This is a genomic window from Pseudomonas hormoni, from assembly GCF_018502625.1.
GTDB lineage: Bacteria > Pseudomonadota > Gammaproteobacteria > Pseudomonadales > Pseudomonadaceae > Aquipseudomonas > Aquipseudomonas hormoni.
Genome location: NZ_CP075566.1, coordinates 4,426,290 through 4,482,919, shown reverse-complemented (window position 1 = coordinate 4,482,919; position 56,630 = coordinate 4,426,290). Strand labels below are relative to the sequence as shown.

Annotated in this window: 53 protein-coding genes and 2 pseudogenes (2 of these 55 cut by a window edge); 23 read left to right on the top strand and 32 right to left on the bottom strand. The window is 58.9% G+C overall.

Translation table 11 applies throughout. From position 1 onward, the window contains the following. Positions 1-480, bottom strand: the 5' portion of a protein-coding gene (gene metR, locus KJF94_RS20890) for a transcriptional regulator MetR (RefSeq protein ID WP_084323017.1). The gene continues 438 nt to the left of window position 1, outside the view; only the first 480 of its 918 coding nucleotides appear in the window; the start codon lies at positions 478-480; its stop codon lies off the left edge, out of view. A gap of 119 nt (positions 481-599) precedes the next feature. Here metR and metE point away from each other — a divergent pair, with 119 nt between their 5' ends. From metE to KJF94_RS20875, 3 genes are all read left to right on the top strand, one after another. After that, a complete protein-coding gene (gene metE, locus KJF94_RS20885; RefSeq protein ID WP_214378422.1) occupies positions 600-2,912 on the top strand; it encodes a 5-methyltetrahydropteroyltriglutamate--homocysteine S-methyltransferase in 2,313 nt (770 codons plus the stop codon). 251 nt (positions 2,913-3,163) lie between these two features. Beyond that, positions 3,164-4,198 (top strand): alpha/beta fold hydrolase, encoded by a 1,035-nt coding sequence (locus tag KJF94_RS20880; RefSeq protein ID WP_214378420.1) that lies wholly within the window; start codon positions 3,164-3,166, stop codon positions 4,196-4,198. A gap of 547 nt (positions 4,199-4,745) precedes the next feature. Next, positions 4,746-5,411, top strand: a complete 666-nt coding sequence (locus KJF94_RS20875; protein ID WP_214378418.1) for a DsbA family oxidoreductase — start codon at positions 4,746-4,748, stop codon at positions 5,409-5,411. A gap of 177 nt (positions 5,412-5,588) precedes the next feature. On the opposite strand, the gene KJF94_RS20870 is transcribed toward KJF94_RS20875, so the two are convergent. The 11 genes from KJF94_RS20870 to KJF94_RS20820 form a co-directional block, all read right to left on the bottom strand. Further along, positions 5,589-5,918, bottom strand: coding sequence for a GlpM family protein (locus KJF94_RS20870; RefSeq protein WP_214384921.1), 330 nt, complete (start codon positions 5,916-5,918; stop codon positions 5,589-5,591). Positions 5,919-5,926: 8 nt separating this feature from the next. After that, positions 5,927-7,255, bottom strand: a complete 1,329-nt coding sequence (gene aauR, locus KJF94_RS20865) for a two-component response regulator AauR (protein WP_214378416.1) — start codon at positions 7,253-7,255, stop codon at positions 5,927-5,929. After that, positions 7,252-9,153 carry a two-component sensor histidine kinase AauS gene (aauS, locus tag KJF94_RS20860; protein ID WP_214378414.1) on the bottom strand — a complete coding sequence of 634 codons (1,902 nt, stop codon included), beginning with the start codon at positions 9,151-9,153 and terminating at the stop codon, positions 7,252-7,254. The genes aauR and aauS overlap by 4 nt, the downstream gene beginning before the upstream one ends. Positions 9,154-9,387: 234 nt before the next feature. Continuing rightward, positions 9,388-10,122, bottom strand: coding sequence for an amino acid ABC transporter ATP-binding protein (locus KJF94_RS20855; protein ID WP_214378412.1), 735 nt, complete (start codon positions 10,120-10,122; stop codon positions 9,388-9,390). Further along, positions 10,119-10,790: an amino acid ABC transporter permease gene (locus tag KJF94_RS20850; RefSeq protein ID WP_214384920.1), complete on the bottom strand. Its 672-nt coding sequence runs from the start codon at positions 10,788-10,790 to the stop codon at positions 10,119-10,121. The genes KJF94_RS20855 and KJF94_RS20850 overlap by 4 nt, the downstream gene beginning before the upstream one ends. Then, entirely contained in the window at positions 10,790-11,536 is a 747-nt protein-coding gene (locus KJF94_RS20845) for an amino acid ABC transporter permease (protein ID WP_214378410.1), read from the bottom strand. The genes KJF94_RS20850 and KJF94_RS20845 overlap by 1 nt, the downstream gene beginning before the upstream one ends. Before the next feature lie 194 nt (positions 11,537-11,730). Beyond that, a complete protein-coding gene (locus KJF94_RS20840) occupies positions 11,731-12,645 on the bottom strand; it encodes a glutamate/aspartate ABC transporter substrate-binding protein (protein WP_214378408.1) in 915 nt (304 codons plus the stop codon). 443 nt (positions 12,646-13,088) lie between these two features. Further along, positions 13,089-14,627 carry a glycerol-3-phosphate dehydrogenase gene (glpD, locus tag KJF94_RS20835; RefSeq protein WP_214378406.1) on the bottom strand — a complete coding sequence of 513 codons (1,539 nt, stop codon included), beginning with the start codon at positions 14,625-14,627 and terminating at the stop codon, positions 13,089-13,091. A 340-nt stretch (positions 14,628-14,967) separates the two neighbouring features. Then, on the bottom strand, positions 14,968-15,723 hold the full coding sequence (locus tag KJF94_RS20830; protein ID WP_007916700.1) for a DeoR/GlpR family transcriptional regulator: 756 nt from the start codon (positions 15,721-15,723) through the stop codon (positions 14,968-14,970). Positions 15,724-15,818: 95 nt separating this feature from the next. Next, positions 15,819-17,324 (bottom strand): glycerol kinase GlpK, encoded by a 1,506-nt coding sequence (gene glpK, locus KJF94_RS20825; protein WP_214378404.1) that lies wholly within the window; start codon positions 17,322-17,324, stop codon positions 15,819-15,821. A 73-nt stretch (positions 17,325-17,397) separates the two neighbouring features. Then, positions 17,398-18,249, bottom strand: a complete 852-nt coding sequence (locus KJF94_RS20820; RefSeq protein ID WP_214378402.1) for an MIP/aquaporin family protein — start codon at positions 18,247-18,249, stop codon at positions 17,398-17,400. 369 nt (positions 18,250-18,618) lie between these two features. Here KJF94_RS20820 and ybaK point away from each other — a divergent pair, with 369 nt between their 5' ends. Both ybaK and KJF94_RS20810 read left to right on the top strand, forming a co-directional pair. Beyond that, a complete protein-coding gene (ybaK, locus tag KJF94_RS20815; protein ID WP_214378399.1) occupies positions 18,619-19,089 on the top strand; it encodes a Cys-tRNA(Pro) deacylase in 471 nt (156 codons plus the stop codon). Between the two features lie 15 nt (positions 19,090-19,104). Continuing rightward, positions 19,105-19,887, top strand: coding sequence for a PhzF family phenazine biosynthesis protein (locus KJF94_RS20810; RefSeq protein ID WP_214378397.1), 783 nt, complete (start codon positions 19,105-19,107; stop codon positions 19,885-19,887). A gap of 140 nt (positions 19,888-20,027) precedes the next feature. On the opposite strand, the gene KJF94_RS20805 is transcribed toward KJF94_RS20810, so the two are convergent. Beyond that, the gene (locus tag KJF94_RS20805; protein WP_214378395.1) at positions 20,028-21,137 is read right to left on the bottom strand and encodes an ABC transporter ATP-binding protein; all 1,110 of its coding nucleotides are present in this window, start codon (positions 21,135-21,137) and stop codon (positions 20,028-20,030) included. Next, on the bottom strand, positions 21,134-22,054 hold the full coding sequence (argF, locus tag KJF94_RS20800; protein ID WP_214384919.1) for an ornithine carbamoyltransferase: 921 nt from the start codon (positions 22,052-22,054) through the stop codon (positions 21,134-21,136). The genes KJF94_RS20805 and argF overlap by 4 nt, the downstream gene beginning before the upstream one ends. A gap of 403 nt (positions 22,055-22,457) precedes the next feature. Between argF and KJF94_RS20795 the strand changes: the two genes are divergently transcribed. From KJF94_RS20795 to grxD, 3 genes are all read left to right on the top strand, one after another. Beyond that, entirely contained in the window at positions 22,458-22,748 is a 291-nt protein-coding gene (locus tag KJF94_RS20795) for a hypothetical protein (protein WP_150639464.1), read from the top strand. A gap of 134 nt (positions 22,749-22,882) precedes the next feature. Then, a complete protein-coding gene (locus KJF94_RS20790) occupies positions 22,883-24,988 on the top strand; it encodes a molybdopterin oxidoreductase family protein (RefSeq protein WP_214378393.1) in 2,106 nt (701 codons plus the stop codon). Positions 24,989-25,085: 97 nt separating this feature from the next. Next, positions 25,086-25,427, top strand: a complete 342-nt coding sequence (grxD, locus tag KJF94_RS20785; protein ID WP_016773402.1) for a Grx4 family monothiol glutaredoxin — start codon at positions 25,086-25,088, stop codon at positions 25,425-25,427. A 156-nt stretch (positions 25,428-25,583) separates the two neighbouring features. On the opposite strand, the gene bfr is transcribed toward grxD, so the two are convergent. Beyond that, a complete protein-coding gene (gene bfr / locus KJF94_RS20780; RefSeq protein WP_017340571.1) occupies positions 25,584-26,057 on the bottom strand; it encodes a bacterioferritin in 474 nt (157 codons plus the stop codon). Positions 26,058-26,256: 199 nt separating this feature from the next. Next, complete coding sequence (locus KJF94_RS20775) at positions 26,257-26,475, bottom strand: bacterioferritin-associated ferredoxin (protein ID WP_008032160.1); 219 nt, start codon at positions 26,473-26,475, stop codon at positions 26,257-26,259. Between the two features lie 315 nt (positions 26,476-26,790). On the opposite strand from KJF94_RS20775, the gene KJF94_RS20770 reads away from it, so the two are divergent. Continuing rightward, entirely contained in the window at positions 26,791-27,393 is a 603-nt protein-coding gene (locus KJF94_RS20770) for a peroxiredoxin (RefSeq protein WP_017340570.1), read from the top strand. Between the two features lie 75 nt (positions 27,394-27,468). On the opposite strand, the gene rnt is transcribed toward KJF94_RS20770, so the two are convergent. Both rnt and pyrC read right to left on the bottom strand, forming a co-directional pair. Further along, complete coding sequence (gene rnt, locus KJF94_RS20765; protein ID WP_007938919.1) at positions 27,469-28,146, bottom strand: ribonuclease T; 678 nt, start codon at positions 28,144-28,146, stop codon at positions 27,469-27,471. Then, the gene (pyrC, locus tag KJF94_RS20760) at positions 28,143-29,189 is read right to left on the bottom strand and encodes a dihydroorotase (protein ID WP_214378391.1); all 1,047 of its coding nucleotides are present in this window, start codon (positions 29,187-29,189) and stop codon (positions 28,143-28,145) included. The genes rnt and pyrC overlap by 4 nt, the downstream gene beginning before the upstream one ends. Positions 29,190-29,348: 159 nt before the next feature. Between pyrC and KJF94_RS20755 the strand changes: the two genes are divergently transcribed. Together KJF94_RS20755 and KJF94_RS20750 are read left to right on the top strand one after the other, a co-directional pair. After that, complete coding sequence (locus KJF94_RS20755; RefSeq protein ID WP_214378389.1) at positions 29,349-30,257, top strand: flagellar protein MotY; 909 nt, start codon at positions 29,349-29,351, stop codon at positions 30,255-30,257. Positions 30,258-30,386: 129 nt separating this feature from the next. After that, the gene (locus tag KJF94_RS20750; protein WP_007898502.1) at positions 30,387-31,604 is read left to right on the top strand and encodes an argininosuccinate synthase; all 1,218 of its coding nucleotides are present in this window, start codon (positions 30,387-30,389) and stop codon (positions 31,602-31,604) included. 149 nt (positions 31,605-31,753) lie between these two features. Here the strand turns inward: KJF94_RS20750 and KJF94_RS20745 are convergent, their stop codons facing one another. After that, positions 31,754-32,380 (bottom strand): hypothetical protein, encoded by a 627-nt coding sequence (locus tag KJF94_RS20745; RefSeq protein WP_214378387.1) that lies wholly within the window; start codon positions 32,378-32,380, stop codon positions 31,754-31,756. A 485-nt stretch (positions 32,381-32,865) separates the two neighbouring features. Here KJF94_RS20745 and KJF94_RS20740 point away from each other — a divergent pair, with 485 nt between their 5' ends. Beyond that, positions 32,866-33,492: a response regulator transcription factor gene (locus tag KJF94_RS20740; protein WP_084322710.1), complete on the top strand. Its 627-nt coding sequence runs from the start codon at positions 32,866-32,868 to the stop codon at positions 33,490-33,492. 90 nt (positions 33,493-33,582) lie between these two features. On the opposite strand, the gene KJF94_RS20735 is transcribed toward KJF94_RS20740, so the two are convergent. From KJF94_RS20735 to metG, 8 genes and pseudogenes are all read right to left on the bottom strand, one after another. Further along, a complete protein-coding gene (locus tag KJF94_RS20735) occupies positions 33,583-33,762 on the bottom strand; it encodes a PA3496 family putative envelope integrity protein (RefSeq protein WP_084322711.1) in 180 nt (59 codons plus the stop codon). 107 nt (positions 33,763-33,869) lie between these two features. Beyond that, positions 33,870-34,508: an endonuclease III gene (nth, locus tag KJF94_RS20730; RefSeq protein WP_214378385.1), complete on the bottom strand. Its 639-nt coding sequence runs from the start codon at positions 34,506-34,508 to the stop codon at positions 33,870-33,872. Between the two features lie 25 nt (positions 34,509-34,533). After that, complete coding sequence (locus tag KJF94_RS20725) at positions 34,534-35,043, bottom strand: Rnf-Nqr domain containing protein (protein WP_214378383.1); 510 nt, start codon at positions 35,041-35,043, stop codon at positions 34,534-34,536. Further along, positions 35,036-35,647 (bottom strand): RnfABCDGE type electron transport complex subunit G, encoded by a 612-nt coding sequence (locus tag KJF94_RS20720; RefSeq protein ID WP_214378381.1) that lies wholly within the window; start codon positions 35,645-35,647, stop codon positions 35,036-35,038. The genes KJF94_RS20725 and KJF94_RS20720 overlap by 8 nt, the downstream gene beginning before the upstream one ends. Then, positions 35,644-36,632 (bottom strand): annotated as a pseudogene (locus KJF94_RS20715) (RnfABCDGE type electron transport complex subunit D). The gene KJF94_RS20720 and the pseudogene KJF94_RS20715 overlap by 4 nt, the downstream one beginning before the upstream one ends. Further along, positions 36,619-37,833: an electron transport complex subunit RsxB gene (gene rsxB, locus KJF94_RS20710; protein ID WP_214378379.1), complete on the bottom strand. Its 1,215-nt coding sequence runs from the start codon at positions 37,831-37,833 to the stop codon at positions 36,619-36,621. Before rsxB ends, KJF94_RS20715 begins: the two are co-directional and overlap by 14 nt. Then, the gene (locus KJF94_RS20705) at positions 37,830-38,399 is read right to left on the bottom strand and encodes an electron transport complex protein RnfA (protein WP_214378377.1); all 570 of its coding nucleotides are present in this window, start codon (positions 38,397-38,399) and stop codon (positions 37,830-37,832) included. The genes rsxB and KJF94_RS20705 overlap by 4 nt, the downstream gene beginning before the upstream one ends. Positions 38,400-38,541: 142 nt before the next feature. After that, positions 38,542-40,593 carry a methionine--tRNA ligase gene (metG, locus tag KJF94_RS20700; protein WP_214378375.1) on the bottom strand — a complete coding sequence of 684 codons (2,052 nt, stop codon included), beginning with the start codon at positions 40,591-40,593 and terminating at the stop codon, positions 38,542-38,544. Between the two features lie 366 nt (positions 40,594-40,959). On the opposite strand from metG, the gene apbC reads away from it, so the two are divergent. Then, on the top strand, positions 40,960-42,054 hold the full coding sequence (apbC, locus tag KJF94_RS20695) for an iron-sulfur cluster carrier protein ApbC (protein ID WP_214378373.1): 1,095 nt from the start codon (positions 40,960-40,962) through the stop codon (positions 42,052-42,054). A 125-nt stretch (positions 42,055-42,179) separates the two neighbouring features. Here the strand turns inward: apbC and KJF94_RS20690 are convergent, their stop codons facing one another. Further along, on the bottom strand, positions 42,180-42,938 hold the full coding sequence (locus KJF94_RS20690) for an SDR family oxidoreductase (protein ID WP_214378371.1): 759 nt from the start codon (positions 42,936-42,938) through the stop codon (positions 42,180-42,182). 155 nt (positions 42,939-43,093) lie between these two features. Between KJF94_RS20690 and KJF94_RS20685 the strand changes: the two genes are divergently transcribed. The 4 genes from KJF94_RS20685 (at position 43,094) to groL (ending at position 46,602) form a co-directional block, all read left to right on the top strand. Beyond that, positions 43,094-43,825, top strand: coding sequence for a HugZ family pyridoxamine 5'-phosphate oxidase (locus KJF94_RS20685; protein ID WP_214378369.1), 732 nt, complete (start codon positions 43,094-43,096; stop codon positions 43,823-43,825). A gap of 66 nt (positions 43,826-43,891) precedes the next feature. Next, the gene (locus KJF94_RS20680) at positions 43,892-44,368 is read left to right on the top strand and encodes an FxsA family protein (RefSeq protein ID WP_017340554.1); all 477 of its coding nucleotides are present in this window, start codon (positions 43,892-43,894) and stop codon (positions 44,366-44,368) included. Between the two features lie 247 nt (positions 44,369-44,615). After that, positions 44,616-44,909 carry a co-chaperone GroES gene (locus KJF94_RS20675; protein WP_008155545.1) on the top strand — a complete coding sequence of 98 codons (294 nt, stop codon included), beginning with the start codon at positions 44,616-44,618 and terminating at the stop codon, positions 44,907-44,909. Between the two features lie 49 nt (positions 44,910-44,958). Further along, entirely contained in the window at positions 44,959-46,602 is a 1,644-nt protein-coding gene (gene groL, locus KJF94_RS20670; protein WP_008032122.1) for a chaperonin GroEL, read from the top strand. 186 nt (positions 46,603-46,788) lie between these two features. Here groL and KJF94_RS20665 read toward each other — a convergent pair whose 3' ends face one another. Next, a complete protein-coding gene (locus KJF94_RS20665; RefSeq protein WP_214378367.1) occupies positions 46,789-47,532 on the bottom strand; it encodes a phosphatase PAP2 family protein in 744 nt (247 codons plus the stop codon). Between the two features lie 219 nt (positions 47,533-47,751). Here KJF94_RS20665 and colR point away from each other — a divergent pair, with 219 nt between their 5' ends. From colR to KJF94_RS30670, 6 genes and pseudogenes are all read left to right on the top strand, one after another. Then, positions 47,752-48,435 (top strand): two-component system response regulator ColR, encoded by a 684-nt coding sequence (gene colR, locus KJF94_RS20660; protein ID WP_128872610.1) that lies wholly within the window; start codon positions 47,752-47,754, stop codon positions 48,433-48,435. Then, entirely contained in the window at positions 48,425-49,708 is a 1,284-nt protein-coding gene (locus KJF94_RS20655) for a sensor histidine kinase (RefSeq protein WP_214378365.1), read from the top strand. Before colR ends, KJF94_RS20655 begins: the two co-directional genes overlap by 11 nt. 162 nt (positions 49,709-49,870) lie before the next feature. Further along, a complete protein-coding gene (locus KJF94_RS20650; RefSeq protein WP_214378363.1) occupies positions 49,871-50,539 on the top strand; it encodes a class I SAM-dependent methyltransferase in 669 nt (222 codons plus the stop codon). Between the two features lie 3 nt (positions 50,540-50,542). After that, on the top strand, positions 50,543-51,256 hold the full coding sequence (locus KJF94_RS20645) for a lipopolysaccharide kinase InaA family protein (protein ID WP_214378362.1): 714 nt from the start codon (positions 50,543-50,545) through the stop codon (positions 51,254-51,256). Positions 51,257-51,258: 2 nt separating this feature from the next. Then, positions 51,259-51,486 (top strand): hypothetical protein, encoded by a 228-nt coding sequence (locus KJF94_RS20640; protein WP_084322726.1) that lies wholly within the window; start codon positions 51,259-51,261, stop codon positions 51,484-51,486. A gap of 80 nt (positions 51,487-51,566) precedes the next feature. After that, positions 51,567-51,659 (top strand): annotated as a pseudogene (locus KJF94_RS30670) (metal ABC transporter ATP-binding protein); the annotation flags it as partial. A gap of 5 nt (positions 51,660-51,664) precedes the next feature. Here KJF94_RS30670 and KJF94_RS20635 read toward each other — a convergent pair. The 3 genes from KJF94_RS20635 to KJF94_RS20625 form a co-directional block, all read right to left on the bottom strand. Next, entirely contained in the window at positions 51,665-54,703 is a 3,039-nt protein-coding gene (locus KJF94_RS20635) for a multidrug efflux RND transporter permease subunit (protein ID WP_214378360.1), read from the bottom strand. Positions 54,704-54,716: 13 nt separating this feature from the next. After that, on the bottom strand, positions 54,717-55,865 hold the full coding sequence (locus tag KJF94_RS20630) for an efflux RND transporter periplasmic adaptor subunit (RefSeq protein WP_214378358.1): 1,149 nt from the start codon (positions 55,863-55,865) through the stop codon (positions 54,717-54,719). Positions 55,866-56,102: 237 nt separating this feature from the next. Beyond that, positions 56,103-56,630, bottom strand: the final stretch of a protein-coding gene (locus KJF94_RS20625; RefSeq protein WP_214378356.1) for a DUF1513 domain-containing protein. Its footprint extends 570 nt past the window's final position; 528 of the gene's 1,098 nt are visible here — the last part of the coding sequence; its start codon lies beyond the right edge, outside the window; it ends in the stop codon at positions 56,103-56,105.

The following is a 56,630-nucleotide window of genomic DNA, read 5'->3' as shown; positions in this document are numbered from 1 at the left end:
CGGCACATAGGTGATGCCGGCGATTTCCAGCGGATCGGAGGTCACCACCAGATCCAGATCGCCACGGGCCAGGGCCGGCAGCGGCGCGAAAGAGAAGCCCGAGGCCAGGTCCAGTTCGACTTCCGGCCAGGCATCGCGGAACTGGTCGATGGTCGGCATCAGCCACTGGAAGCAACTGTGGCACTCGATTGCCATGTGCAAACGCCCCGCGGTGCCACCCGCCAGCCGCGCGATATCGCGCTCGGCACCGCGCAGCAACGGCAGGGTGGCATCGGCCAGTTGCAGCAGGCGCAAACCGGCGCTGGTGAACCGCACCGGTTTGGTCTTGCGCACGAACAACGGCATACCCATGCGCTCTTCCAGCTCCTTGAACTGGTGGGACAGGGCCGATTGGGTCAGGTGCAGACGGTCGGCGGCATCGACCAGGCTATCGGCTTCGCGCAAGGCGTGCAGGGTCTTCAGGTGACGGATTTCAAGCACCGGGGGCTCCATGAGGAAAACTTGTGATCAACACGAAAAGGTTGAGTTTGTCTCATGTTGGGTTGGCTGTCGACAATAGCGCCATGTTTTACGGCATCTAATCTAGGAAGGAACTCACCATGGCTCTGGCCCACACACTTGGTTTTCCGCGCATCGGCGCTGATCGTGAATTGAAAAAAGCCCTCGAATCCTACTGGAAGGGCGATCTTGATCAGGACGCGCTGAAAAGCATCGGTCGCCAACTGCGCGCCACCCACTGGCAAGTGCAGAAAGACGCCGGCATCGACCTGTTGCCGGTCGGCGACTTCGCCTGGTACGACCAGGTGCTGACCCACTCCCTGACCTTCGGTGTGATCCCGGAGCGTTTCGACAGCGCCAAGAACGCCAACGGCCTGCCGACGCTGGACACGCTGTTCGCCATGGCCCGTGGGGCAACTGCAGCCTGCTGCGGCGGCGAACACACCAAGGCGCAATATGCACAGGAATTGACCAAGTGGTTCGATACCAACTACCACTACCTGGTCCCGGAATTCAGCGCTGACCAGCAGTTCAAACTGAGCTGGGAACAGCTGTTCGACGAAGTCGACGAAGCCACGACCCTCGGCCACAACGTCAAACCGGTGATCATCGGCCCGCTGACTTACCTGTGGCTGGGCAAGGCCAAAGGCAATGACTTCGACAAACTCGACCTGCTGGAACGCCTGCTGCCGATCTACGGCGAAATCCTCGGCCGCCTCGCCGCGCAAGGCGTCGAATGGGTGCAGATCGACGAGCCGATCCTGACCCTCGACCTGCCGCAAGAATGGAAAAATGCGTTCGAACGCGCTTACCACATCCTTCAATACTCGCCGCTGAAAAAGCTGGTGGCGACCTACTTCAGTGGCCTGCAAGACAACCTCGGTCTGGCCGTCGGTTTGCCAGTACAAGGTTTGCACATCGATGCGGTGCGCGCCCCGGACCAACTGCTCCACGTGCTCGATCGTCTGCCGACCTACAAGATTCTCTCGGTGGGCCTGGTCAACGGCCGCAACGTCTGGCGTTGCGAACTGGAGCCGGTGCTCGCACAACTGCAATTCGCCCAGGAACGCTTTGGCGACAACCTGTGGGTCAGCAGTTCCTGCTCGCTACTGCACAGCCCGGTGGACCTGGAGCGTGAAGACAAGCTCGATCCGGAACTGAAAAGCTGGCTGGCGTTTGCTGTGCAGAAGTGTGGCGAAATCGCTGTGCTGCGTGATGCGCTTAACGACCCGCAATCGCCCAAGGTGCAAGCCGCACTGGCCGAGAGCCGTGCGATTCAGGCCAGCCGTGCCGAGTCTCCGCGTATCCATAAAGCTGAAGTGCAAGCCCGCATCAACGCCATCGGTGCAGCCGACAGCCAGCGCCACTCGCCGTTTGCCAAACGCATCGAACAACAACGTACGCGGCTGAAGTTGTCGGCGTTTCCGACCACCACCATCGGTTCGTTTCCGCAGACCGGTTCGATCCGTCTGGCGCGTCAGGCGTTCAAGCAAGGCAAGCTGTCGGCCAACGATTACACCGACGCCATGCACAGCGAAATCCGCCACGCCGTGCAAGTCCAGGAACGCCTGGGCCTGGACGTGCTGGTGCACGGTGAAGCCGAACGCAACGACATGGTCGAGTATTTCGCCGAGCAGCTGGACGGATACCTGTTCACCCGGTTTGGCTGGGTGCAGAGCTACGGTTCCCGTTGCGTGAAGCCGGCGATCATCTACGGCGACCTGAGCCGTCCGAACGCCATGACCGTCGACTGGATCACCTATGCGCAGAGCCTGACCGACAAGGTCATGAAAGGCATGCTCACCGGTCCGGTGACCATGCTGATGTGGTCGTTCCCGCGGGAAGACGTCTCGCGCAAAGTCCAGGCGCAGCAGTTGGCGTTGGCCCTGCGTGACGAGGTGGTGGACCTGGAAAACGCCGGTATCAAGATCGTGCAGATCGACGAAGCGGCGTTCCGTGAAGGTTTGCCGCTGCGTCGGGCACAGTGGAAGGAATATCTGGATTGGGCGGTGGAAGCGTTCCGCTTGAGCGCCTCCGGTGTGCGCGACGAAACCCAGATCCACACCCACATGTGCTACAGCGAATTCAACGATGTGATCGAGGCCATCGCGGCGATGGATGCGGACGTGATCACCATCGAAACCTCGCGTTCGGACATGGAATTGCTGGAGGCCTTCGAAGCGTTCGATTACCCGAACGACATTGGTCCGGGTGTGTATGACATTCACTCGCCACGGGTGCCGGACACGGCGGAGATGGTCAAGTTGATGAGCAAGGCCGTGCAGCGGATTCCGGCGGAACGGTTGTGGGTGAACCCGGATTGCGGTTTGAAGACCCGGGCGTGGCCGGAGACGGAGGCGGCGTTGGTGAACATGGTGGCGGCGGCGCGGCAGTTGCGTAGTCAGTTGGCTTAATCCTTCAGCGTTTGTTATGACGCCATCGCCGGCAAGCCGGTCTCGCTCCCACATTTAATCGGTGTCGTGCACAAATTCTGTGATCGACATCAATCCTGTGGGAGCGAGCCTGCTCGCGATGAACGATAACGCGGTCCCGGAGACGACCGTTCAGCACTCTTCATCAAACTGTCACGTAACTGTGGCAGCGCGCTTGATCAAACTTCATCAGACTCGCGCTCTACTGGGGTTCTGCGTTTCGGTGTTTTTTCATGTATGCACGATTTTTTTCGACAGCGGTTTTCCTGGCCGCGTTGTTGTTTGGCCTGCCGTCCTTTGCGGCTTCTCGATGCGATGTCAATGTTCCGACCGAACACGCCGATCTGGCGCAGGTGAGCCTGGCGTATCAGAGCATCGGCCGTGCCTCGGATCCGGCACTGCTGCTGGTGATGGGCCTCGGCGGGCAGTTGATTCACTGGCCGGACGAGGTGGTGGTCGCGCTGTGTCAGCAGGGCTTTCGGGTGATTCGATATGACAATCGCGATGTCGGCCTGTCCACCTGGCGACAGGCGCCTGTCGACGCCAATCTTACGTTCGAAGTGCTGCGTTACAAACTCGGTTTGCCCGTGGCTGCACCTTATTCGCTGACGGATATGGCAGACGATGCCCTTGGATTGATGGATGCCTTGCACGTCGAGCAATTCCACGTGCTGGGCGCCAGCATGGGCGGGATGATCGCCCAGCACATGGCGGCCATGGCGCCGCAGCGGATTGAAAGCCTGACGCTGATCATGACCAGTTCCGGCGCTGAAGGTTTGCCGGCGCCCAATGAGGCCTTGGTGCAGTTGCTCTCGCGCCGTGGTGCACCGAACCGCGAAGTGGCGCTGGAGCAGCAGGCTGACTTGCTCGCGGCGCTGGGCAGCCCGACGGTGAGCGATGATCGGCAGGTGTTGTTGCATCAGGCGGCGCTGTCTTATGACCGGGCGTTCAACCCGGAAGGCGTGAAGCGCCAGATCATGGCGATCCTCGCCGAGCCGAGTCGGGTGGCGTTGCTCAACCAGTTGCGAGTGCCGACGCTGGTGGTTCATGGCACTGCCGATCCGTTGTTGCCGGTGATGCATGGGGTGCATTTGGCAGCGCATATCCGTGGCAGTCAGTTGAAGCTGATTCCGGGGTTGGCTCATCGTTTTCAGGAGGCGTTTAAAGCGCCGTTGCTTGGGGCGGTGTTGCCTTATTTGCAGGCTCATCGCGAAGACACTTCGCATTGGGCGCAGATCGATCCTGTGGTTGAACACAATCTTCTTTAACACCGAAGGCGGCCTTCGAGCCGACCTGTCTGTTTGTTGACCGAGTCCATATCCATTCCTGCGGTAACGGCCGCTGGCGGTTTCGCCCTTACGGCGAGTCCCTTTTGGCAAACGCCCCAAAAGGAACCAAAAGGTCTCGCCCCGAGCGTCCGGCCCCTCGCTAAGGCTCGGCGTTCCTTCGCTCCGGTATTCATCCGGGGACACTGCCCTCCGGTCTGCTTCGCGACGACCTACATGCAGCGTGTTCGACTGCGTCGAACGGCGCTGCGCACCACTCCCCGGATGAACACCTCCACTCAGCCTCCCGAAGGGGCGGGTGGATCAAGATCAAGAGCTGCAGGCGAGCTAACGCTCGGCCTGATGAGTGGTGGGGGGTGGTGGGTGTTCGCGATTTGCTTTGTTTTTCTGTAGGAGCAGAGCTTGCTCGCGAAGGCGGCCTGACAGCCGACCTGTCTCTTGCAGACATACACAGCGGACTCACACAATCTCGTTTCCACAGGTGTATCGTTCATCCTTTCCGGCCTGTGTTCAGCCAGCGAGGTGTGTGATGAGTGCTCCCCTGAAAATCGATTTCGTCAGCGACGTGTCCTGCCCCTGGTGCGTCGTCGGCCTGTATGGCCTGACCCGCGCTCTGGATTTGCTGGGTGACGAAGTCCAGGCAGAGATCCGTTTCCAGCCGTTCGAGCTGAACCCGAAGATGAGCCCCGAAGGGCAGAACATCACCGAACACATCACCGAGAAATACGGTTCAACCCCGGAGCAATCGCAAAAGAACCGCGAAATGATTCGCGCGCGCGGCGCCGAAGTCGGCTTTACCTTTCGCACGGACGGTAACAGTCGCATCTACAACACCTTCGATGCTCACCGCTTGTTGTACTGGGCGGGGCTGGAAGGGTTGCAGTTCAATCTGAAGGAGGCGCTGTTCAAAGCGTATTTCACCGACGGCGGCAATCCTTCCGACCATGGTCAGTTGGCGCAGGTCGCGCAAAGCGTTGGTCTGGACCGGCAGCGGGCCGAGGCGATCCTTGCGTCGGACGAGTTCGCCAAGGAGGTGCGGGAGGAGGAACAGCTGTGGCTGTCCCGTGGCGTCAGTTCGGTGCCGACCGTTGTCTTCAACGGGCAGTACGCGGTCAGTGGCGGACAGCCGGTGGAAACCTTTGTCGGGGCGATTCGGCAGATCATGAGCGAAGCGAAGGGCGGGACGGTGAGTTGATTTTCAGGAATGCTTCTGTGGCGAGGGAGCTTGCTCCCGCTGGGCGGCGAAGCAGCCCCAATCAGAGTCCCCCTCTTTGCGGGTACACCGCGCAAGCAGGTTTTGCGGCTGCTGCGCAGCCGAGCGGGAGCAAGCTCCCTCGCCACAAAGGATGGGGGCAGCCTTAGGGGATTGTGGTTAGCCGTGAAAGCGCACCCAAACTGTCACCAACACCGTCGCCGCCATCAACCACGCCACCGCCGCCACCGCGAGTGAAGCTTCCAGCCGCATCCGGTCCACCATTACATACAAGGTCACCAGGTAGATGAAGTACGGAATGATCGACCACATGCCAAACACGATGGTGGTCTTCAAATCATCCAGCGAACGCCCCTTGCCGACGATGTAATGCGCAATCAGCGCAAAGGTCGGAAACAGCGGCACCAGGCCGGCGATGTAATAGTTTTTGGTCCTGGCCAGGGCAGCGAGGATCACCACCACCGCCGCGCCCAGGGTTGCCTTGAGCATCAGGTCCATCAGTGGCTCAGCCCGTACTTCTTCACTTTGTCGAACAGCGTGGTTTTGGCCATGCCCAGTTCCAGGCTGGCCTGGGTCAGGTTGCCGCCGCTGCGTTGCAAGGCGTCACTGAGCAGGTTGCGTTCGAAGGCTTCCACTGCTTCGGCGAAGGCCAGGCCCTGATTGCTGCCGCTGGCGCCGGATTTCTTGAAGGCCGGCAGACCGAGGGCAAAACGCTCGGCGACGTTGCGCAGTTCACGGACGTTGCCCGGCCAGTCGTGGCTCATCAGGTTCGACAGGGTCTGGTTGTCCAGCTCCGGCACCGCGCGGTCGAAGCGCAATGACGACTGCTGCAGGAAGTGTTCGAACAATTGCAGGATGTCTTCGCGGCGTTCGCGCAGCGGCGGCAGTTCCAGGGTCACCACGTTCAGGCGGTAATACAGGTCGCTGCGGAATTCGCCGGCCTTGCTCGACTCGTCGAGGTCGGATTTGGTCGCCGCGATCACCCGGCAATCCACCGCCACACTCTGGTTCGAGCCGAGGCGTTCGAGGGTGCGCTCCTGCAACACCCGCAGCAGTTTGATCTGCAACGGCAGCGGCATGCTTTCCACTTCGTCGAGGAACAGCGTACCGCCGTCGGCGTGTTCGATCTTGCCGATCCGACGTTTACCAGCCCCGGTAAATGCGTTGGCTTCGTGGCCGAAGATTTCGCTTTCGAACAGATTCTCTGGCAGGCCGCCACAGTTCAGTGCAACGAACTGCTTGCTGTGCCGCCGACTGAAATCGTGCAGGCAACGCGCGACCAGTTCTTTACCGGTGCCGGTCTCGCCTTCGATCAGCACATTGGCTGAGGTGTCGGCGACATTGGCTATCAGTTCTCGCAGGTTCTGCATCGCTGGCGAGCGGCCGATGATCCGGCCTTCCAGCGAATCCCGTTCCGCCAGTTGCCGGCGCAGCGAAGAGACTTCCCGCGCCAGGCTGCGTTGTTCCAGCGCGCGACGGGCGACATCCACCAGCCGTTCGGGGGAGAAGGGTTTCTCCATGAAGTCATAGGCGCCTTTCTGCATCGCGCCGACGGCCATGGAAATGTCGCCGTGGCCGGTAATCAGCACCACCGGCAGGCTGCGATCGCGAGCCTTGAGCCGGGTCAGGAGTTCGAGGCCATCGATGCCCGGCAGGCGAATATCGCTGATAACGATGCCGGCAAAGTTATCACCGACCCGCTCCAGCGCTTCTTCGGCACTGCCCACGCCGACGCAGGGAATGTCTTCCAGGGTCAGCGCCTGTTGGCAGCCGAGCAGCACATGGGGGTCGTCTTCGACGATCAGCACACTAAGGTCGTTGTTCATATTGGCTCGGCAGGAGTAGGGCTTACCAACGGTAAACTGAGGACGAAGGTGGTACCACCGCTGGCCGGGTGCTCGACACCCAAATGTCCGCCCGTCGCGGCGGCGAGGCTTGCAGACAAGGTCAGGCCGAGGCCCAGACCCTGCTCGCCTGGTTTGGTGGTGAAGAACGGTTCGAACAGATGCTTGCGCGCTTCGGCGTCGATGCCGTGGCCGTTGTCGCGTACGCGCAGGCGATACTTGCCATCGAACGCTTCGCCTTCGAGCCACAACTCCGGCAAGGGTTGTGCCTGCATGGCATCCAGGGCATTGCCGATCAGGTTGACCAGAATCTGCTCCAGGCGGGTCTGGTCGATCTGCACCTGTACATCAGCGAATTCACGATGCAATTGCAGCGGGACACTTTCGACTCGCCCGCCGAGCAGTTGCAACGCGGCGTCGACCGCTTTGCCGAGGCAGGCTTGACCCTTGTCGTCGCCACGTCGGGCGAAGGAACGCAGGCTGGCGGTGATCCGGCCCATGCGGTCGATCAGTTCGTTGATGGTCTTGAGGTTGGTGCTGGCCACGTCCAGCTGACCACGCTCCAGAAAGCGCACTGTGTTGCCGGACAAGGTGCGCAGCGCGGCCAGTGGCTGGTTCAATTCGTGGGCGATGCTGGTGGACATCTGGCCGATGGCCGCGAGTTTGCCGGCCTGCACCAGTTCATCCTGAGCACGGCGCAGCGTCTCTTCAGCATGCCGTCGTTCGCGGATCTGGCCCTTGAGCCGTTCGTTGCTGGCGCGCAGGTCGGTGGTGCGTTCGGTAATCCGACGCTCCAGTTGATTGTTGGCTTGCTGCAAGGCTTCCCGGGCGGCGAGGCGGGTGGCGATCACCTTGCGGCGCTCGTTCCAGGCGATCAGCAGGAACGCCACGAGGGCAAACGCCACGGCGACCAGAATCCCCTGATTGATTGCTTCGCGGCGCAAATCCTGCAACGGCGTGAGCAGGGTGAAATTCCACGGCGTGTCGCTCAAGGGGCGGGTTTGCGAGAGGTAGCTGATGTCCTCTTGGTCGGACTCCACTTCGCTGTTGGCCGGGAAGGTCAGTTTTTCCTCGCCTTCGGCCAGTTTTTCCCGGGCCAGCGGTTGCAGTTCGTTCAGCGGGAACCAGTAGTACTGAAGGCTGCGGGCGAGTTTTTCTTTGGTTTCGTCACTCAACGGAACCACTGATTTGAGCCGTCGTGCGGGATCGCTGGACAGAATGATGATGCCGTTTTCATCGCTGACAAAGGCTTCGAGGCGCGCCCGTTGCCAGCGTTCTTCGAGGGCTTCGAGGCGGACCTTGACCACGGCGACGCCGATGATCTTGCCGTGTTCTTCCAGGCCATGGGCCAGGTAATAACCGGGTTCGCCGTTGGTGCTGCCGATGCCATAAAAGCGCCCCGGCTGGCCGCGAACGGCGTTCTGGAAGTAGGCGCGGAAGGACAGGTCTTCACCGAGGTAACTGTCGACGTCGCGCCAGTTGCTGGTGGCCATGACGCGGCCGGTAGTGTCCATTACGTAGATGGCCCGACTGCGGCTGCGCCGGTTCAGGCCTTCGAGGTATTCATTGACCGTTTGCCGGTATTCCGGCGAAGGGTCGGCCAACAGCTTCGACACACTGGATTCGAGTTCCAGCAGGCTGGGCAGGTAGGTGTATTTGCTGATCTCGCTCTCGACGGCGCGGGCGTGCAGTTCGAGCTGACGCTGGCCGTTCTCGCTGAGGCTGCGGATGCCGTAGTGTTCGCTGATCCAGAAGCCGGCAAAACCCAATCCGATCATCAGGGCGATGACCAGCGGCGGCAGGAACAGATGGCGGATCAGACGGGGTTTCACGGCGAGTGATGGCGGCGCAGCGCGATAGAGAGTGGGGTCGCATTTCATCACAGATGCCTTGGGTCAACCAGCTTGGCAACGGGCTTGCTCTGGTTTCCAGTCGAACGCGAAACCTGTGGCGAGGGAGCTTGCTCCCGCTCGACTGCGAAGCAGTCGTAAAACCGGCAAATGCGGTGTGTCAGATACATGCATTTGCAGGTTTTTGGGCCGCTGCGCGACCCAGCGGGAGCAAGCTCCCTCGCCACAAGAGCAAACCTGCCCTCCTGAGAGAGCAGTACCGTTTTAGTGCTGCAGAATCTTGGCGAGGAAGTGCTGTGTACGTTCGGCGCGGTGGCTGATGTCGCCGAAGAATTCCTCTTTCTGGCAGTCTTCGATGATTTTGCCCTGGTCCATGAAGATCACCCGATCCGCCACTTTACGGGCGAAGCCCATTTCGTGGGTTACGCACATCATGGTCATGCCTTCGTGGGCCAGTTGCACCATCACGTCGAGCACTTCGTTGACCATCTCAGGGTCCAGCGCCGAGGTCGGTTCGTCGAACAGCATGACGATCGGGTCCATCGCCAGCGCACGGGCAATCGCCACACGCTGTTGCTGACCACCGGAGAGCTGGCCCGGATGCTTGTGGGCATGCGCCGAAAGACCGACGCGCTCCAGCAGTTGCAGGCCTTTCTTGGTGGCTTCTTCCTTGCTGCGGCCCAACACCTTGATCTGCGCGATGGTCAGGTTTTCGGTGATGGTCAGGTGCGGGAACAGTTCGAAATGCTGGAACACCATGCCGACGCGCGAACGCAGTTTCGGCAGGTTGGTCTTCGGGTCGGCGATGGACGTGCCATCGACCACCACGTCGCCTTTCTGGAACGGTTCCAGGGCGTTGACGCACTTGATCAGGGTGGATTTGCCGGAGCCGGACGGCCCGCACACCACAATCACTTCGCCTTTTTTGACCTCGGTGCTGCAGTCAGTCAGTACCTGGAAGTCGCCATACCACTTGTTGACATTCTTGATAGAGATCATACGGCAAACCTTTTTTGCAGACGCTTGACCAGCAGCGAGGCGGCAAAGCTGATTGTGAAGTACACGAGACCTGCGAAGATCAGGAACTCATTGGAGCGACCGATGATGTCGCCACTGGCACGCGAGGCGTTGAGGAAGTCCACCAGACCGACCGCGTAGACCAGCGAGGTGTCCTGGAACAGGATGATGCTCTGTTGCAGCAGCAGCGGGGTCATCTTGCGAAACGCTTGCGGCAGGATGATCAAACGCATCATCTGGCCGTAATTCATGCCCAGGGCCTGGGCAGCGCCCATCTGACCCTTGGGAATGGACTGAACGCCGGCGCGGACGATTTCGCAGAAGTACGCCGCTTCGAACATCATGAAGGCCACGATGCATGAAGCGAACGCGCCGATCGGCGTGTCTTCTCCAGTGATCCAGCGCAGCACGAACGGCACCGCCAGGTAGAACCAGGTAATGACCAGCAGCAATGGAATCGAACGGAAGTAGTTAACGTAGGCGCCGGCGATGTTCGACAGCAGCTTGCTGTGTGACAGGCGCATCAGCGCCAGGATCGTGCCGAGGATGATCCCGCCGACGACGCCCAGCGCCATCAGTTGCAGGGTCATGACCATGCCGTTCCACAGGCCCGGCAGGGACGGGATGATGCCCGAGAAGTCGAATTCCATCATTTACCCCCTACGGAGATCAGGCCCGGTACGGCCACTTTCTTCTCGACCAGGCGCATGAGCAGCATCAGGCTCATGTTCAGGGTGAAGTAAATCAGCGTTGCCAGGGTGAAAGCTTCGAACAGGTTCGCGGAAAACTCGGCGGTCTGTTTGGTCTGTGCGAGCAACTCCATCAGGCCGATCAGCGAGGCGACGGAGGTGTTCTTGAACACGTTCAAGAATTCCGAGGTGAGCGGCGGAATGATGATCCGGTAAGCCTGGGGCAGCAGCACATTCCAGTAGATCTGTGGCAGCTTGAAGCCCATGGCGCGAGCGGCGGATTCCTGACCGCGCGGCAACGCCTGAATGCCGGTGCGCACCTGTTCGCAAACGCGAGCCGTGGTGAACAGGCCCAGGCAAACAACAACGCTAAGGAACGCTGAGGTGGTCGGGTTCAGGTCCTGCTTGTACCAGTCCTGCAGGTTTTGCGGCAGCAGATCGGGCACCAGGAAGTACCAGATAAACAGCTGCACCAGCAGTGGCACGTTACGAAACAGTTCGACGTAGCAGGTCGCGATGCCCGACACGATGCGATTCGGTACGGTGCGCATGACGCCCAGGATCGAGCCCAGCGTCAGGGCGATAATCCAGGCCACGATGGCGATGGCGATGGTCCAGCCCAAACCGGTGAGGTACCAGTCGAGATAGATCTCGCTGCCCACGCCGGTGGACTTGAAGAACACGCCCCAGTCCCAGTTGTAATTCATTAGGGTCTCCCCTCAGATCGATCGATGTACAAGTGCCCGCCTGGGGAAGCTCCGTTCCCGCCCCGACCTTGAAAAGTCAGGCACACACGATCGGCTCGACAGCCACCGGTTCGAGTGTTTCCAAAAATGCCAGCAGGGAGTGACAACCTCCTGAAAGGGCGATGGCCCTCTCAGGAGGTAAGGTTAGTCAGAAATCAGGATTTCTTGTCGTCAGCCGCTTTATCGGTCGGATTGGCGATCAGGGCCTTGAGCTCGTCGCTCATCGGGAAGTTCAGGTTCAGGTTTTTTGGCGGGATTGGTTGCATGAACCATTTGTCGTAGATCTTGTTGATCTCGCCCGACTTGTAGGTCGCCACAATGGCGTCGTCTACAGCCTTCTTGAACGGCTCGTCGCCCTTGCGGACCATGCAGCCGTAGATTTCGTAGGACTGTGGAGTGCCGGTGACGGCCCAGTCATCAGCCTTCTTGGCCTTGGCCGCTTCACCGGCCAGCAGTGCGTCGTCCATCATGAACGCGACGGCACGACCCGATTCCAGCATCTGGAAGGATTCGCCGTGGTCCTTGGCGGAGATGACGTTCATGCCCATCTGCTTGTCGGCGTTCATCGACTTGAGGAGGCGCTCGGAGGTGGTGCCGGCGGTGGTTACGACGTTTTTGCCTTTCAGGTCGTCGAAATCCTTGTATGCCGAGCCTTTCTTGGACAGCAGGCGAGTACCGATTTCGAAGATGCCGACGGAGAAGTCAACTTGCTGCTGACGCTCGACGTTGTTGGTGGTGGAACCGCACTCGAGATCCACGGTGCCGTTTTGCACAAGCGGGATACGGGTTTGCGAGGTCACCAGGTTGTATTTGACCTGAAGGTTAGGCAGGTCCAGGTCTTTCTTGATCGCTTCAACGATTTTCAGCTGGATATCGTGGGAGTAGCCAACCGGTTTGCCGGAAGCGTCCGCGATGTAGGAAAACGGAATGGAAGCGTCACGATGCCCGAGGGTGATGACACCGGACTCTTTGATCTTCTTCAGTGTGCCGGTGAGTTCGGCAGCGAAAACTGGAGTGGTAATCAGAGCGGCAGCAATGGCTGCGCCCAGGATATGGGGAACGATGCGCATCAAATTTTCCTCGACATTGTTTTTTTTATGGAGCCAGTTCATCGGCCCTTTTGTGCTTCGAATGGCTGTCGGCTTCTGAAGGTCCGCGCAACAAGCATTCGTCCAAGAGTGTAGAGCATGACTCGTGCCAGGCCAGGCGATGTGTGTCAAGTTGTTGATTTATAAGGGTATTAAATATTTATGGTGGGTTTTTTCAGGCGGGATCATCCGGTTAACCGAATAGCCCCACAGGTCGCGTTCGGAAAACCGAATGTACTGGCTTGCATATAACCCTGTGGGAGCCGGGCTTGCCCGCGATGGCGAAATGTCAGTCAACATTGATAGTGGCTGTGCTGGCGTCATCGCGGGCAAGCCCGGCTCCCACAGGAGATTGAGGTGTATTCGGAATGGAAAAAGCCCCTGAATCTCACGACTCAGGGGCTATCGTTTGACCGGATTCCCGATCAGGCCGCTTCGATCTTGCTGCGGTTCTGCTCGACCTTGCTCAGGTAATCCGCGAGTTTCTGCTGCTCGGCCTCAGTGGTGAACAAGCCGAGCTTGCTGCGGCGCCACAGAATGTCATGCGCCGTGGTCGCCCACTCTTCGCTGCACAGGTAATCGACTTCGCGGGTGTAGAGACCGCCGCCAATGTGTTCACCCAGATCGCTGAGGTTCTGCACGCCTTCGAGCATGCGCCAGGTACGGCTGCCGTAGGTCGTGGCCCAGCGGCGGGCGATTTCAGTCGGCACCCAGTCGAACTGGTCACGAATCCGTGAGCTCAACGCCTGCGGGGTGGTCATGTCTTCGCCGCCCGGCAGGGTCGCCGTGGCGGTCCAGCTCGGCTTGATGTGCGTGAAGTACGGCGCCAGTTGTGCCAGCGCCGACTCGGCCAGTTTGCGGTAGGTGGTCAGCTTGCCACCGAATACCGACAGCAATGGCGCTTCCTCACCAGTGCCCGACAAGGCCAGGGTGTAGTCGCGGGTGACGGCCGACGGATTGTCGGATTCGTCGTTGCACAGCGGACGAACACCGGAATAGCTGTGCAGGATATCGTCGCGGCTGATCTGCTTTTTGAAGTGAGCGTTGACCACTTTCAACAGGTAATCGGTTTCACCTTCGGTGATCGCAACCTTCGCCGGATCGCCGGTGTATTCGCGGTCGGTGGTGCCGATCAGGGTGAAGTGGTTCAGGTACGGGATGGTGAACACGATGCGCTGATCTTCGTTTTGCAGAATATGCGCGTGTTCGCCTTCGTACAGCTTTGGCACGATCAGGTGGCTGCCCTGGATGAGGCGGATGCCGTAGGGCGATTCCATCTTCAGGTCGTCACGAATGAACTTGGCGACCCACGGGCCCGCCGCGTTCACCAGTGCCTTGGCGCGAATCGAAAACAGGCTGCCGTCGGCGCGTTCCAGGTGCAGGTGCCACAGGCCTTTGGTGCGACGAGCGCTGACGCAACGGGTCTGGGTGTGAACGTGGGCGCCTTTTTCGCGGGCGGCCATGGCATTCAGTACCACCAGGCGAGCATCGTCGACCCAGCAATCGGAATATTCGAAGCCTTTGGTGATTTCGCTTTTCAGCGGGCTGTCCGGGCCGAACTTCAGGCTTTTCGAACCTTCCAGTTTTTCCCGTTTGCCCAGGTTGTCATAAAGGAACAAACCGGCGCGGATCATCCACGCCGGACGCAGGTGCGGACGGTGTGGCAGCACGAAACGCATTTGCTTGACGATGTGCGGCGCCTTGGCCAACAGCACTTCGCGCTCAGCAAGGGCCTCGCGCACCAGGCGGAATTCGTAATGTTCGAGGTAGCGCAGGCCGCCGTGGATCAGCTTGCTGCTGGCGGACGAGGTATGGCTGGCCAGATCATCCTTTTCACAAAGGAACACCGAGAGACCGCGGCCGGCGGCATCCGCTGCGATCCCCACGCCATTGATCCCGCCACCGATGACGGCAATGTCGTAGATCTCAGCGAGAGGGGGCGTAGGCAAGGTAGAAGTGGGCATCGGCTGGCCTCGGGCTCTTTTGATTTTCTGTATTTGATTTCGAACATTAATGTTCATTTGCGAAAATGGTAGCCCATAAAGCCGCGCACAGCCAGTCAACTTCGATTGAAAATACTGATCGAAGGGCGGGTAAAGGAAAATTTACGAACATTAATGATGCTGGCGAAGGCTTTTGTGGCGAGGGAGCTTGCTCCCGCTGGGCTGCGAAGCAGCCCTAAAACGGAGGGCGCGGTTTTTCAGTAAGAACACATTGTTAGTCTGCGTCTGCTGCGCCCGGGCGCGGATCGGCCGGCGGGAGCAAGCTCCCTCGCCACAAGGGAGCTTGATTTTTTGAGGGGAGTTAAACCACTTCGAGTCGAATCTTGTGCTGACTCAACAACTGCGCCAGCGCCGGCACCGGCTGCTGATCAGTCACCAGGCAATCGATCAGACTGATCGGCCCCAGGCGAATCATGGCGTTGCGCCCGAATTTGCTGGAGTCCGCCGCCAGAATCACCTGCCGCGCGTTGGCGATGATCGCTTGCGACACCCGCACTTCCTGATAATCGAAGTCCAGCAGGCTGCCGTCTTCATCGATACCGCTGATGCCGACCAACGCAAAATCGACCTTGAACTGATTAATGAAGTCGACACTCGCCTGACCGACCACACCGCCATCACGCCGCACATTGCCGCCAGTCAGCAGAACGTCGAAGTCGTCCTTGGCGCTGAGCATCGAAGCCACGTGCAGGTTGTTGGTGATGATCTTCAGGTGGTTGTGGTTGAGCAACGCCCGGGCAATCGATTCGGTGGTCGTACCGATGTTGATGAACAGCGAGGCGTGATCGGGGATCTGTGCAGCAATGGCTTCGCCGATACGCTGCTTTTCATCGCGCATCTGGTCGGCGCGCATGGCATAGGCGGTGTTTTCGACACTGGAATCGTAGGCCGCGCCGCCATGATAGCGACGCAACAAATTGGCTTCCGCGAGCTGATTGATGTCGCGGCGGATGGTCTGCGGTGTAACGACGAACAGCGTGGCCATTTCCTCGATGCTGACATAGCCGCGTTCGCGGACCAGTTCGAGGATTTGCTGCTGACGGGGAGGCAGATTCATGGGGCTTCCTTTGGGCTGCCGTGCAAAATTTGCCCATGATGCCGCAGGAATCTGCTCCCTACCAGTTACATACAGATACGAGTACTTACGTTGGCTTATTCAGCGCCTTCATGAGGTTCCCAATCACGAGTGCGGCTGACCGCTTTTTTCCAGCCGGCGTAGAGTTTTTCCTTCGCGGTTTCGTCCAGCGTCGGTTCGAACTCGCGTTCGATAACGGCCTTGCCGCGCAACTCTTCCAGGCTGCCCCAGAAGCCACACGCCAGACCGGCAAGGTAAGCGGCGCCCAATGCGGTGGTTTCGCGCATTTGCGGACGCTCGACCTGAGTGCCGAGGATGTCGGCCTGGAACTGCATCAGGAAATTGTTCGCCACCGCACCGCCATCCACGCGCAGGGCTTTCAGGCGTTCGCCGGAATCCTGTTGCATGGCGTCGAGCACGTCGCGGGTCTGGTAGGCAATCGACTCCAGCGCTGCGCGAATGATGTGATCCACGCGTACGCCGCGGGTCAGGCCGAACAGTGCGCCACGGGCATACGGGTCCCAGTAAGGTGCGCCCAGGCCGGTGAACGCCGGTACCAGGTACACGCCGTTGCTGTCCTTGACCTTGTTGGCGAAGTATTCGGTGTCGTGGGCGTCATTGATGATCTTCAATTCGTCACGCAGCCATTGAACGGTGGAGCCGCCGTTGAACACCGCGCCTTCGAGTGCGTAGGCCACTTCGCCACGCGGGCCGCAGGCGATGGTGGTCAACATGCCGTGCTTGGATTTCACGGCTTTGTCGCCGGTGTTCATCAGCAGGAAGCAGCCGGTGCCGTAGGTGTTTTTCGCCTGGCCTGGCTCGACGCACATCTGGCCGAAGAGGGCGGCCTGCTGGTCGCCGGCGATACCGCCGATGGCGATGCCGCTTTTGGTGTGGCCGTAGATTTCCGACGAGGACTTAACTTCGGGCAGCATTTCGCGCGGAATATCCAGCACCTCCAGCATCTTCGCGTCCCACTGCAAGGTGTGGATGTTGAAGAGCATGGTGCGCGAGGCGTTGGTGTAGTCGGTGACGTGCACCTTGCCGCCGGTAAATTTCCAGATCAGCCAGCTGTCGACGGTGCCGAACAGCAGCTCGCCTTTGCGCGCACGTTCACGGCTGCCTTCGACGTTGTCGAGGATCCACTTGAGTTTGGTGCCGGAGAAGTACGGGTCGGTGACCAGGCCGGTGGTGTCGCTGATGTATTGCTCGTGGCCGTCACGTTTCAGCTGCTGGCAGATCTCGGTGCTGCGGCGGCACTGCCAGACGATCGCGTTGTAGATCGGGCGGCCGGTGGTCTTGTCCCAGACCACGGTGGTTTCACGCTGGTTGGTGATGCCGATGGCCGCGACCTGATCGTGATGCAGGCCGGCTTGCGCCAGGGCCTCTACCATCACGGCGCTTTGGGTGGCGAAGATTTCCATCGGGTCGTGTTCGACCCAACCGGCTTGTGGGTAATGCTGGGCGAATTCGCGCTGGGCGGTGCAAACCACATTCGCGTCGCGGTCGAAAATGATCGCGCGGGAACTGGTCGTACCCTGATCGAGGGCAATGATGTAGTTCTTATTCTGAGTGTCGGTCATGTCGATTGCCTTGGACGAAAAAAGGGAGTGAGGTCAGGCGCGGACCACGGGGCGGGATCACGCGCCTACGGTATCAAGAAGTTCTTGGTTTGCCGTCAATGGCCGGTGTTGCTTCCTTTGTAGCAGGTGTGGCGCTGGGCAGATGACGGGCAATCAGCCCGCGATAAGCGGCAGCGCCGAGGCAGGCACCGACAATCGGTGCAAAAACAGGAATCAGGAAGTACGGGATATCACGCCCGCCGGTGAAGGAAATTTCACCCCAGCCCGCGAAGAAAGTCATCAGCTTCGGTCCGAAATCACGCGCCGGGTTCATCGCAAAACCGGTCAGCGGCCCCATCGAGCTGCCAATCACCGCAATTAGCAGGCCGATCAGCAGTGGCGCCATTGGCCCGTTGGGCAGACCGTTGTTGTCGTCGGTCAGGGACATGATCACGCCCATCAGGACGGCGGTGATGATCACTTCAACCAGGAAGGCCTGGGCGGTGGACAAGGCCGGGTTGGGGAAGGTGGAGAACACTGACGCCAGTTCGAGGCTGGCTTGAGTGCCACGAACCATATGGTGAGTTTGTTCGTAATCGAAGAAAAGATTGCTGTACAGCGTGTAAACCAACAACGCGCCGCAGAACGCGCCAGCCACCTGGGCAAGAATGTAGAAAGGCAGTTTGCGTTTTTCGAAGTCGGCGAAAATGCTCAGCGCGATGCTGACGGCAGGGTTGAGGTGAGCCCCGGAAACCCCGGCGGTCAAGTAGATCGCCATGCTGACGCCGACGCCCCAGATGATGCTGATTTCCCACAAGCCAAAGCTGGCACCCGCGACCTTGAGCGCGGCAACACAACCGGTGCCAAAAAAGATCAGCAGTGCAGTACCCAGAAACTCGGCCATGCATTGGCTGGAGAGCGACGGTTGTTGTAAAGCAGTTGTCATTGAAAACCTCTTTGTTTTTGTTGTCTGGCGCTTTTTTCGTCATGGCCAAAGCGCGATTTTCACCGAGGCAGGATCCCCATCCTGTTCCCGGCTTACTGCTGGGTGTTGCGTTGTCATGTTGTACGGTATTCAGATTCGAAAAAATATAGACAAGAAACACTGCTGTCAAAGGTCGAAAGTGAACTGTCGGTCACAATGCAACTATTAGTCACATGAATGATCGTTTTGTTTGGCGGGCGAGACGATCTCTGACGAACGGTAAAAGCCAGCGCCAAGCTGTGGAAACGCTGCCGTGATAGAGCCTTTTATGGAGCAATGTCCTAGAATCCAGCGCAGTATTTTTTCTCTGCCGCCCAGTCTGGAGCTGTCATGACCCCCGCATTGGATTTGTTGAAAAAAGTTCGTGCCGAACATCGCGTGCACAGTTACGAACATGATCCGAAGGCAGCGTCCTATGGGCTGGAGGCCGCGGAAAAACTGGGGCTGGCCCCGGCGCAGGTGTTCAAGACATTGCTGGCGGCCAGCGAGAAAGGGGAGTTATTGGTGGCTGTGGTGCCGGTCGTCGGAAGTCTGGACTTGAAGGGCCTGGCGCATGCGGCCGGCGTAAAAAAAGTCGAAATGGCCGACCCGGCCGCCGCGCAACGTTCGACGGGTTATCTGTTGGGCGGTATCAGCCCGCTGGGTCAGAAAAAGCGCCTGCGCACTTTTATCGACAATTCGGCTCAGCCCTTCGCCAGCATTTTTGTCAGTGCCGGTCGGCGCGGTCTGGAAGTGGAACTGGCTCCCGCGGTACTGGCCGAACACACCCAGGCCAAATTCGCCGATATCGGCCGCGCCTGAATCAGGGAGAAGGTTATGCAGCTTGAGTTTCATCAGGTCGATGCGTTTGGTGATAGGCCGTTCAGTGGTAACCCGGCGATGGTCTATCGGCTCGATGCCTGGCTCGCCGACGAGCTGATGCAGAAGATCGCCGCCGAGCACAACCTCGCCGAAACCGCCTTCGTGGTGCGTGAAGGGCAGGGCTGGCACATTCGCTGGTTTACTCCGACGACCGAAGTGCCGTTGTGTGGGCATGCCACCCTGGCCAGCGCGTATGTTTTGTTTGAGGTCTATAAAGAGTCCGCCGAGCAACTGGATTTCATTTGCAAATCCGGCCTGTTGAGTGTGAGTCGCGAAGGTGAGCGGCTATGGCTGGACTTTCCGGCGATCGTACCGTCTGAAGTAGGCGTGACACTGGATGTCGAACGCGCCCTGGGTACCGAAGTGGTCGATGTGCTGGGTTCAAATGAATTGTTCGTGGTGCTGGAATCGGAGCAGGCCGTGCTCGATTGCCAGCCAGACATGGTCGCGTTGGCCAAACTGCCGTGGCCAGGCGCTATCGTCACCGCCAAGGGCAGCAAGCATGATTTTGTGTCGCGGTACTTTGCGCCGGCGATTGGTATCAACGAAGATCCGGTCACTGGATCGACCCATTGCAGCCTGATTCCGTACTGGTCGAAACGTTTGGGCAAGTCGAGTCTGACGGCGTATCAGTGTTCGAAGCGCGGCGGGGAGTTGTTCTGCCGATTGGAAGGGGACCGGGTGAAGATTGGCGGGAATGCGACGCTGGTGGCGAGTGGAACGCTGATGTTGGGTTAACGCAATTCCTGTAGGAGCGAGGCTTGCCCGCGAAGGCGTAGTGTCAGTCAATGACGATATCGACTGACACTACGCCTTGGCGGGCAAGCCCTGCTCCTACAGTTCGCGGGCAAGCCTCGCTCCTACAGGTTTAGGGTGTATCAGCTGGCAGTGCTGTAGCGCCGGACTCCGGACTCGACTGCCGGTATCTGCGCCGCCGTGCTACCGGACGCCTGGAACAACACCAGATGTTCAGCCGCCACGCGAATGCCAACCTCTGCTCCCACCAGTTGATCAACATGGCTCGGGAATATCGATTCCAACTGCGCCCCGGTGGGCAACTGCAACCGATACAACGTCGACGCACCCTGAAACGACTTGCCGACAATCCGCGCCTTCAAATCGCTTTCCGGTGCATAAACGATATCGTCCGGGCGCAGCAGCACATCCACCGCACCGCCAACCGGCCAGGTGTAGGCACGATTACCACGCAATTGACCCAGCTCGGTCTGCACCGATTCCGGGCTGCTCAACTGACCGCGAATGAAGTAGCCCTGACCAATGAAACTGGCCACATACGGCGTCAGCGGTTCGTGATAGAGGTTGTAGGGCGTGTCCCACTGTTCCAGGCGACCCTCCTTGAAAACCCCCACATGATCGCTGACCGCGAAGGCTTCTTCCTGGTCGTGGGTCACCAGAATCGCACTGGTGCCACGAGCCTTGAGGATGTCGCGCACTTCGTGGCTGAGCTTGCGCCGCAGTTCGCCGTCGAGGTTGGAAAACGGTTCATCCAGCAGCAGCAATTGTGGTTCTGGCGCCAGGGCGCGGGCCAATGCGACACGCTGTTGCTGACCACCGGAAAGCTCGTGCGGGAAACGTTTGCCGAGGTTTTTCAGATTGACCAGTTCCAGAAGCTCTTCGGTGACGCGATCCTTTTGCGGGTGCTTGCGAATCCCGAACGCGATGTTCTCGGCCACGCTCAAATGCGGAAACAGGGCGTAATCCTGGAACACCATGCCGATACGGCGTTTCTCCGTGGCGAGGGTGAACCCGGCGCTGGAGATGGTCTCGCCCGCGAGGGTGATTTCACCTTCGTGTACCGGTTCAAAACCGGCAATTGCCCTCAGGGTCGTGGTTTTGCCGCAGCCTGAAGAGCCAAGCAGGCAACCGATGTCGCCGGCATTCAAATGCAGGTTCAAGTTCTGCACAACGCGCTGGTCCTGATAACCGCAGGCGAGGTTGCGCAGGTTTAGCAGTAGTGGCTGGCTCATGCGTGGTGATACGCCGGCTCGACGAGAAACTCGAGCAGGGCCTTTTGTGCGTGGAGGCGGTTTTCCGCTTGATCCCAGGCGACGGAGCGCGGGTCATCGAGCAGATCGAGGCTGATCTCTTCGCCACGGTGGGCGGGCAGGCAATGCATGAACAGCACGTCCTCGGCGGCCAGATCCAGCAGCGCGCGATTGACCTGGAACGGCGAGAACAGCTTCAGGCGCTTGGCGGTTTCTTCTTCCTGGCCCATGGAGGTCCAGACGTCGGTGCTCACCAGATGCGCGCCACGCACGGCATCCTTCGGGTCGCGAACGATGGTCACCCGATCTCCGGCCCTGGCCACGAATTCGGGGTTGGGTTCATAGCCTTCAGGGCACGCGATGCGCAGTTGGAAGTCGAACTGGATCGCCGCTTCTATATAGCTGTTGCACATGTTGTTGCCATCGCCGATCCAGGCCACGGTTTTTCCCTGGATCGAGCCGCGGTGTTCGAGGAAGGTTTGCATGTCGGCCAGCAACTGGCACGGGTGCAAATCGTCGGACAGGCCGTTGATCAGCGGGACGCGCGAATTTGCGGCGAATTCGGTCAGTGTGCTGTGGGAAAACGTACGGATCATCACTGCATCGAGCATGCTCGACATGACAATGGCGGCGTCGCCGATCGGTTCGCCGCGGCCCAGTTGGGTGTCGCGCGGCGACAGGAAGATGGCCTGGCCGCCGAGCTGGATCATGCCGGCCTCGAACGAGATACGGGTGCGGGTCGAGGACTTCTCGAAAATCATCCCGAGCACGCGGTTTTTCAGAGGCTCGAACAGTACGCCGCGGTTACGCAGGTCTTTGAGCTCAACGCCTCGACGGATCACGCTGACCAGCTCTTCGGGCGTGCAATCCATCAGGGAGAGAAAGTGCCTTGCGCTCATCATTGACTACCTTTTTGCAACAGACCGCAGATACTCAAAGCCTTGTTTAATTGAAACGGGCGAGACCTGCGGCGTAAGCCGCACGGGGCGACGAAATAGGGAAGGCGCGATCTTGACATTAAATGTCGCGTTTTTCCAATAGGCTACGGAGTTTAGGGGATTTCAGAAGGGCTACGGGGTGATTGCAGTAGCGCGTTTGAAGCCGGTTTCCTGACAGCAGCCCGTCATTTGTACACTGGGCTCGCGGGGCTTTGCAATCAAGCGGGGCGGGGATGGCGCTGTGGCGGTCGGTTTCTGACCCCTTGTTCGAGGCCGTCGATGGCAATGTGCCTCGTCTGAAACACTTGCTAATGCAATGTGCTGGGTTATAACTAAGTCACGAATGACGCAGGAAGCCTTTGGAATGGAATCGAAAGAACAGCAACTCATGGAACTGCTCGGCCTCACGGCCCGCTCACTGACGCATCTCACGGCTTCCATGACCTCGATGTCCTTCGAGCTTTTGCGAAGCAACGACGAGGTGACCAAGGCCGCTGGCCGGCGGATGATCGATCGCATGGCCACCATCAGCGCAGGTCTTGACGAGCACTGGCGACTGATCGGCGAACTTACCGGGGTGCATGTCGCCCACGAGCAGATCGAAACCATTCAGGAGATCCAGTTGCAGGCGCCGCCGAGGCTGCCGTCGAACTGATCCCTGTCGGCCATCGGCTGGCCTGATGGTCGCCGATTCACAAGACGAACGTCGCTGGCGTAGCGGCGGAGCGCAGGCCATAGTTTTGATCCCGCGGCCGATATTGCCCGCCAAGAACAAAACAGAGACTGGCCATGACCAAGACTCTCCATCACCGTGCCTGCCACCTGTGTGAAGCCATCTGCGGCCTGACCATCGAGACCACCGAGGCCGATGGCAATGTGCAGATCACCTCGATCAAGGGCGACGCCCAGGATACGTTCAGTCGCGGGCACATCTGCCCCAAGGCTGTCGCCCTTCAAGATATTCAAAACGATCCGGACCGTCTGCGTCAGCCGATGCTTCGGGTCGGTAGCGAATGGCAGCCTATCGAATGGGATGATGCCTTCAACCTGGTTGCCGAACGCCTGGCCGATATTCAGGCGCGGCACGGGCAGAACGCGGTGGCGGTGTATCAAGGCAACCCCAGCGTGCACAACTACGGGCTGATGACTCACAGCAATTACTTTCTCGGCCTGTTGAAAACCCGCAACCGTTTTTCCGCGACGTCGGTCGATCAGTTACCGCATCACCTGACCAGTCATTTGATGTACGGCCACGGTTTGCTGTTGCCGATCCCGGACATCGATCACACCGATTTCATGTTGATCCTCGGCGGTAACCCGCTGGCCTCCAACGGCAGCATCATGACCGTGCCGGATGTGGAAAAGCGCCTGAAGGCGATTCAGGCCCGGGGCGGCAAAGTGGTGGTGGTCGATCCGCGACGCAGCGAGACGGCGGCAATGGCCGACCAGCATCTGTTTGTGCGTCCCGGAGGCGATGCGGCGCTGTTGTTCGGGCTGCTCAACACCTTGTTCGCAGAAGACCTGACCCGCGACAGCCATTTGCCGGTGGACGGTCTGGATGAGGTGCGCGAAGCCGTCGCGGGTTTCACTGCCGAGGCCATGAGCCCGCTGTGTGCTGTGCCAGCCGAGCAGATTCGCCAACTGGCGCGGGACTTCGCGGCGGCGCCGACAGCGGTCTGCTACGGCCGCATGGGTGTCTCGACCCAGGCGTTCGGGACGTTGTGCCATTGGGTGGTGCAACTGATCAATCTGGTCACCGGCAACCTCGATCGAGTGGGCGGCGCGTTGTGCACCGAGCCGGCGGTGGACCTGGTGGCGTCCACCTCGGGCGGGCATTTCAACCTGTGGCAGAGCCGCGTGTCCGGGCGTCCGGAATACGGCGGCGAGCTGCCGGTGTCGGCGCTGGCCGAGGAGATGCTCACCGAAGGGGAAGGGCAGGTCCGTGCGCTGATCACCGTGGCCGGTAATCCGGTGCTGTCGACGCCCAATGGCCGACAGCTTGAACAGGCGCTGGACGGGTTGGAGTTCATGGTCAGTGTCGACCTGTACATCAACGAAACAACGCGCTATGCCGATCTGATCCTGCCGTCTACCTCGGCATTGGAAAACGATCATTACGACACCACCTTCAACATGTTCGCGGTGCGTAACGTCAGCCGGTTCAACCGCGCGATTCTGGCCAAACCGGAAGGCGCACTGCACGACTGGGAAATTTTCGTCGGGCTGGCCAAGGCCTTTGCCGCGAAGACCGGCAAGGAACTGAAACCGACGATTCCCCCCGCACAGATGATCGATCGTGGTTTGCGGATGGGCTTGTATGGCGATGCCTCGGAACACCAGCTCTCGCTGGCGACGTTGTTCGATCATCCGCATGGTGTTGATCTGGGTGCGCTGAAATCCAACCTTGCTCCGCGCCTTAAAACCGCTAACCAACGCGTTCAGGCGGCGCCCGCTGCGATTCTCGCTGACCTGACGCGGTTCGCTTCGTTGCAAGCGCCAGCTGCCGACGAGCTGCTGATGATCGGCCGTCGTCACGTACGCAGCAATAACTCGTGGATGCACAATTACCATCGTCTGGTGAAGGGCAAACCGCGCCATCAACTGTTGATGCATCCCGACGACCTGGCCAGTCGAGGGCTTGGCGACGGTCAGCGAGTACGGGTTAGTTCACGGGTCGGCGTGATCGAAGTTGAAGTGGTCGCGAGCCTGGATATGATGAAAGGTGTGGTCAGCCTGCCGCACGGTTGGGGTCATGCGCGGCCCGGCGTGCAGATGACGATTGCCAGCGGCCAGCCGGGTTCCAGCGCCAATGACCTGACCGACGAGTGTCAGCTCGACGAGTTGTCGGGGAATGCGGCGTTGAACGGTGTGCCCGTGACCGTGGCGGCGGCTTGATTGAGTCTGTCGGGGAGACCGAGCATGGCGCTCGGGTTTCCGTTACAATGCGCCACCGTGCCGACCCCTGAGTCGGAAAGTTCAGCCGAGGTGCTCCATGGATATCATCGAAACGATTAAAGAGCAGATTGCTAACAACACCATTCTGCTTTACATGAAAGGTTCGCCGAATGCCCCGCAGTGTGGCTTCTCCGCGAAAGCCGCGCAGGCCGTGATGGCATGTGGCGAAAAGTTTGCGTACGTGGACATCCTGCAGAACCCGGAAATCCGCGCCAACCTGCCAAAATACGCCAACTGGCCAACTTTCCCGCAGCTGTGGGTCGGTGGTGAGCTGGTCGGCGGTAGCGATATCATGACCGAGATGGCTGCAGACGGTTCGCTGCAAAGCACCATCAAAGCGGCTGTTGAAGCGGCTGCTGCCAACAAGTCAGAAGCCTGATTCGGTTCCTGTAGGAGCGAGGCTTGCCCGCGAAGGCTTTGTACCTGACACACCGCTTTCGCGAGCAAGCTTCGCTCCTACAAGAGCAGACATAAAAAAGCCCCGCCTCTTTAAGAGAGCGGGGCTTTTTATTGTCTCGAGTTTAGCGGACGCTAATTACTCTTCGCCCATCTGCGATTGCAGATAGTTCTCAAGACCGACTTTATCGATCAGGCCCAGTTGGGTTTCAAGCCAGTCGATATGTTCTTCTTCGGATTCGAGAATGTCTTCGAGCAGTTCACGGCTACCGAAATCGCCAACCGTTTCGCAATGAGCAATTGCGACTTTCAGGTCAGCGTGGCCGGTACGTTCGATACGCAGGTCGCACTCAAGCATTTCCTGGGTGTGCTCGCCGATCTGCAGCTTGCCCAGATCCTGCACATTCGGCAGGCCTTCCAGGAACAGGATGCGCTTGATCAGCTTGTCCGCGTGTTTCATCTCGTCGATGGACTCGTGGTATTCGTGCTTGCCGAGCTTGTTTAGACCCCAATCTTCATACATGCGCGCATGCAGAAAATACTGATTGATCGCGACCAGCTCATTGGCAAGGATCTTGTTGAGATGCTGGATGACTGTAATGTCGCCTTTCATGATGGGATCCTGCCCTGTAATAGCTGTCTATAAAGCAGAGTTTGAGCCGCGCAACTAAGAGTGTCAAACCTAAGTTATTGAAACTTAAGTGAAAATTAATCGGAATAAGAATGTTTGTGTTCCGCGTCTAGCGCGTAACCAATTGATTTTCAGGCATAAAAAAACCGGACATAAAGTCCGGTTCTTTGGAATAGGGTATTTACGCGGCAGTAAATTCTACAGGGAAAGGAATCGCAGCCTGGGCTGTTTGCAATTTGGTCAGGGTTTCACGCACCACTTCCTTGGCAAGGCAGGCGCATTTGCCGCATTGGCTGGCTACGCCGGTAGCCTGGCGGACTTCCTTGTAGCTGCAGCATCCTTCATAGATTGCTTCGCGGATTTGTCCGTCGGTGACGCCAGTGCAGAGGCAGACATACATAAGCTAAGAACCGTCGCTGGTGGTGACTCAGTTGCGATGGATCTTAATGTTAACGAGAATGATTGTCAAAGTGGTTTCTGAAAGCTTTGCGTTATAAGCGTGGATGGCTGACGAACGGTTTTCTCCAGGGCAATCTGCCAGTAATCGCGACGACGGCAATTTGAGGTGTTGGCGAAAAACCGTTGAGGACAGCTCAAAAACGCAGTGTATGATGGCCGGTCCTTATGAAGCGGGTGGGTGTCACAGGGCTGTCGCCTGAGGGTGACAGGCTGGCGCCAACCCGGAACTTCACGTTTTTACACCAGGAGATATTCAATGAGCGTACTCGTAGGCAAGCAAGCCCCTGACTTCACCGTACCGGCCGTACTCGGCAATGGCGAAATCGTCGACAGCTTCACCCTGTCGTCGGCCATCAAAGGCAAATACGGCCTGGTGTTCTTCTACCCACTGGACTTCACCTTCGTTTGCCCATCCGAGCTGATCGCTCTGGACAACCGTATGTCCGACTTCAAGGCACGCAATGTTGAAGTGATCGCCGTTTCGATCGACTCGCACTTCACTCACAACGCATGGCGCAACACCCCGGTGAACAATGGCGGTATCGGCCAGGTTCGCTACACCATGGCTGCCGACATGAAGCACGAAATTGCCAAGGCCTACGACGTTGAGTCCGAAGGCGGTGTGGCTTTCCGTGGCGCGTTCCTGATCGACGACAAAGGCGTTGTCCGCTCGCAGATCATCAACGACCTGCCGCTGGGCCGTAACATGGAAGAGCTGATCCGTCTGGTCGACGCTCTGCAATTCCACGAAGAGCACGGCGAAGTCTGCCCTGCCAACTGGAAGAAAGGCGACAAAGGCATGACCGCTTCGACCGAAGGCGTCGCGGCTTACCTGACCGAGAACGCTGCTGCCCTGTAAGGCGCGTTCGAGGCATAAAAAAACCGGCCGTTGAGGCCGGTTTTTTTATGGGCGGGATAAACCCGAGGGCTTGAATCAGTCGTTGTAGTCTTCCCAGCCGCCCATTTGCTTCCAGCGGTTGACGATGCCGCAGAACAGCTCAGCCGTCTTCTCGGTGTCGTAGCGAGCCGAGTGGGCCTCGCGACCGTCGAAGTCGATGTCGGCCGCCTGACAGGCTTTCGCCAGCACGGTTTGACCGTAGGCCAGACCGGCGAGGGTTGCCGTGTCGAAACTGGAGAATGGATGGAACGGGTTGCGCTTCATGTCCAGACGCGCAACCGCCGCGTTCAGGAAGCCCAGATCGAAACTGCTGTTGTGCCCGACCAGGATCGCTCGCTTGCAGCCGTTGGCTTTCAACGCCTTGCGGATGCCACGGAAGATATCGGTCAGCGCCGCTTCTTCACTCACGGCCATGCGCAGCGGGTGATCGAGTTTGATCCCGGTGAACTCCAGGGCAGCCGCTTCGATGTTGGCGCCTTCAAAAGGCTCGACGCGGAAGAAGTAGGTGTGATCCGGGTATACAAAACCCTTCTCATCCATGGCAATGGTGGTAGCGGCTATTTCCAGCAAGGCGTCAGTGGCAGAGTTGAAACCACCGGTTTCAACGTCGACAACGACTGGCAGGTATCCACGGAATCGAGCTGCCATCGGGTGGCGTGGACCACCTCCGCCGCCTTGACCGTCCTGTTCGTCGTCGAAATGGTCTTCACTCACGCGTGTTCCTCCAGCAGGCGCCAGCGCAGTTTTTCACCGGCGCGCAGCGGGATAACGGTCAGCTCGCCAAATGGCAGGCTGGTTGGGGCGGTCCACTCGTCGCGGACCAGGGTGATGCGATCGGTGTTCACCGGCAGGCCATAGAAGCGCGGGCCGTTAAGGCTGGCGAAGGCTTCGAGCTTGTCCAGCGCATTGCGTTGTTCGAACGCTTCGGCGTACATCTCGATCGCCGCATAAGCGGTGTAGCAACCGGCACAACCGCAAGCGGCTTCCTTGGCGTGCTGGGCGTGCGGCGCCGAGTCGGTGCCGAGGAAGAACTTGTCGCTGCCGCTGGTGGCGGCGTCGAGCAGGGCTTCCTGATGGGTATTGCGCTTGAGAATCGGCAAGCAGTAGAAATGCGGCCGAATTCCGCCGACCAGCATGTGGTTGCGGTTGTACAAGAGGTGATGCGCGGTGATGGTCGCGCCAACGTTGGCCGAAGCCTCGTTGACGAACTGCACGGCGTCCGCGGTGGTGATGTGTTCGAACACCACTTTGAGCGTCGGGAAGCGCTCGACCACACGACGCATGTGCTCATCGATGAAAAGTTTTTCGCGGTCGAACACGTCGACATCGCCACGGGTGACTTCACCGTGAACCAACAAAGGCATCCCGACTTCGGCCATGGCCTCGAGCGCAGGAAAAATCTTGTCGATGCTGGTGACGCCAGAGTCCGAGTTGGTGGTCGCGCCGGCCGGGTACAACTTGGCGGCGTGCACGAAGCCGCTGGCCTTGGCCTCACGAATTTCTTCGGGCTGGGTACGGTCGGTCAGGTAAAGCACCATCAATGGTTCGAAACGACTGCCGGCCGGGCGTGCAGCGATAATCCGCTGGCGATAGCCGTCGGCTTCAGCGGCGTTGCGCACCGGAGGTACCAGGTTGGGCATGATGATGGCGCGACCAAAGGTGCGCGCGACATCCGCAACGGTATTGGTCAACACGGCACCATCGCGAAGATGAATGTGCCAGTCGTCGGGACGCAGCAGGGTCAGGCGGTCGGACATGAGGGGATTCCAGGCGGGTCAAACTCAGGGGAATGCTACCGGAAAAGACTCTCTCAGGCACTCGCTATCAAGTTTTGCAGGAAGCTTCCGATATCCAACAGGTACGCCGTAAACATGTGTGTGTCGGTCTTTTTGTTGTAGAAGCCAGTGGAGCCTCCCGTGCGCCAGCGTTATTTAGCCTTGCTCAGTGTGTTTGCCAGCCTTCCCGCGATGGCGCTCACTTTCCAGACCCGTCTGGAGAGCATCGAGTGGACGGTCGAAGGGGACAAGTTCGAGTGCCGCCTGACTCAACCGATTACCGATTTCGGTTCGGGTGAGTTCGTGCGTCGCGCCGGCGAGCAGGCGACGTTTCGTCTGAAAGCCTACAACTCGATGGTCGGCGGCGGCTCGGCGACCTTATTGGCGGCCGCTGCACCCTGGCAGCCGGGGCGTGGCGACATCAATCTCGGTTCCGTACAGATCGGCAGCGGCAATGTGCTGTTCAACAGTTCGCAGGTTCAGGCCGGACGCTTGATCAGTGGCCTGATGGATGGGCGCAGTCCGGTCGTCCGACATTATTCGGGTGATGGCCGGGTCTCGGAAGTGCGGCTGTTGCCGGTCAAGTTCAGCAAGGCGTTCAACGATTATCAGGGCTGCGTGGCGAAGCTGCTGCCGAAGAACTTCGAGCAGGTTAAACAGACGCAAATCGGCTTTCCCGGCGACGGCCTCGATCTCGACACGCAGGCCAAGGCTCAGTTGCAGGTGATGCTGGAGTTCATGAAGGCCGATCCGACGGTCAATCACATCGAACTCGACGGCCACTCCGACAACAGCGGCAACCGCCTGACCAATCGTGACTTGTCGCGGCGTCGAGCGCTGGCGGTTATGGAGTTCTTCAAGGCCAACGGTGTTCAGGAATCGCAGATTACCGTGCGCTTCCACGGCGAGCGCTATCCGTTGGCGCCCAACACCAATGCGACCAATCGGGCGAAAAACCGTCGGGTCAATGTGCACCTCGCGCGGGTCGCGCCCACCGAGCAACCGGCGCCCCAATCAACAGCATCGGCGAGCGCCGCGAAGACCTCCTGAACCGGCTGTCATCGTCGCCCGCTCGACATAATCTGTCGCTTCGTCGTCATAAGCTGTCGCGCCTCTGTAAATTATCCTGCATGACCGGTAGACTTGACGGCTTTCCGTAGAACCCCGTGGAGTGATGGCATGGCGGACGTAAACAAGGTCGTTCTGGCGTATTCCGGCGGCCTGGACACTTCGGTGATCCTCAAGTGGCTGCAGGATACTTATAACTGTGAAGTCGTGACCTTCACCGCTGACCTGGGTCAGGGCGAAGAGGTCGAACCTGCACGTGCCAAGGCTCAGGCCATGGGCGTGAAAGAGATCTACATCGACGATCTGCGCGAAGAGTTCGTGCGCGATTTCGTTTTCCCGATGTTCCGCGCCAACACCGTTTACGAAGGCGAGTACCTGCTGGGTACTTCCATCGCTCGTCCGTTGATCGCCAAGCGCTTGATCGAAATCGCCAACGAAACCGGCGCTGACGCCATTTCCCACGGCGCCACCGGCAAAGGCAACGACCAGGTTCGTTTTGAACTCGGCGCCTACGCCTTGAAGCCAGGTGTGAAAGTGATTGCACCGTGGCGCGAATGGGACCTGCTGTCCCGTGAAAAGCTGATGGATTACGCTGAAAAGCACAACATCCCGATCGAGCGTCACGGCAAGAAAAAATCCCCGTACTCGATGGATGCCAACCTGCTGCACATCTCCTATGAAGGCGGCGTGCTGGAAGACACCTGGACCGAGCACGAAGAAGACATGTGGAAATGGACCGTCTCCCCGGAGAAGGCTCCAGATAAAGCGCAGTACCTGGAACTGACCTACCGCAACGGCGACATCGTTGCATTGGACGGCGTCGAAATGACTCCAGCGACGGTGCTGGCGACCCTGAACCGTATCGGTGGCGAACACGGCATCGGCCGCCTCGACATCGTCGAGAACCGTTACGTGGGCATGAAGTCCCGGGGCTGCTACGAAACCCCAGGCGGCACCATCATGCTGCGCGCTCACCGTGCGATCGAATCGATCACCCTGGACCGTGAAGTGGCTCACCTCAAAGACGAGTTGATGCCTAAATACGCCAGTCTGATCTACACCGGTTACTGGTGGAGCCCTGAGCGTCTGATGCTGCAACAGATGATCGATGCTTCCCAGGCACACGTGAACGGCGTTGTGCGCCTGAAGCTGTACAAGGGCAACGTCATCGTCACGGGTCGCAAGTCCGACGAATCGTTGTTCGACGCCAACATTGCGACATTTGAAGAAGATGGCGGCGCCTACAACCAGGCGGATGCGGCTGGCTTCATCAAGCTGAACGCCCTGCGCATGCGTATTGCGGCGAACAAGGGTCGGAAGCTTTTCTGAAGTTTCTGACGCTCTGATGGAATTTGTGGCCTTGTTTTGACAAGGCCACAAATTTGGAAATAGGGATTTTTCTTTCTGACATTGCGATTCATCTTTCTTGTTTCGTAAGCGCCATTCCTGCCTGCTGCTCTCCTGTCGATCGTAAAACGCTACTGACCGCTGTGGGCCAGTCTGGCGAGTTGATCAATGACCGTCACGTCGTGTGAGCTCACATTGTAAGCAATGCAAAACGGTGCGCCGTTGCGTTTCTTTACGTGTCTGAAAAATTTGATCGCGCTTTCTTTCAGTAAATTCTCTGATTCGGCACTGGTGAGAAACACGACAACTTGCGTCGAATCTCCCTTGGGTAACCGAATCCTTTCCAGAAACTCGCGGAATTCGTTTTTTCTGTTCATCCATCGCGCATCAATGATGTGCAGGTCTTCAAGACGCTCGGGCAACTCGATGTGGTGCTGGATCGAGAAGTTTTCCCGTCCGCCGTTTTCGCCAGGCGTGCCTTGAGCAACATCCGGACGCTCGGCATTGTCCATGACTTTTATGAAGTGCTTTCCCTTCTCAAAATCGGACGGCGCATAGAGCGATCGATAATTGAAGTTGAGGGTGGCGAAGAACAGAAGAAGCAAATAAAAAGGAAAGCTGATCAAAAACCAGATATAGAGCTCTCGTTCCTTATTATCGAGGAACGGCAGGGAGACGGCTGCCGATGTTTCAGACAGTGTTGCGAATATTGCGATGACTGTCATGGGGTTGGTGATTCTCTGTTTGAGTTTTATCATGTTTTGTACTCATATAAGTTTGTCTTTTCTCGTTGGGTTAATGGGTGATAGTTGAGTGTTGCGATCTTTATGTTAACTGTGAATTTATAGTTGGCCTATATCTGTTTTATCTTGGTTGAGTTGTTGGAGTGCTTTTGCTGTAAAGTTTTGTGTGTGGTGTTTTCAATGTGTCGCACAAGCGCTGAAATGTAGGTTCTCGTAAAGAGTAGCTCAACTACAGGCCTCGTCGGGCTAGAGATATTGATTTATTTTTCTGGTTTTATTTTTGTAGATTGATACAAAAAAATTGTTGAAGAGTGGCATGTCATAAAGCAAATAAAATTTCCGACACGCCGCTCTCGAAGATTTCTTGTAAGAATATTCCGTATTGTTTGTAGGGAATGTCTCTCGGTGTGGGTGACCGAGAGGGGCAGCGTGCCATGGGTGAAACGACTAGGCTATTGTGCGGGCTCTAAAAATTCGAACAGCGAAAATTGGACTTGCCCATGAATAAAGTGCTGATCGTGGATGATCACCCCGTCATTCGTCTTGCGGTACGTATGCTGATGGAGCGTCATGGCTACGAAGTCATTGCAGAAACAGATAATGGCGTGGATGCCTTACAACTGGCTCGTGAACATATGCCGGATATTGTCATCCTGGATATAGGAATACCGAAGCTGGATGGACTGGAAGTCATTGCGCGCCTTGTCTCGGCAGCAATGCCAATGAAAGTACTGATATTGACTTCCCAGGCGCCTGGACATTTTTCGATGCGTTGCATGCAGTCCGGTGCTGCCGGATATGTTTGCAAACAACAGGATCTCACTGAGTTGCTCAGTGCAATAAAGGCTGTATTGTCAGGCTACAGTTATTTTCCCAATCAAGCCCTGCATACAGTGCGTTCCAGTCTGGGGAACGCCAGTGAAGCCGATATGGTGGATCGTCTGTCGGGGCGGGAGATGATGGTTTTGCAACAGTTGGCCCGAGGCAAGACCAATAAGGAAATTGCCGATGGAATGTTCCTCAGCAACAAAACCGTCAGTACTTACAAGACTCGCCTGTTGTTGAAGCTCAATGCGCGATCCTTGGTGGACTTGATCGAGCTGGCTCAACGCAATGGGCTGGTGTGACTGCACCAGCGCTTCACGGGGCTTGGTAAATGGGCGTTTTCGAGGTTTCACACTTAAAAAAAAGCCTCCGTTTCGGGAGGCTTTCAGATGTCATAGGTCAAAATCGTAATCGGCCAACTGTTTTTGCAGTCGGCGCTCCTCCAGTAAGTTGTCGATCGTGCGGCGTTTGCTCAGGTTGGTCTTTGCCACTTCAACCACCGGTTCCGCGTCATCGGCCTCAACGGGTGTGAAGTCCTCTTCTACGTCCAATTGCTCTTTGCCAGTGCTCATAAGGTTAACTCCAGGCTAAGACTGCCTTTGGCGCCCCTTATAGCGACAATCTCTCCGCGGGTAAAAAAGATTTTTTCAATCGATAAATCAAAAAACCTAATAGCGCCTCAATCGTCCGAAGTCTTGTGCTTGTATTCGCACAGGTCTTCGATCCGGCAACTGCCACAACGGGGCTTGCGGGCCAGGCAGACGTAACGTCCGTGAAGAATCAGCCAGTGATGGGAATCGAGCAGGTATTCCTTGGGCACAAACTTCATCAGTTTTTTCTCGACCTCGACCACGTTTTTGCCTGGCGCAATGCCGGTACGGTTACTGACCCGGAAAATGTGGGTGTCCACGGCCATGGTCAGTTGGCGAAAGGCTGTGTTGAGCACCACGTTGGCGGTTTTACGGCCAACGCCGGGCAGCGCTTCCAGCTCTTCGCGGGTCTGCGGTACTTCGCCCGCATGACGTTCCACCAGCAAGCGACACGTCTCGATCACGTTTTTTGCCTTGCTGTTGAACAGGCCGATGGTCTTGATGTGTTCCGACAATCCCTCGACGCCCAGCGCATAAATCGCCTGCGGCGTATTGGCCACCGGGTAGAGTTTCGCGGTGGCCTTGTTAACGCCGACATCGGTCGATTGCGCTGAGAGAATCACGGAGATCAGCAATTCGAACGGCGAGGAGTAGGCCAGTTCGGTCTTCGGTTCCGGGTTGTCTTCATGCAGCCTACGGAAAATTTCCAGACGTTTTGCAGCATTCATAGGCAGTGCGTTTCCTCGAAAACGGTCAGTGTGAGGGATTCGGGCGGGACCAGGCCTGCCAGGCAGCGATCACCAGCCCCAGCAGAATGAATCCACCGGGGACCAGAGTGGCCAGGTGCACGCCTCCATTGCCGATAAGTTCGCGCAACAGGCCCAAGCCGACCATCAGCGCGCCGAACAGGCCACAGAGGCGAAGACGGTCGCGCAATGCGCTCTGGAAGAAGCCCGTGTGATCAAGAACGACACATTGCAAGGCGATGAGTCCGGCATAGATTCCCACCTGCTGATGCCATTTGAGTGACCAGACTTGTGCCGCGATTTCCGCGCAACTGGTCAGCGTGGCGGCCAGCAAAATGCCGGCAAACAGTCGGGCAGACGGAACAAGTCGGGGTCGCAGGGCCGCCATGCCGACGCCGTAGGCACTGATCACCACAATGAACATCAACCACAGGCCAAGTGCGGTCATCCATGAGTCGGTGGCGCCAATCAGCGGTGCGAGCATCAGCGAGTTCTGCAGCGTCGATGACTTATTCATGGGGACTGTTCCCGATCAACTGTTGCCGATGTTCATCGAAGTAGCGCAAGGCATCGTGGATGGCGTTGATCACGGCTCTTGAAGTGATGGTCGCCCCTGCGATCTGATCAAACTGGCCCTGATCCTTTTTCAACGCCCAGCCATTGTCGGCCGGTTCGTTTCGTGACTTGCCGGCAAAGGCGTTGAGCCAGGCATTCGGCCAGTCGGCGATTCGCGCACCCAACCCCGGAGTCTCTGATTGCTTGAGGGATTTGATCCCCACCAACTTGCCGTTTGCGCCGATGGCGATCAACAAGTCGATACTGCCCGTATAACCCAATGCCTGACTGCGCAACAAAACGACGCTGGGTTGGCCAGCCTTGGTCGCCAGGTAGCCGCCTTGCAATGTGCTGTTGGTCAACACGGCATCGTCGAGGCGCAACGGTTGTTCCAGCGGTTGATTGTCGTAACTGTCAGCGGGCAGCAGGTCCAGCAGATTACGGCTGTCGATCAGGCGCTGTTCAGTCGCAATGCGTGGCGCGCTGCTCTGCTGCACAAGGTAAGTTGCGCCAATCCCCAGGCCTGCCAGCACGACCAGAATCACCACGCTCGACGCTCGGTTCATGGCGCAGCACGCTCCTGTCTCGACGCGACAAATCGGTCCAGCGCCGGCACGCAGAGGTTCATCAACAGCACCGCAAACGCCACGCCGTCCGGATAACCGCCCCAGGTACGAATCAAGTAAGTCAGCAGTCCCACACCCGCGCCGAACAGCAGTCGGGCGCCAGGGTTTTGGCGCCCGACACCGGTTCCGTCACGATAAAGAACGCACCCAGCATGCTCGCGCCGGTGAGCAGATGAAACAGTGGCGAGCCATGGGAATCGGACCCCGAGCCGTTCCAGCACAGCAGGCTGATGACGAACAGGCTGGCAAGCATGCCGACCGGTGCGTGCCAGCTGAACACCCGTCGTTGCAGCAGAAACACGCCGCCCGCCAGAAAGGCGAGGTTGACCCACTCCACGCCGCGCGCACCGAAGTGACCGAAGGCCGGATTGCCAGCGAAGAGTTCGTCCATGGTCAGGCTTTTGTTGATTCGCAAGCTGTCCAGCGCCGTGGCCTGGACCCAGGCATCCGGCGTCTGGCTGAGGCTGAAACCGAACACTTGTTGCAAACCACCGAGCAGGTCCATGCCGTGGGACGACGGCCAATGGGTCATCTGCTGGGGAAACGTCACCATCACCAGGGCAAAACCGAGCATCGCCGGGTTGAACGGATTTTTTCCGACGCCGCCATACAGCTGTTTGCCGACCAGCGCGAACGCCGCGGCACAGACCGTCAGCCACCACGGGCAATACGGCGGCAAGGCCAGGGCCAGCAACGTCGCGCTGACCAGTGCACTGCCGTCGCTCAAGGTGGGTTTGAGCTCCCGCTTGCGCAACTGCAACACCGTCGCTTCAACGGCCAGCGCGGTCACGCCGGCCAGCATCAGGTTGATCAATACACCCCAGCCATACAACCAGAACAACACCAGCATGCCCGGCACGGTGGCCAGCAACACCAGCTTCATGGCCTGCTGCAGGCGCTCGTCGACCGATTCAAGGGGCGACATAGGCATCCACCTGACGCTCGGCTTCCTGGAGACGGGCGCGCGCCTTGTTCATCAGTTCGGCGGGTGTGTCGGTGCGTCGTTCGAGTTTGCTGACGTCGGCGCGAGCGTAGGCCAATTCGGTTTTCAGCTGGCGAAGCTGGTTGTCGATGGGACGTTTTTCAACACGCGCCAGGTCAGGTAAAGGTTGTTCGCTCGAAGCCTCGGCGGTGTGGAGGGCTTTTTCGGCGTCGCCGAGTGCGCATTGCAAGGCTTCGATTTGCTCGGCCGGCGCTTCGCTGGTTTGAGCTTTCTTGAGTTCGGCGCGGCGCATGGCCAGCTGGATCTTCGCTCGTTTCAGCTCGGCGTCCTTTACTGGCTCAATGGGTGCAGCGGTAGGCAGTGCACTGCTTTCCAATTGCGCCAGGGCTTGTTCGCACGCTTCGAACTGCTGTTGCAGGACAACCAGTTGCGATTGCTGTTCGAAGGTCGGCGGATGGCCGAACGCTTTGAGCGATTTGTTCAGTTGCGCGCGGCTCATTGCCAGATCGATCTTGGCTTTCTTCAGCGCCGCATCGGCATTCGCCGCTTTCTGCACACGGACCCTTTCCAGCGCGGCCTGAACCGGGTCGAGCGTCGTCACTTCAGTGTGCTGCGCCGCACGATGTGCCCGGGCCTGGCGCTCGGCGAGTTTCTGTTCTTCTTCGCGATGCAAACGCGCATTGCGCTGTTCAAAACGGCGCCGTGCGTGATTGCGTTTGGCGGCACGCGCCTGTTGTTCTTCAAGACTGAACGCCAGGCCACCGACAATCGGCAACACCGTGGCCAGCGGCAACGGCCGCATCTCGATGCAATCCACCGGGCAAGGCGCCACGCAGAGGTCGCAACCGGTGCATTCGTCGATGATCACCGTGTGCATCAATTTCGCCGCGCCGACGATGGCATCTACCGGACAGGCCTGAATGCATTTGGTGCAACCAATGCACTCGGCCTCGCGGATGTAGGCGATTTGCGCCGGGGCCGAACCGCGACTGACGTCCAGTTCCAGCACCGGTACTTTCAGCAATTGGGCCAGTGCCGAGATGGTTTCGCTGCCCCCGGGCGGACACTTGTTGATCGGCTCGCCACTGGCAATGCCCTCGGCGTACGGCTTGCACCCGGGGTGGCCACACTTGCCGCACTGGGTCTGCGGCAAAAGCGCGTCGATGCGTTGAATCAGACTCATGTTTTGATCAGTCCGCTGAATCCGAGAAAAGCCACTGCGATCAAACCGGCGCCGATCAGGTCGATCGGCAGGCCGCGAAAGGGCAGGGGAACATCGTTATCGAGGGTGCGCTGGCGCAAGTCGCAGAACAGACTCAGCACCAGCCAGAAACCCAATCCGGCACCGAGGCTCAGGGCCGTGGCGTGGAAAAATCCCTTGTCGTCCCGCACGTTGATCAGCGCCAGCCCGAGGACGCTGGCATTGCCCAGAAGTAATGGCCAGAGACCTTCGAACGACAGCGTGGAAAACAGCTTCGGCAGCAGCGTCAGCAGCGGCGCGATCAGCAAAACGCTCAGTGGTAAAAACACGAACAGGCCCAGCGAACTCAACCCCAGCGGCACCAGCAGCCAGTGATAGAGGGCATGACCGAGCATGCCGACGATCAGCATCAGGCAGGTCGTCGCGATACCCAGCGCATGCACCTGACGGCGCTCTGTGCCAAGCAGCGGATCGACGCCCAGCGGCCAGTGCAACACGAAGTTGTTGATCAGGGCAGCGCTGATAAGCGTAAGAACAATCTCGGTCATGATCGTGCCGGAAGAAAGAAGGCTCTTTAACGGGGTGGTCTAAAAAGCTTAGGCATTATCCGGCAAGGAAGGAGGGTGGGCCAGATATGAAAATCCCACAGTCGCGCCGGGCACGACTGTGGGATCGGTTTACTGCAGAGCCTTACTTGATGCGCTGGCCTGGCTTGGCGCCGCTGTCAGGGCTGAGCAGGTAGATTTCTTCACCGCCAGGGCCGGCCGCCATCACCATGCCTTCGGAGATACCGAACTTCATTTTCCGTGGCTTGAGGTTGGCGATCATCATGGTCAGGCGACCATTGAGCTTGGACGGATCCGGATAAGCGCTCTTGATTCCGGAGAACACGTTGCGTTGCTCGTCACCGATGTCCAGGGTCAGGCGCAACAGCTTGTCGGCACCTTCTACATGTTCGGCCTTGACGATCAGGGCGACGCGCAGGTCGACCGCGGCAAAGGCGTCGAACTCGATCTCCGGCGACAGTGGATCCTTGGCCAGTTCGCCGTTGCCGGCAGGTGCCGCTTCGCCGGTGTCGGTCTGGCTGGCGGTCAGGTCTTCTTTCGAAGCATCGGTCATGGCTTGCACTTTCACCGGGTCGATACGGGTCATCAACGGTTTGAACTCGTTCAACTGATGGTTGCTGAGCAAGGTCGCGTGGTCGTTCCAGGTCAGCGGTGCGACGTTCAGGAACGCCTCGGCATCGGCGGCCAGCAATGGCAGCACCGGTTTGAGGAAAATCACCAACTGGCGGAACAGGTTGATGCCCAGGGCGCAGATGGCCTGGACTTCATCGTGCTTGCCTTCCTGTTTGTTCAGCGACCACGGTGCCTTGTCGGCGATCCAGGCGTTGGCGCGGTCGGCCAGGCCCATGATCTCGCGCATGGCGCGGGCAAAGTCGCGAGCCTCGTAGGCTTCGGCGATGCTTGGCGCTGCGGCGAGGAACGCTTCGGTCAGTTCCGGTGCGGCGTTACCCGCCACCAGCACGCCAGCGTTGCCTTTGTGGATGAAACCGGCGCAGCGGCTGGCGATGTTGACGACTTTGCCGACCAGGTCGGAGTTGACCTTCTGCACGAAGTCTTCGAGGTTCAGGTCGAGGTCATCGACGCCACGGCCCAGCTTGGCCGCATAGTAATAACGCAGGTATTCCGGCGACAGGTGATCCAGGTAGGTCCGGGCCTTGATGAAGGTGCCACGGGACTTGGACATTTTCTGACCGTTGACGGTCAGGTAGCCGTGCACGTTGATGCCGGTCGGTTTACGGAAACCGGCGCCTTCGAGCATCGCTGGCCAGAACAGGGCGTGGAAGTTGACGATGTCCTTGCCGATGAAGTGGTACAGCTCGGCCGTGGAGTCCTTGCCCCAGAACGCATCGAAATCCAGCTCCGGCGTACGGTTGCACAGGTTCTTGAAGCTGGCCATGTAGCCGATCGGTGCGTCCAGCCAGACGTAGAAGTATTTGCCTGGCTCGTCAGGAATTTCGAAACCGAAGTACGGCGCATCGCGGGAGATGTCCCACTGTTGCAGGCCGGCATCCAGCCATTCGGCGATCTTGTTGGCCACGGCGTCTTGCAGGGTGCCGCTGCGGGTCCAGGCCTGCAGCATTTCCTGGAAGTCCGGCAGCTTGAAGAAGAAGTGTTGGGAATCCTTGAGCACCGGGGTGGCGCCAGAGATCGCCGACTTCGGATCCTTCAGGTCGGTCGGCGCGTAGGTTGCACCGCATTTTTCGCAGTTGTCGCCGTACTGGTCTTCGGTGCCGCACTTCGGGCAGGTGCCCTTGATGAAGCGGTCGGCCAGGAACATTTTCTTTTCCGGGTCGAAGTACTGAGTGATCGAGCGCTGGGCGATGTGCCCGGCGTCGCGCAGCTTCAGGTAGATCTGGCTCGACAGCTCACGGTTTTCTTCGGCGTGAGTGGAGTGGAAGTTGTCGAAGTCCACCAGGAACTCGGCAAAGTCGGCGCTGTGTTCAGCCTGGACGTTGGCGATCAGTTGTTCCGGGGTGATGCCTTCCTTTTCCGCGCGCAACATGATGGCCGAACCGTGAGCGTCGTCGGCGCAGACATAAATGCATTGGTTGCCGCGGTGCTTCTGGAAGCGCACCCACATATCGGTCTGGATATATTCCAGCATGTGGCCAAGATGGATCGAACCATTGGCATAGGGCAGGGCGCTGGTGACGAGGATCTTGCGTGGCTCGGACATGGGGCTCGGCTACTTGATGAAACGGAGGTCCGCCACTATAAAGCGCCGGCGCATATTTTTCACCCCGTCAGCCTGTTTCCGGTTGCATCGAATGCCCAAACCTGTGAACAGGCAGTTTGAGGGTGAAAGTGCTTTTGTGGCGAGGGAGCTTGCTCCCGCTGGGCGGCGAAGTCGCCCCAAACCCTGCAACCCGGTTTCGGCAGAAGGAACGCGTTCGTCTGATTGCGACTGCTTCGCAGCCGAACGGGAGCAAGCTCCCTCGCCACGGGAATGTGTTCGCTACAAATGATCGTGTGACATGCCGCCCCGAGCTCAGAACGGTTAGGATACCCGCCTGATTTTCCAGTCTTGCTATCGGAGTTGCCCATGAGCGCCGTCAATCGCGCAGCGGTGGAAGCCGTCCTTCGCCAGTACACCGACCCTTACCTGAACCAGGACCCGGTCAGCGCCGGGTGCGTGCGTAACATCGACATCCAGGGTGATCGCGTCAGCGTCCAGCTGGAGTTGGGTTACGCCGCCGGGCTGTTCAAAAGTGGCTGGGCACAGATGCTGCAAATGGCCATCGAAGGCCTCGACGGCGTCGCCAGCGCCCGCGTTGATATCACCAGCGTGATCGCCGCGCACAAGGCCCAGGCACAGATTCCGGGCCTGGCCAACGTCAAGAATGTCGTCGCCGTGGCGTCCGGCAAAGGGGGGGTGGGCAAATCCACCACCGCCGCCAACCTCGCGCTGGCCCTGGCCCGCGAAGGCGCCAAGGTCGGGATCCTCGACGCGGACATTTACGGTCCGAGCCAGGGCATCATGTTCGGCATTCCCGAAGGCACCCGACCAAAGGTCAAGGATCAGAAGTGGTTCGTGCCGATCGAGTCCCATGGCGTCGAAGTGATGTCGATGGCGTTTTTGACCGACGACAACACGCCGATGGTCTGGCGTGGGCCGATGGTCTCCGGTGCTCTGTTGCAACTGGTGACACAAACCGCCTGGGGCGATCTGGATTACCTGGTCATCGACATGCCGCCAGGCACCGGCGACATCCAGCTGACCCTGGCGCAAAAAGTGCCGGTGGCCGGCGCGGTCATTGTCACCACCCCGCAAGACCTGGCGTTACTTGACGCACGCAAAGGCGTGGAGATGTTCCGCAAGGTCAACATCCCGGTGCTGGGCGTGGTGGAAAACATGGCCGTGCACATCTGCTCGAACTGCGGGCATGCCGAGCATCTGTTCGGTGAGGGCGGTGGTGTGAAGCTGGCCAACCAATATGGCGTTGAACTGCTGGCTTCGTTGCCGCTGGCAATGGCCATTCGCGAACAGGCCGACGGCGGCAAGCCAACGGTGATCGCCGAGCCGGACAGCCCGATTGCGCTGGTCTACCAGGAACTCGCCCGCCATGTCGGCGCGCGGATTGTGTTGCAGGAAGCGGTATCGCCGGCGATGCCGAACATCACCATCAGCGACGATTGATGGCCTGAAACACAATCAACTGTGGGAGCTAGCCCGCTAGCGATAACGGATTCACATTCAACAAATATGTTGACTGAACCCCCGCAATCGCTAGCAGGCTAGCTCCCACATTGATCTATGGGGGTTTAAACCCGCAACCCGCCATCCATCTCCAGAATCCGACCGGTGTAGTAGTCGTTCTCGAAAATGTACGCCGCCGAATGAGCGATTTCTTCCGGCTTGCCCATACGCTTGAGCGGAATCCCGGACGTCATCTTCTCCAGCGCTTCAGGCTTCATGCCCAGCGTCATCTCGGTTTCGATAAAGCCCGGCGCAATACCCGCCACACGAATGCCATAGCGCGCCAGTTCCTTCGCCCAGGTCACGGTCGCCGCCGCCACACCGGCCTTGGCAGCGGAGTAGTTGGTCTGGCCGACGTTGCCGGCACGGGAGATCGACGAGATATTGATGATTGCGCCGCTGTTGTTAAGCTCGACCATTTTTGCCGCGACTTCACGGGTGCACAGGAACACGCCGGTCAGGTTGACGTCGATCACCGCCTGCCATTGAGCCAGGCTCATCTTGGTCATCTCGCCGTCCTTGACCTTGAGCAGCAAGCCGTCGCGCAGGATCCCGGCGTTGTTGATCAGGCCATGGATCGCGCCGAAATCTTCGGCCACCTGGGCGACCATGTGCGTCACTTGCTCTTCATTGGCGACGTTGCACAGGTAGGCGCGGGCCTCGACACCCTTGGCCTTGCACGCGGCAACGGCGTCGTCGAGTTTTTCCTGGTTCAGGTCAACCAGCGCAAGCTTCGCGCCTTTGCCGGCGAAATACTCGGCCATGGAACGGCCTAAACCCTGGCAACCGCCAGTGATAATGATTACTTTGTCAGTGAGTTGCATTCGCATGTCCCGGTAACAGGTTGGAGTGGTCTTCCTGCAAGAGAGCCTCTCGATCTGCACCGGACGTGCACATGAGAACTGCCCCGATGGCGGACTGTAACTTTCACCAGTCGCCTGTCCGTTTTTTCGACGGATTCTATATAAGGAGTCATAAATTGAGCGTTGAAGCGGCCAAGAATGCCCGAGAATTGCTTCTCAAGGAATACCGTGGAGTGCTCTCGACGCACTCCAAGGCGATGCCCGGCTTCCCGTTTGGTTCGGTGGTTCCGTACTGCCTGGACGGGCAGGGTCGGCCGCTGATCCTGATCAGCCGCATCGCCCAGCACACGCATAACCTGCAGAAAGACCCGAAATGCTCACTGTTCGTGGGCGAGCGTGAGGCCGAAGACGTGCAAGCCGTCGGTCGCCTGACCTACCTCGCCGAAGCGGAAAAGCTTGAGGACGAGGCCGCCATCGAAGCAGCGGCCGAGCGTTACTACCGCTATTTCCCGGATTCGCAGAGCTACCACAAGGCCCACGATTTCGATTTCTGGGTGCTCAACCCCGTGCGTCACCGCTACATCGGCGGTTTCGGCGCGATTCACTGGGTCGATCAGCTGACCCTGGCCAATCCTTTCGCGGGCAAGGCGGAAGTGAGCATGGTCGAGCACATGAATGCCGATCACGCCAAAGCCATCGCCCACTATGTCGACCTCGCCGGCCTGCCGAAAACCGAACCGGCACAATTGGCCGGGATCGACACGGAAGGCATGCACCTGCGCATCGGTCAGGGACTCTACTGGCTACCGTTTCAAGCGCCATGTAATACGCCGACACAAGTCCGTGAAGCCTTGGTTTTCCTGGCTCACGCCGAGCATTGGCCGAAAAATGAAGTGGCTGACGCTTGAATTCACGCAATGGCGACGTCATCTAGGGAACACTGGCAAGGCATTCTTGCGTTGAGGAACCATTTGATGCGCCCTTTTTTGTTGCTCTTTGTGCTGTTTCCGGTGTTGGAGCTGTTCGTATTCGTCAAGGTAAGCGGGGCGATCGGGTTTTTTCCGGCCCTGCTGCTGGTCATTCTCGGCTCGATGCTCGGCGTATTCGTGCTGCGTATCGCCGGCCTGGCAACCGCGCTGCGTGCGCGTGAAAGCCTGAACCGCGGCGAACTGCCGGCCCAGACCATGCTCGAAGGCCTGATGCTGGCACTGGCCGGTGGTCTGTTGATTCTGCCGGGCTTCGTCACTGACGTGCTGGGTCTGATCATGTTGCTGCCGATCTCTCGCCGGTTGCTGGCCAATAAAATGCGCCAGCGCGCCGAAGAGGCGGCGATCCGTCAACGTGCGTTCGCCGATGATCTTCAGCCACGGGGCGGTCCTGCTCCACAGCAGCCGTTGGGCCGTGAGCCGAACGTGATCGAAGGCGAGTTCGAACACCGCGATTCCAAGTAAACCGTTTCACCTGCACGGCACCTTCGGGTGCCGTGTTCGTTTTCGGGGCATGGATGTAAAAAATTTCGATCCGCGCCCTTGTAATAAGCTTATGCGCCCTTATGTAACGGTCACCGCAAGGTTTCTGGCAATCACGCCAGACAGACTTCCGCGGTTCGCTTGACGAACCGCACCCGGCACCGCCGGATTTGTTAAACCCGCCGGGAATACACCGGCCGATGAAAACCACAATTAGGAGAGATCGACAATGAAGCTTCGTCCTCTGCATGACCGCGTCGTCGTCCGTCGCAGCGAAGAAGAAAAGAAAACCGCTGGCGGTATCGTCCTGCCAGGTTCGGCTGCTGAAAAGCCAAACCAGGGTGAAGTCCTGGCTGTAGGCCCGGGCAAAGCACTGGAAAACGGTGAAGTGCGCGCGCTGGCTGTGAAAGTGGGTGACAAGGTTGTGTTCGGCCCTTACTCCGGCAGCAACACCGTGAAAGTTGACGGCGAAGACCTGCTGGTCATCGGCGAGAGCGAAATCCTCGCTGTTATCGAAGGCTGATTTCCCGCTCATTTTCCCGCTACTACAAAGTATTTAAGGAATATCGATCATGGCTGCTAAAGAAGTTAAATTCGGCGATTCCGCCCGCAAGAAAATGCTCGCCGGTGTCAACGTCCTGGCTGACGCAGTAAAAGCGACCCTGGGCCCTAAAGGCCGTAACGTGATCATCGAGAAGAGCTTCGGCGCTCCGACCATCACCAAGGACGGCGTGTCCGTCGCTAAAGAAATCGAACTGAAAGACCGTTTCGAAAACATGGGCGCGCAGCTGGTCAAAGACGTTGCCTCCCGTGCCAACGATGACGCAGGCGACGGCACCACCACCGCTACCGTTCTGGCTCAGTCGATCGTCAACGAAGGCCTGAAAGCCGTCGCTGCCGGCATGAACCCGATGGACCTGAAGCGCGGTATCGACAAAGCGACCATCGCGATCGTCAAAGAGCTGAAAGCCCTGTCCAAGCCTTGCGCTGACACCAAGGCCATCGCTCAGGTCGGCACCATCTCGGCCAACTCCGACAACTCCATCGGCGACATCATTGCCGAAGCCATGGAAAAAGTCGGTAAAGAAGGCGTGATCACCGTTGAAGAAGGCTCGGGCCTGGAAAACGAACTGTCGGTTGTTGAAGGCATGCAGTTCGACCGTGGCTACCTGTCCCCGTACTTCGTCAACAAGCCAGAGACCATGACTGCCGAGCTCGACGGTCCGCTGATCCTGCTGGTCGACAAAAAGATCTCGAACATCCGCGAAATGCTGCCAGTCCTGGAAGCCGTTGCCAAAGCCGGCCGTCCACTGCTGATCGTGGCCGAAGACGTTGAAGGCGAAGCCCTGGCGACGCTGGTTGTGAACAACATGCGTGGCATCGTTAAAGTCGCAGCCGTCAAGGCTCCAGGCTTCGGCGACCGTCGCAAGGCCATGCTGCAGGACATCGCTGTTCTGACTGGCGGTACCGTTATCTCCGAAGAGATCGGTCTGAGCCTGGAAAGCACTACCCTGGAACACCTGGGTAATGCCAAGCGCGTGATCCTGTCGAAAGAAAACACCACCGTGATCGACGGTGCCGGCGTTGAGGCTGATATCCAGGCTCGCGTTCTGCAGATCCGTCAGCAAGTGGCCGACACCTCGTCCGACTACGACCGTGAAAAACTGCAAGAGCGTCTGGCCAAGCTGTCCGGCGGCGTTGCAGTGATCAAGGTTGGCGCTGGTTCCGAAGTTGAAATGAAAGAGAAGAAAGCCCGCGTTGAAGACGCTCTGCACGCTACCCGTGCAGCCGTTGAAGAAGGCGTGGTACCTGGCGGCGGCGTGGCACTGGTTCGCGCTCTGCAGGCAATCTCCGAGCTGAAAGGCGACAACGATGACCAGAACGTTGGCATCCAGTTGCTGCGTCGCGCTGTTGAAGCGCCACTGCGCCAGATCGTTGCCAACTCCGGCGACGAGCCAAGCGTAGTCGTGGACAAGGTCAAGCAGGGTTCGGGTAACTACGGTTACAACGCTGCCACCGGCGAATACGGCGACATGATCGAAATGGGTATCCTGGACCCGGCTAAAGTGACTCGTTCGGCTCTGCAAGCGGCTTCGTCGATTGCCAGCCTGATGATCACCACCGAAGCCATGATCGCGGAGATCAAGGAAGACGCACCAGCTGGTGGCGGCATGCCAGACATGGGCGGTATGGGCGGCATGGGCGGCATGATGTAAGCCAGCCTTACCCCTGTACTAAAAACCCCGTCTGCGAAAGCAGGCGGGGTTTTTTATTGCCTGGCATAAAGGTGTGTTGTTCATGAGGGCCCCTTCGCGGGCAAGCCTTGCTCCTACAGGTTCAGCGTTGATCGTTTGAACAACGTTGAACCTGTAGGAGCAAGGCTTGCCCGCGAAGGCGTCAGCTCAGGCGCCGATGGGTTCTGCTTTGACGACCTTCTCTGCCTTGGAAGCCGGTCGATACAGGATGTAGTAATACGACCCCAGACAAATCAGCCAGCAGAAAATCGCCGTCCATACGTTGTGCGAGAAAAAGTGCGCGCCCTGCATCATCCGGCTCACGGAAAACACCGTGCCCAGCGCGAAGGCAAGGATAAAGGCTTTACGTGCCAGACGCGGACGCCGATCCCGCAGCACAAAGAACAGCGCAAACAGCGTGAAACCGGTCGCGGCATGCCCGCCGGGCCAGCAACGACCGGGTTTGTCGGTGGGTGGGCGCGGGCTGAGCAGTTCGCTGTAGGTTTCATGACCACCGAACTGTTCAAGACTCCACGGGCATTGAACCGCCGTCACCGCTTTGACCGGCGTGACAAAGGATGTCGCCAGGCCCAGGGACAGCACCAGACAGCCCAGTTCCCGTTTGAACGGTTTGAGCCTGTCGATGAAAAAGGCACCGATTAAACCGAAGATCGCGAACACCGAGAAGGCGATGACCACTTGCTTGGCGCGGTCATGCAGGATGTTTTCGAGGAAGTAACTGTGGCGCCCGATGAAGTCTCCGGCCGCCGGATCATAGAACAGCGTGGCCAGGTCCATGTCCAGGGACGTCAGTTCGAGCAGCACCAGAATGATCGCCGCAACGGCGGGAACACCCAGGCACACCCAGAAATTGAGCGGGCGAGAGGCGGGGCGGGCAAGGGTCGAAACCATGGCAGTTCCTTGATCGGTTAAATGTTCTTGAGAGCGCAGCCGCGCGGAGTTTGAACCCGGTTGTGTCGCCTCTGTGTGAATCGATAGTGAAAAAGTCGTTAACGACTCAACAGGTTTATTGGCAGAGTTTTCAACTGCACACAGTCCTAGCCCTGAGCCACGCCAGGCCTTAAGCTGCGCGGGCCAAGACGGCCGTTACTGTGTACGGAGGAGGTACCCATGCGCATTCTGTTGGTTGAAGACAACCGCGATATCCTGGCCAATCTGGCCGATTACCTGGGGCTCAAGGGCTACACCGTGGATTGCGCACAGGACGGTTTGTCAGGCCTGCACCTGGCGGCCACCGAGCACTACGATTTGATCGTGCTCGACATCATGTTGCCCGGCATCGACGGCTACACCCTGTGCAAACGCCTGCGCGAAGACGCCCGTCGCGACACGCCGGTGATCATGCTCACTGCCCGCGATCAATTGGACGACCGCCTGCAAGGCTTCAAGTCCGGCGCCGATGATTACCTGATCAAACCCTTTGCCCTGTCTGAACTGGCCGCGCGGATCGAAGCCGTGATGCGTCGGGCGCAGGGCGGCGGCCGTCGTACCTTGCAGGTTGGCGATCTGAACTACGACCTCGATACCCTGGAAGTCACTCGCGAAGGGCGCTTGCTGAAACTCAACCCGGTGGGCCTGAAGTTGCTGGCCGTGCTGATGCAGAAAAGCCCGCACGTCCTGCGCCGGGAAATTCTCGAAGAGGCGCTGTGGGGCGATGACTGTCCGGACAGCGACAGCCTGCGCAGCCACGTCCACCAGTTGCGTCAGGTGATCGACAAACCGTTCGCCAAGCCTTTGCTGCAAACCGTGCACGGTGTGGGTTATCGCTTGGCCGAGGGCCGTGATGGAGTTTAAACAGAGCCTTGCTCAACGGATCATCATCGCCTTTGCGCTGATGAGCGCCCTGGTCGCCGGGGCCTTCGCCATGGGCATTGTCGCGACCGTGCACCTGGTGGAAGAAAAACTGATTTCGGCAGGCCTCGGTGGTGATTTGCAACGCCTGCTGTTGATGGACAGCGTGTCTGACTGGAGCCATCGCCCCGAGCCGGACCAGCTGTTCTATTTCAGCGGTGGGCCGGGCGATTTCGAGTTGCCCAAGGATTTGCGCCATCTCGACCCGGGTTTCCATGAAGTGTTCCGGGAGCAGCTGTCGTACCACGCGATGGTCGAAGTCGTCGATGGCCGGCGTTATGTGTTGCTGCAGGACCAGAGTGATTTCGAAGAACGTGAGCGGGTGTTGTTTGCTGTGGTGCTGGTGGGGTTCGTCCTGAGTCTGGCGTTGGCGGTATTCCTCGGCTGGATACTGGCGCGCAAAGTGATGGCGCCTGTTGTGCGGCTGGCCCGTCAGGTGCGCCACCGCGACCAGTTGCTGGGGTTGGCGCCGCCGCTGGCACCGGACTATGCCGCCGATGAAGTGGGCGAGCTGGCCGTGGCCTTCGACGCCACCCTAGGGCGCCTGCGCCAGGCATTGACCCGGGAGCGCTTGTTCACCAGTGACGTCAGTCACGAATTACGCACCCCGTTGATGGTACTGGCCAGTTCCTGTGAGCTGTTATTGGAAAACCCCGGTATCGACCAGCGCGGTCGGGCTCAGGTCGAGCGAATCGCCCGTGCCTGCGAAGAGATGCGCGAGCTGGTGCAGACCTTCCTGATGCTGGCCCGTGCCCAACGTGAAGACGCCGGCATGGCGCCGCAACAGTCGCTGACTCAGGTCGCCGACGGGCTGCTCAATCTGTGGCGCGAACCAATCGAGGCCAAAGGGCTGTCGCTGATGTTCGAACCGGGCAATCCGGCCAGCACCTGCTACAACGCCACGCTTCTGCACGCGGTTATGGGCAACTTGTTGCGCAATGCACTGCATTACACCGAACGAGGCTTCATTCGCTTGACCCTGACGACTGCGGGTTTCAGGGTCGAAGACAGTGGCGTGGGCATTCCCGAAGAAAAACGCGAAGCGATGTTCGAGCCTTTTGTGCGGGGTAACGAGAAACGCGGCGAAGGCCTGGGACTGGGCCTGTCGCTGGTGCAGCGGATTTGCGAAAACCAGGGGTGGAGCGTCAGTCTGACCAACATGGAGCCCCATGGTTGCCGGTTTCAGGTGGAACTTGGTTCGTCGCCTGTGAACTGATCGATCGTTTGGAAATGTGTGGCCCTCAGCCATCATTTTGGTCATGTAAAACCTTGAAATAACTCGGGGTTTTACATGACGTTTTTTTCACGAAGGCATGACCTGACGCTGACACGCCGCTACCTAAGGTGGTTGTCATCAGCAGCTCAGGAGTCCTTGGTGATGGCCAGCCCGATCAAACTTGATTTTTCCGAAAAATACGACGATCAACACGCTCAGGAATATCTGCGCAAACATCAGGATGGCCTTGGCCGCCGACTGTCCCACTGGCGTGACGAGCAGCTGGCGCGACAAGCGCTGGCGTTGGTGGGTGAACCCGGTCTGGTCCTCGATCTACCCTGCGGTGCCGGGCGTTTCTGGCCGTTGCTGGCGGAAAAATCCAACCGTGTGATCATCGGTGCCGACAACTCCGAGTCGATGCTCAAGATCGCTCTACAGGCGCAACCTGCCGAAGTCGTGAAAAGGGTACAACCCTTGCACACTTCTGCATTCGACATCGCCCTTCCTGATAACGCCGTCGACAGCATTTTTTGCATGCGTTTACTGCACCACATTGGTGAAGCCGAGCATCGACTGGCCATTCTGCGAGAATTCGAGCGCGTCACCCGCGACAGCGTGATCCTTTCGTTATGGGTTGACGGCAATTTCAAGGCCTGGAGACGCAAGCGCCTGGAGAAAGGGCGTGAGCAGGAAGGTTACCAAAATCGTTTTGTGTTACCGGCTGCTACGGTCGAAAAGGAATTCGAGCAGGCGGGGTTCCGAATTCAGGAACAACTGGATTTTATCCCGCTCTATGCCATGTGGCGGGTTTACGTATTACGCAAGAGGTAACAGATGGCAGTGCAATGTGCAGCAGATACGGACGTCGCTTCTCAGGATCGTTTTGACCATTTCTGGAACCAGCGCGGCGAATGGGTAGAAGAGCCCAACGTTCGTCGCGGTGGTGAAAGTGGCGTACAGCGAGTCAGGAACAATGATGGACAGCTGTTCTACGCCAAGCGTCAGACCGGGCATGTCTATCGCAGTTGGCTGCACCCGTTCGGTCGGCCGACGGTGCTGCGCGAACGGGACGCGCTCATCGGATTGAGTCTGGTCGGCGTAGGTGTTCCGGAAATCGTTTTCTGTGGTGCGCAACGCGATCCTGTTCACAAGTGGCGCGCATTGCTGGTGACCAAGGCACTGGACGGTTTTGAGGAAATCGAGCACTGGTACGAAGGCGGTGGTCGCGAGCGCCATGGTGAGGCGGTGCATGATTGTGTGCTGAAGGAGCTGGCCGATAACCTGGTGCGCATGCACAAGGCGCGGTGGCAGCACAGTTGCCTTTACATGAAGCACGTCTTCGTCCGGGTTACCGGTGAGGGAGAGGCGGCGAAAGTCGACATTGCTTTGATCGATCTGGAGAAAGGCCGCCAGCGTTTGACCGCCCGTCGCGCCGCGTCCCATGACCTGAAGCAACTGCGTCGCCACTCGTCGTTCAGCACGACGGACTGGCAGAAACTCGTCTACCTTTATGAGACGGCGTTTGGCAGCGCTATCAAAGGTTTATAGCAATGAAACTCGAAATTGCTAGAGGTTTGTTCTTGATAGGAGCCTTGGCAGTTGCTTCGCTGGCGGTGGCGGCTTGGGAGCAGCCCCGCACGCAAGTCCTCAGTTCAGTGAACGGGGACGCGCGTTGTCCGATGCCGCGGGTTGCGAAAGCATCCGTTGCAACCCAACCCGATCATGATTTATTGCTGTTCATGTTCGGGCTTTCTCAAGGACTGAGGCCGCAGAGTTGACCAGATTGAAGCCCAAATAAAAGGCCTCGCAAATGCGAGGCCTTTTTTATTGCGCGGACTTCTGGCCTTCACATTGATTCATTGTGGGAGCGAGCCTGCTCGCGAAAGCGGTGCATCAGTCAACATCAAAGCTGAATGACACACCGCATTCGCGAGAAGGCTCGCCCCCACAGGGGAGTTATGCGTGTTCTTTGGGTTTATCGGGTTTAGCCAACAACGTGTAAACACACGGCAACACAAACAACGTAAACAGCGTCCCGATCGACATCCCCGTAGCGATCACGGTGCCGATGTCGAACCGGCTGACAGCGCCCGCGCCCGTGGCAATGATCAACGGCACCATGCCGAATACCATTGCCGCGGTGGTCATCAACACCGGGCGCAGGCGTATGGCCGCTGCTTCTTCCACCGCCTCGCGCGGCGTCAGGCCCTTTTCCTTGCGCAGCTGATTGGCGAATTCGACGATCAGGATCCCGTGCTTGCTGATCAGCCCGATCAGCGTCACCAGCCCGACCTGGGTGTAGATGTTCATGCTCGACCAGCCGAGGAACAGCGGGATCAACGCGCCACAGATCGACAGTGGCACCGTCACCAGAATCACCAACGGATCGCGGAAACTTTCGAACTGAGCCGCCAGCACCAGGAAAATGATCGCCAGTGCCAGGGCAAACGTCACCCACAGCGCGCTGCCTTCCTGAACGTACTGCCGCGATGCCCCGGCATAGTCGACGGCAAAACCCGCCGGCGCCTCTTCCCGGGCAATCTGACGCACCGCGTCGAGGGCTTCCCCCATGCTCACCAGTGGCACCCCGGACAGGATTGCCGAGTTGAGCTGTTGGAACTGATTCAACTGCCGCGGGCGGGCCCGGTCGGACACGGTGATCAGGGTCGACAGGGCCAGCAGTTCTCCCTTGGTGTTTTTCACGTAATAGTTGTTCAGCCAGTCGGGGTTGTCCCGGAACGGCCGTTCAACCTGCGCGATCACTTTGTAGCTACGGCCTTCAATGGTGAAACGGTTGATTTCCGCCTCACCCAGCAACGTCGCCAGTGTGCCGCCCAGATCCTGCATCGACACACCCATCTGCGCGGCCTTGGCGCGATCGATATCGACCACGACTTCCGGCTTGTCGAACGCCAGGTCGACGTCGACGAAGGCGAACTTGCCGGACTCCATCGCGCGTTTTTTCACCCGGTCCATCACTTGCAGCAGCGACTCGTAATCGTTGGCGGTATTGATCACGAATTGAAACGGCAGCCCCTCGCCGGTGCCCGGCAGGGAAGGCAGGTTGAAGCCGAAAATCTGCAACCCTGGAATGCTTTCCAGTTTGCTCTGCACCTCGGGCAGGATCTGCATTTGCGTGCGGTCGCGGTCGTTCCACGGTTTCAGCAGAAAGCCGCCGATCCCCGATTGCACACCGTTGAAGCCGTTGATCTGGAACGAGGAGTAGTACTCGGGAAACGCCTTGAAGATGGTGATGAACTCGTCGGTGTACGTATTCAGGTAATCGAGGTTGGTTGGCTGCGGGGCGTTGGCCAGCATGAAAATGATGCCCTGATCCTCATCCGGTGCCAGTTCCGACTTGGTGAAGGTGAGCAGCACCGGAATCAGGCACAGCACGATCACCGCAAACACCAGCACCACCGGGCGGGTGTTGAGCGTGCCGTGCAGCATGTTCTGGTAGCGGCGCTTGAGACCTTCGAAAATCAGGTCCAGGCGATGGGCCAGGCCGCTGGGGTTTTCGTCGTGGCGCAGCAAAAAGGCGCACATCATTGGCGACAGGGTCAGGGCGACGATACCGGAGATCACCACCGCCCCGGCCAGGGTCAGGGCGAACTCCTTGAACAGCGCCCCCGTGAGACCGGTGAGGAAACCGATGGGCGCATAGACCGCTGCAAGGGTGATGGTCATCGAGACCACCGGCATGGCGATTTCCCGGGCACCCTCGATGGCGGCGTCCAGCGGGGTTTTGCCTTCCTCGATGTGCCGGTGGATGTTTTCCACCACCACGATGGCGTCGTCCACCACCAGGCCGATGGCCAACACCATCGCCAGCAGGGTCAGCAGGTTGATTGAGTAGCCCATCATCTGCATGAAGAACATCACGCCGATCATCGACAGCGGAATCGTCACTACCGGGATCACCACGGAGCGCAGCGCACCGAGGAACAGAAACACCACGACGATCACGATCAGCACCGCTTCGAACAGGGTTTTCACCACTTCGTCGATCGAGGCCTGGATGAACAGCGTGGCGTCGTAGGCGATTTCACCCTTGAGGTTCGGCGGCAGCTGGGCCTCAAGGTCCGGCATGATCTTGCGCACTTCCTTGATCACGTCCAGCGGGTTGGCACCGGGCGTGGCCTTGATGCCGATGTACACCGAGGGCGTGCCACCAAAGGAGCTGATGGTGTCGTAGTTTTCCGCGCCCATTTCCACCCGCGCGACATCGCTGAGCAGCACGCGGCTGTCGCCATCGACCTTGAGTGGAGTCGCGGCGAAGGCTTCCGCGGATTTGAGCTCGGTGTTGGCGTTGATACTGGTGACCACGTACTCGCCTTTCACTTCGCCAGCGGCGGAGAGGAAGTTGTACTTGCGCACGGCATCGGTCACATCGCTGGCGCTCAAGCCAAAACCGGCGAGCTTCACCGGGTCCAGCCACAGGCGCATGGCGAACACCTGGTTGCCGAGAATCTCGGCTTCGGCCATGCCCGGCAGGGTTGCGAGTTTGGGCTGGATGACCCGCGACAAGTAGTCGGTGATCTGCGGGTTGCTCAGTTCCTTGCTGAAGAAACTGATGTACATCAGCGCCGAGGCGTCGGCGGCTTCCTTGCTCAGCACCGGGTCTTCGGCATCCTGAGGCAGCTGGTTTTTCACCTCGTTGGCCTTGGCCAGCAGCTCGGTGAACAAGCGATCGCTGTTGGAACCGATGCGCGCGTAGATCGAGATCACCGAGAAATTCTGGCGACTGACCGAGGTCATGTAGTCGATGCCCTCGGCGCTCGCCAGGCTCTGTTGCATCGGCTGGGTGATGTAGCCCTGGATGGTCTCGGCGTTGGCCCCGGGGTACGCGGTGGTCACCGTGATCAGGGCGTTTTCCATTTGCGGATACTGGCGCAGCGGCAGCTTGCTCCAGGCCTGGAAGCCCAGCAGCACAATCAGCAGGCTGACCACGGAGGCGAGCACCGGGCGGCGGATGAACGGGTCGGTAAAAGCCATGGGGATTCCTTGATCAGTCCGCGCGCGGCGGGCTGTTCTGCTCGACTAAAGTCTTGTCGTCGCTGATGGCAATGTGTGCGCCGTTGTCCAGTTTGATCTGGCCGGCGGTGATCACCTTTTCGCCGTTCTGCACACCTTTGGTAATCATCACCACACCGTCGCGGCGTTCGCCGGTTTCGATGAAACGGCGTTCGGCGATCAGGATCGGTTCACCCTTGGCGTCTTTTTCCACTTTGCCGTCTTCGGTTTTTTTCTGTGCGACGACGTACAGCGAATTGCCGTACAGCGTGTACGTGATCGCGCTTTCCGGCACGACGATGCGCGGCTGCGGGTCGGGCAACATGACCTGGAGGCTGGCGAACATGCCTGGCAGCAGCTTTCCGTCGGGGTTGGCCAAGGTCGCGCGGACCTGCATGTTGCGCGTGCTGTTTTCGAGTTTGGGATTGATCGCGCTGATGGTGCCGGGGAAGGTCTGCGCCGGGTAGGCCGCGACGACGATTTCAACCGGCTGGCCGATGGCGATCTTCGGCACCGACTGCTCGGGCACGAAAAAGTCGACGTAGAGACTGCCGAGGTCTTGCAGGGTGGCAATCATGGTGCCGCTGGCAAGATAGTCGCCAACGTCGACCTGACGAATGCCGATGGTCCCGCTGAAGGGCGCAACGATGCTTTTTTTGCCGAGCGCAGCCTTGAGTTGATTGACCGTGGCTTTGCTCTTTTTCAGCACCGCCGAAAGTCGGTCGAATTCACCTTTGGAAATGGCCTGGCTGCCAACCAGTTGGCTACCGCGACCGTAATCGAGCTGGGCCAGCCCGAGGTCGGCCTGGGCGGTTTCCAGCAAGGCACTTTCCACGGCGCTGTCGAGGCGCAGGAGGGGTTGGCCGGCCTTGACCTTCTGCCCTGACTCGAACTGCAAATCGATGACGGTGCCGTCGGTCTCCAGGCTCAGGTCCACGCCTTGCAGCGCCGTGAGCGTGCCGACGGTAGGCAGGCGGGCTTGCCAGGGCCGTTCGATGGCAGTGGCCACGGCAACGTTTATCGGCGGTTTCGGCGCGGAGAAACCTTGCACCATCGTGTAGATGGAGAAGGCTTTGTAACCGGCCAGGACCAGCACGATCAGCAGAACAACACCCAACATGATCAGCATGCGGCGACGCAGCATATTTCCAGTTCCTTGGAGAAAATCAGGTGAGACAGGCGGGCACATTACTCTGAGTGGGAGGGTGAATCCAACTGGCACTTTTCACAGGCGGGCATGCAATGCGGCGAACAAAATAACTGTGGCGAGGGAGCTTGCTTCCGCTGGACTGCGTAGCAGTCCCATTTTTTAGGGCCGCTGCGCAGCCCAGCGGGAGCAAGCTCCCTCGCCACAAGGTAATCCACCACCGGGGAGGTGATGTCAGATGAGATGCAGGTGGTTATCCCAGAGCCCCGCAGGCAGCTCCAGCGGTTTTGCAACCAAATCTGTCTGGCGGCAATCGTAGTAACGGCAACGCCCTTGACCCGACGTCACAACAAAGCCGTCAGCCACTGCACCGACCCCGGCGCAATCGGGAAGCGGCGCATCCAGGCGCACTTCGCCGCTGTCCAGGTCCCAGATGAAAAAGCGATTGCCCCGTGGCGCGGTCAACGCGACCAGCCGCAAGTCACTGTGTACCGCGACGCTGGCGGTGTAATGCCCCATCGCCTGCAACTGATGCTCAGGCACCGGGAACGCCACGAACGGTTGACCGGGCCGCTTGATGGCCAACAGTTCCGAAGATTCATGGGAGGGGCCCATGAATTGCTGACCGGCGACGATGGTGCCGTCACTGGCGATCCCCAGATGCCGCACACTGTTCATCTGCTGGGCGAGGGTTTCCTTGCTCAGCAAAGTACCGTCGCGTTGCATCAGCACCAGGCTCGGCTCCATGGCGTTTAGGTTCAT

Coding starts and splice junctions, on each gene's coding strand:
- metE (WP_214378422.1), top strand. CDS start 600: ATGGCTCTGGCCCACACACTTGGTTTTCCGCGCATCGGCGCTGATCGT.
- KJF94_RS20880 (WP_214378420.1), top strand. CDS start 3,164: ATGTATGCACGATTTTTTTCGACAGCGGTTTTCCTGGCCGCGTTGTTG.
- KJF94_RS20875 (WP_214378418.1), top strand. CDS start 4,746: ATGAGTGCTCCCCTGAAAATCGATTTCGTCAGCGACGTGTCCTGCCCC.
- KJF94_RS20870 (WP_214384921.1), bottom strand. CDS start 5,918: ATGCTCAAGGCAACCCTGGGCGCGGCGGTGGTGGTGATCCTCGCTGCC.
- aauR (WP_214378416.1), bottom strand. CDS start 7,255: ATGAACAACGACCTTAGTGTGCTGATCGTCGAAGACGACCCCCATGTG.
- aauS (WP_214378414.1), bottom strand. CDS start 9,153: ATGAAATGCGACCCCACTCTCTATCGCGCTGCGCCGCCATCACTCGCC.
- KJF94_RS20855 (WP_214378412.1), bottom strand. CDS start 10,122: ATGATCTCTATCAAGAATGTCAACAAGTGGTATGGCGACTTCCAGGTA.
- KJF94_RS20850 (WP_214384920.1), bottom strand. CDS start 10,790: ATGGAATTCGACTTCTCGGGCATCATCCCGTCCCTGCCGGGCCTGTGG.
- KJF94_RS20845 (WP_214378410.1), bottom strand. CDS start 11,536: ATGAATTACAACTGGGACTGGGGCGTGTTCTTCAAGTCCACCGGCGTG.
- KJF94_RS20840 (WP_214378408.1), bottom strand. CDS start 12,645: ATGCGCATCGTTCCCCATATCCTGGGCGCAGCCATTGCTGCCGCTCTG.
- glpD (WP_214378406.1), bottom strand. CDS start 14,627: ATGCCCACTTCTACCTTGCCTACGCCCCCTCTCGCTGAGATCTACGAC.
- KJF94_RS20830 (WP_007916700.1), bottom strand. CDS start 15,723: ATGAATCTGCCTCCCCGTCAGCAGCAAATCCTCGAACTGGTCCGCGAA.
- glpK (WP_214378404.1), bottom strand. CDS start 17,324: ATGACCGACACTCAGAATAAGAACTACATCATTGCCCTCGATCAGGGT.
- KJF94_RS20820 (WP_214378402.1), bottom strand. CDS start 18,249: ATGACAACTGCTTTACAACAACCGTCGCTCTCCAGCCAATGCATGGCC.
- ybaK (WP_214378399.1), top strand. CDS start 18,619: ATGACCCCCGCATTGGATTTGTTGAAAAAAGTTCGTGCCGAACATCGC.
- KJF94_RS20810 (WP_214378397.1), top strand. CDS start 19,105: ATGCAGCTTGAGTTTCATCAGGTCGATGCGTTTGGTGATAGGCCGTTC.
- KJF94_RS20805 (WP_214378395.1), bottom strand. CDS start 21,137: ATGAGCCAGCCACTACTGCTAAACCTGCGCAACCTCGCCTGCGGTTAT.
- argF (WP_214384919.1), bottom strand. CDS start 22,054: ATGAGCGCAAGGCACTTTCTCTCCCTGATGGATTGCACGCCCGAAGAG.
- KJF94_RS20795 (WP_150639464.1), top strand. CDS start 22,458: ATGGAATCGAAAGAACAGCAACTCATGGAACTGCTCGGCCTCACGGCC.
- KJF94_RS20790 (WP_214378393.1), top strand. CDS start 22,883: ATGACCAAGACTCTCCATCACCGTGCCTGCCACCTGTGTGAAGCCATC.
- grxD (WP_016773402.1), top strand. CDS start 25,086: ATGGATATCATCGAAACGATTAAAGAGCAGATTGCTAACAACACCATT.
- bfr (WP_017340571.1), bottom strand. CDS start 26,057: ATGAAAGGCGACATTACAGTCATCCAGCATCTCAACAAGATCCTTGCC.
- KJF94_RS20775 (WP_008032160.1), bottom strand. CDS start 26,475: ATGTATGTCTGCCTCTGCACTGGCGTCACCGACGGACAAATCCGCGAA.
- KJF94_RS20770 (WP_017340570.1), top strand. CDS start 26,791: ATGAGCGTACTCGTAGGCAAGCAAGCCCCTGACTTCACCGTACCGGCC.
- pyrC (WP_214378391.1), bottom strand. CDS start 29,189: ATGTCCGACCGCCTGACCCTGCTGCGTCCCGACGACTGGCACATTCAT.
- KJF94_RS20750 (WP_007898502.1), top strand. CDS start 30,387: ATGGCGGACGTAAACAAGGTCGTTCTGGCGTATTCCGGCGGCCTGGAC.
- KJF94_RS20745 (WP_214378387.1), bottom strand. CDS start 32,380: ATGATAAAACTCAAACAGAGAATCACCAACCCCATGACAGTCATCGCA.
- KJF94_RS20740 (WP_084322710.1), top strand. CDS start 32,866: ATGAATAAAGTGCTGATCGTGGATGATCACCCCGTCATTCGTCTTGCG.
- KJF94_RS20735 (WP_084322711.1), bottom strand. CDS start 33,762: ATGAGCACTGGCAAAGAGCAATTGGACGTAGAAGAGGACTTCACACCC.
- nth (WP_214378385.1), bottom strand. CDS start 34,508: ATGAATGCTGCAAAACGTCTGGAAATTTTCCGTAGGCTGCATGAAGAC.
- KJF94_RS20725 (WP_214378383.1), bottom strand. CDS start 35,043: ATGAATAAGTCATCGACGCTGCAGAACTCGCTGATGCTCGCACCGCTG.
- KJF94_RS20720 (WP_214378381.1), bottom strand. CDS start 35,647: ATGAACCGAGCGTCGAGCGTGGTGATTCTGGTCGTGCTGGCAGGCCTG.
- rsxB (WP_214378379.1), bottom strand. CDS start 37,833: ATGAGTCTGATTCAACGCATCGACGCGCTTTTGCCGCAGACCCAGTGC.
- KJF94_RS20705 (WP_214378377.1), bottom strand. CDS start 38,399: ATGACCGAGATTGTTCTTACGCTTATCAGCGCTGCCCTGATCAACAAC.
- metG (WP_214378375.1), bottom strand. CDS start 40,593: ATGTCCGAGCCACGCAAGATCCTCGTCACCAGCGCCCTGCCCTATGCC.
- apbC (WP_214378373.1), top strand. CDS start 40,960: ATGAGCGCCGTCAATCGCGCAGCGGTGGAAGCCGTCCTTCGCCAGTAC.
- KJF94_RS20690 (WP_214378371.1), bottom strand. CDS start 42,938: ATGCAACTCACTGACAAAGTAATCATTATCACTGGCGGTTGCCAGGGT.
- KJF94_RS20680 (WP_017340554.1), top strand. CDS start 43,892: ATGCGCCCTTTTTTGTTGCTCTTTGTGCTGTTTCCGGTGTTGGAGCTG.
- KJF94_RS20675 (WP_008155545.1), top strand. CDS start 44,616: ATGAAGCTTCGTCCTCTGCATGACCGCGTCGTCGTCCGTCGCAGCGAA.
- groL (WP_008032122.1), top strand. CDS start 44,959: ATGGCTGCTAAAGAAGTTAAATTCGGCGATTCCGCCCGCAAGAAAATG.
- KJF94_RS20665 (WP_214378367.1), bottom strand. CDS start 47,532: ATGGTTTCGACCCTTGCCCGCCCCGCCTCTCGCCCGCTCAATTTCTGG.
- colR (WP_128872610.1), top strand. CDS start 47,752: ATGCGCATTCTGTTGGTTGAAGACAACCGCGATATCCTGGCCAATCTG.
- KJF94_RS20655 (WP_214378365.1), top strand. CDS start 48,425: ATGGAGTTTAAACAGAGCCTTGCTCAACGGATCATCATCGCCTTTGCG.
- KJF94_RS20650 (WP_214378363.1), top strand. CDS start 49,871: ATGGCCAGCCCGATCAAACTTGATTTTTCCGAAAAATACGACGATCAA.
- KJF94_RS20645 (WP_214378362.1), top strand. CDS start 50,543: ATGGCAGTGCAATGTGCAGCAGATACGGACGTCGCTTCTCAGGATCGT.
- KJF94_RS20640 (WP_084322726.1), top strand. CDS start 51,259: ATGAAACTCGAAATTGCTAGAGGTTTGTTCTTGATAGGAGCCTTGGCA.
- KJF94_RS20635 (WP_214378360.1), bottom strand. CDS start 54,703: ATGGCTTTTACCGACCCGTTCATCCGCCGCCCGGTGCTCGCCTCCGTG.
- KJF94_RS20630 (WP_214378358.1), bottom strand. CDS start 55,865: ATGCTGCGTCGCCGCATGCTGATCATGTTGGGTGTTGTTCTGCTGATC.